General features: G+C 67.1%; 47 protein-coding genes and 1 pseudogene (2 of these 48 only partly in view). 21 read left to right on the forward strand and 27 right to left on the reverse strand.

Annotation, left to right across the window (positions count from 1 at the left end):
• On the forward strand, window positions 1-188 hold the end of the coding sequence (rsmA, locus tag E3C22_RS09245; RefSeq protein ID WP_134761690.1) for a 16S rRNA (adenine(1518)-N(6)/adenine(1519)-N(6))-dimethyltransferase RsmA. 640 nt of this gene lie to the left of the window's left edge; the window shows 188 of its 828 coding nt (coding positions 641-828); its start codon lies off the left edge, out of view; its stop codon occupies window positions 186-188.
• A gap of 38 nt (window positions 189-226) precedes the next feature.
• Here rsmA and E3C22_RS09250 read toward each other — a convergent pair whose 3' ends face one another.
• The 4 genes from E3C22_RS09250 to E3C22_RS09265 form a co-directional block, all read right to left on the reverse strand.
• Window positions 227-1,054 (reverse strand): MBL fold metallo-hydrolase, encoded by an 828-nt coding sequence (locus E3C22_RS09250; protein ID WP_134761691.1) that lies wholly within the window; start codon window positions 1,052-1,054, stop codon window positions 227-229.
• Window positions 1,051-1,521, reverse strand: a complete 471-nt coding sequence (locus tag E3C22_RS09255; protein ID WP_134761692.1) for a cyclic nucleotide-binding domain-containing protein — start codon at window positions 1,519-1,521, stop codon at window positions 1,051-1,053. Before E3C22_RS09255 ends, E3C22_RS09250 begins: the two co-directional genes overlap by 4 nt.
• 280 nt (window positions 1,522-1,801) lie before the next feature.
• Complete coding sequence (locus E3C22_RS09260; RefSeq protein ID WP_134761693.1) at window positions 1,802-4,504, reverse strand: ABC transporter ATP-binding protein; 2,703 nt, start codon at window positions 4,502-4,504, stop codon at window positions 1,802-1,804.
• On the reverse strand, window positions 4,501-6,477 hold the full coding sequence (locus E3C22_RS09265; protein WP_134761694.1) for an ABC transporter ATP-binding protein: 1,977 nt from the start codon (window positions 6,475-6,477) through the stop codon (window positions 4,501-4,503). Before E3C22_RS09265 ends, E3C22_RS09260 begins: the two co-directional genes overlap by 4 nt.
• A 168-nt stretch (window positions 6,478-6,645) precedes the next feature.
• On the opposite strand from E3C22_RS09265, the gene E3C22_RS09270 reads away from it, so the two are divergent.
• Window positions 6,646-6,948: a BrnT family toxin gene (locus E3C22_RS09270; protein WP_245514863.1), complete on the forward strand. Its 303-nt coding sequence runs from the start codon at window positions 6,646-6,648 to the stop codon at window positions 6,946-6,948.
• Complete coding sequence (locus E3C22_RS09275; RefSeq protein ID WP_134761695.1) at window positions 6,899-7,162, forward strand: BrnA antitoxin family protein; 264 nt, start codon at window positions 6,899-6,901, stop codon at window positions 7,160-7,162. The genes E3C22_RS09270 and E3C22_RS09275 overlap by 50 nt, the downstream gene beginning before the upstream one ends.
• Before the next feature lie 23 nt (window positions 7,163-7,185).
• On the opposite strand, the gene E3C22_RS09280 is transcribed toward E3C22_RS09275, so the two are convergent.
• From E3C22_RS09280 to E3C22_RS09290, 3 genes are read right to left on the reverse strand one after another with little or no spacing between them, the layout of a single operon-like run.
• The gene (locus tag E3C22_RS09280; protein ID WP_134761696.1) at window positions 7,186-8,319 is read right to left on the reverse strand and encodes a glycosyltransferase family protein; all 1,134 of its coding nucleotides are present in this window, start codon (window positions 8,317-8,319) and stop codon (window positions 7,186-7,188) included.
• Window positions 8,319-9,494 (reverse strand): glycosyltransferase family 4 protein, encoded by a 1,176-nt coding sequence (locus E3C22_RS09285; protein WP_134761697.1) that lies wholly within the window; start codon window positions 9,492-9,494, stop codon window positions 8,319-8,321. Before E3C22_RS09285 ends, E3C22_RS09280 begins: the two co-directional genes overlap by 1 nt.
• Entirely contained in the window at window positions 9,491-10,747 is a 1,257-nt protein-coding gene (locus E3C22_RS09290) for a glycosyltransferase family protein (protein WP_134761698.1), read from the reverse strand. Before E3C22_RS09290 ends, E3C22_RS09285 begins: the two co-directional genes overlap by 4 nt.
• A 355-nt stretch (window positions 10,748-11,102) precedes the next feature.
• Between E3C22_RS09290 and E3C22_RS09295 the strand changes: the two genes are divergently transcribed.
• Entirely contained in the window at window positions 11,103-12,440 is a 1,338-nt protein-coding gene (locus tag E3C22_RS09295; RefSeq protein ID WP_134761699.1) for an adenylate/guanylate cyclase domain-containing protein, read from the forward strand.
• A gap of 19 nt (window positions 12,441-12,459) precedes the next feature.
• On the opposite strand, the gene E3C22_RS09300 is transcribed toward E3C22_RS09295, so the two are convergent.
• Window positions 12,460-13,338, reverse strand: a complete 879-nt coding sequence (locus E3C22_RS09300; RefSeq protein WP_134761700.1) for a GNAT family N-acetyltransferase — start codon at window positions 13,336-13,338, stop codon at window positions 12,460-12,462.
• Between the two features lie 14 nt (window positions 13,339-13,352).
• A complete protein-coding gene (locus tag E3C22_RS09305; RefSeq protein WP_134761701.1) occupies window positions 13,353-14,162 on the reverse strand; it encodes a polysaccharide deacetylase family protein in 810 nt (269 codons plus the stop codon).
• A 265-nt stretch (window positions 14,163-14,427) separates the two neighbouring features.
• Here E3C22_RS09305 and E3C22_RS09310 point away from each other — a divergent pair, with 265 nt between their 5' ends.
• The 5 genes from E3C22_RS09310 (at window position 14,428) to E3C22_RS09330 (ending at window position 21,856) form a co-directional block, all read left to right on the forward strand.
• Window positions 14,428-14,712 (forward strand): hypothetical protein, encoded by a 285-nt coding sequence (locus E3C22_RS09310; protein ID WP_134761702.1) that lies wholly within the window; start codon window positions 14,428-14,430, stop codon window positions 14,710-14,712.
• A gap of 221 nt (window positions 14,713-14,933) precedes the next feature.
• On the forward strand, window positions 14,934-16,661 hold the full coding sequence (locus E3C22_RS09315; RefSeq protein ID WP_134761703.1) for a sensor histidine kinase: 1,728 nt from the start codon (window positions 14,934-14,936) through the stop codon (window positions 16,659-16,661).
• Window positions 16,662-16,666: 5 nt separating this feature from the next.
• Window positions 16,667-17,383 (forward strand): response regulator, encoded by a 717-nt coding sequence (locus E3C22_RS09320; protein ID WP_134761878.1) that lies wholly within the window; start codon window positions 16,667-16,669, stop codon window positions 17,381-17,383.
• Window positions 17,384-17,714: 331 nt separating this feature from the next.
• The gene (locus tag E3C22_RS09325; RefSeq protein ID WP_134761704.1) at window positions 17,715-20,222 is read left to right on the forward strand and encodes a sensor histidine kinase; all 2,508 of its coding nucleotides are present in this window, start codon (window positions 17,715-17,717) and stop codon (window positions 20,220-20,222) included.
• Between the two features lie 29 nt (window positions 20,223-20,251).
• Window positions 20,252-21,856 (forward strand): ABC transporter substrate-binding protein, encoded by a 1,605-nt coding sequence (locus E3C22_RS09330; RefSeq protein ID WP_134761705.1) that lies wholly within the window; start codon window positions 20,252-20,254, stop codon window positions 21,854-21,856.
• A 101-nt stretch (window positions 21,857-21,957) separates the two neighbouring features.
• Here E3C22_RS09330 and E3C22_RS09335 read toward each other — a convergent pair whose 3' ends face one another.
• The 11 genes from E3C22_RS09335 to corA all read right to left on the reverse strand — a co-directional run bounded on the left by E3C22_RS09335 (window position 21,958) and on the right by corA (window position 34,826).
• Window positions 21,958-22,944: a type II secretion system F family protein gene (locus tag E3C22_RS09335; protein ID WP_134761706.1), complete on the reverse strand. Its 987-nt coding sequence runs from the start codon at window positions 22,942-22,944 to the stop codon at window positions 21,958-21,960.
• A gap of 60 nt (window positions 22,945-23,004) precedes the next feature.
• Window positions 23,005-24,012 carry a type II secretion system F family protein gene (locus E3C22_RS09340; RefSeq protein WP_134761707.1) on the reverse strand — a complete coding sequence of 336 codons (1,008 nt, stop codon included), beginning with the start codon at window positions 24,010-24,012 and terminating at the stop codon, window positions 23,005-23,007.
• 3 nt (window positions 24,013-24,015) lie between these two features.
• Window positions 24,016-25,476 (reverse strand): TadA family conjugal transfer-associated ATPase, encoded by a 1,461-nt coding sequence (locus E3C22_RS09345; RefSeq protein ID WP_134761708.1) that lies wholly within the window; start codon window positions 25,474-25,476, stop codon window positions 24,016-24,018.
• Between the two features lie 25 nt (window positions 25,477-25,501).
• Entirely contained in the window at window positions 25,502-26,779 is a 1,278-nt protein-coding gene (locus tag E3C22_RS09350) for a CpaE/TadZ family protein (protein WP_134761709.1), read from the reverse strand.
• Entirely contained in the window at window positions 26,779-27,531 is a 753-nt protein-coding gene (locus tag E3C22_RS09355) for a CpaD family pilus assembly protein (RefSeq protein WP_245514865.1), read from the reverse strand. Before E3C22_RS09355 ends, E3C22_RS09350 begins: the two co-directional genes overlap by 1 nt.
• A 22-nt stretch (window positions 27,532-27,553) precedes the next feature.
• Complete coding sequence (locus E3C22_RS09360; RefSeq protein WP_134761710.1) at window positions 27,554-29,155, reverse strand: type II and III secretion system protein family protein; 1,602 nt, start codon at window positions 29,153-29,155, stop codon at window positions 27,554-27,556.
• An 11-nt stretch (window positions 29,156-29,166) separates the two neighbouring features.
• On the reverse strand, window positions 29,167-29,988 hold the full coding sequence (cpaB, locus tag E3C22_RS09365) for a Flp pilus assembly protein CpaB (protein ID WP_134761711.1): 822 nt from the start codon (window positions 29,986-29,988) through the stop codon (window positions 29,167-29,169).
• Window positions 29,989-30,474: 486 nt separating this feature from the next.
• Entirely contained in the window at window positions 30,475-30,813 is a 339-nt protein-coding gene (locus tag E3C22_RS09370) for a P-II family nitrogen regulator (RefSeq protein ID WP_134761712.1), read from the reverse strand.
• Between the two features lie 264 nt (window positions 30,814-31,077).
• A complete protein-coding gene (locus E3C22_RS09375; protein ID WP_134761713.1) occupies window positions 31,078-32,625 on the reverse strand; it encodes a putative bifunctional diguanylate cyclase/phosphodiesterase in 1,548 nt (515 codons plus the stop codon).
• 169 nt (window positions 32,626-32,794) lie between these two features.
• Window positions 32,795-33,733, reverse strand: coding sequence for an alpha/beta hydrolase (locus E3C22_RS09380; protein WP_134761714.1), 939 nt, complete (start codon window positions 33,731-33,733; stop codon window positions 32,795-32,797).
• A 4-nt stretch (window positions 33,734-33,737) separates the two neighbouring features.
• Window positions 33,738-34,826: a magnesium/cobalt transporter CorA gene (corA, locus tag E3C22_RS09385; RefSeq protein WP_134761715.1), complete on the reverse strand. Its 1,089-nt coding sequence runs from the start codon at window positions 34,824-34,826 to the stop codon at window positions 33,738-33,740.
• 283 nt (window positions 34,827-35,109) lie between these two features.
• Here corA and E3C22_RS09390 point away from each other — a divergent pair, with 283 nt between their 5' ends.
• From E3C22_RS09390 to E3C22_RS09410, 5 genes are all read left to right on the forward strand, one after another.
• Window positions 35,110-36,060 (forward strand): 2-dehydro-3-deoxygalactonokinase, encoded by a 951-nt coding sequence (locus E3C22_RS09390; RefSeq protein ID WP_134761716.1) that lies wholly within the window; start codon window positions 35,110-35,112, stop codon window positions 36,058-36,060.
• Window positions 36,060-36,950 (forward strand): SMP-30/gluconolactonase/LRE family protein, encoded by an 891-nt coding sequence (locus E3C22_RS09395; protein WP_134761717.1) that lies wholly within the window; start codon window positions 36,060-36,062, stop codon window positions 36,948-36,950. The genes E3C22_RS09390 and E3C22_RS09395 overlap by 1 nt, the downstream gene beginning before the upstream one ends.
• A 96-nt stretch (window positions 36,951-37,046) precedes the next feature.
• Window positions 37,047-38,504 carry an FAD-binding oxidoreductase gene (locus E3C22_RS09400; protein WP_134761718.1) on the forward strand — a complete coding sequence of 486 codons (1,458 nt, stop codon included), beginning with the start codon at window positions 37,047-37,049 and terminating at the stop codon, window positions 38,502-38,504.
• 179 nt (window positions 38,505-38,683) lie between these two features.
• Window positions 38,684-39,259: a DUF6101 family protein gene (locus tag E3C22_RS09405; protein WP_134761719.1), complete on the forward strand. Its 576-nt coding sequence runs from the start codon at window positions 38,684-38,686 to the stop codon at window positions 39,257-39,259.
• Between the two features lie 228 nt (window positions 39,260-39,487).
• Complete coding sequence (locus E3C22_RS09410) at window positions 39,488-41,227, forward strand: caspase family protein (RefSeq protein ID WP_206026922.1); 1,740 nt, start codon at window positions 39,488-39,490, stop codon at window positions 41,225-41,227.
• 70 nt (window positions 41,228-41,297) lie between these two features.
• Here E3C22_RS09410 and E3C22_RS09415 read toward each other — a convergent pair whose 3' ends face one another.
• The 3 genes from E3C22_RS09415 to E3C22_RS09425 all read right to left on the reverse strand — a co-directional run bounded on the left by E3C22_RS09415 (window position 41,298) and on the right by E3C22_RS09425 (window position 43,624).
• Window positions 41,298-41,720 (reverse strand): thiol-disulfide oxidoreductase DCC family protein, encoded by a 423-nt coding sequence (locus tag E3C22_RS09415; RefSeq protein WP_134761720.1) that lies wholly within the window; start codon window positions 41,718-41,720, stop codon window positions 41,298-41,300.
• A complete protein-coding gene (locus tag E3C22_RS09420; RefSeq protein ID WP_134761721.1) occupies window positions 41,717-41,986 on the reverse strand; it encodes a DoxX-like family protein in 270 nt (89 codons plus the stop codon). The genes E3C22_RS09415 and E3C22_RS09420 overlap by 4 nt, the downstream gene beginning before the upstream one ends.
• A 159-nt stretch (window positions 41,987-42,145) precedes the next feature.
• Window positions 42,146-43,624: an ArnT family glycosyltransferase gene (locus E3C22_RS09425; RefSeq protein ID WP_167591704.1), complete on the reverse strand. Its 1,479-nt coding sequence runs from the start codon at window positions 43,622-43,624 to the stop codon at window positions 42,146-42,148.
• A 490-nt stretch (window positions 43,625-44,114) separates the two neighbouring features.
• On the opposite strand from E3C22_RS09425, the pseudogene E3C22_RS24760 reads away from it, so the two are divergent.
• The 4 genes and pseudogenes from E3C22_RS24760 to E3C22_RS09440 form a co-directional block, all read left to right on the forward strand.
• Window positions 44,115-44,552, forward strand: a pseudogene (locus tag E3C22_RS24760) (phosphatase PAP2 family protein); the annotation flags it as partial.
• Between the two features lie 180 nt (window positions 44,553-44,732).
• The gene (locus E3C22_RS24765; protein WP_245514894.1) at window positions 44,733-45,521 is read left to right on the forward strand and encodes a glycosyltransferase family 2 protein; all 789 of its coding nucleotides are present in this window, start codon (window positions 44,733-44,735) and stop codon (window positions 45,519-45,521) included.
• A gap of 8 nt (window positions 45,522-45,529) precedes the next feature.
• On the forward strand, window positions 45,530-45,862 hold the full coding sequence (locus E3C22_RS09435) for a lipid-A-disaccharide synthase N-terminal domain-containing protein (protein ID WP_134761724.1): 333 nt from the start codon (window positions 45,530-45,532) through the stop codon (window positions 45,860-45,862).
• Between the two features lie 249 nt (window positions 45,863-46,111).
• A complete protein-coding gene (locus E3C22_RS09440; RefSeq protein ID WP_134761725.1) occupies window positions 46,112-46,942 on the forward strand; it encodes a lytic murein transglycosylase in 831 nt (276 codons plus the stop codon).
• A gap of 94 nt (window positions 46,943-47,036) precedes the next feature.
• Here the strand turns inward: E3C22_RS09440 and E3C22_RS09445 are convergent, their stop codons facing one another.
• Entirely contained in the window at window positions 47,037-47,768 is a 732-nt protein-coding gene (locus E3C22_RS09445) for a glutathione S-transferase (RefSeq protein WP_134761726.1), read from the reverse strand.
• A 315-nt stretch (window positions 47,769-48,083) separates the two neighbouring features.
• Here E3C22_RS09445 and E3C22_RS09450 point away from each other — a divergent pair, with 315 nt between their 5' ends.
• The 3 genes from E3C22_RS09450 to E3C22_RS09460 all read left to right on the forward strand — a co-directional run bounded on the left by E3C22_RS09450 (window position 48,084) and on the right by E3C22_RS09460 (window position 51,967).
• Window positions 48,084-49,628 carry a globin-coupled sensor protein gene (locus E3C22_RS09450; protein WP_167591705.1) on the forward strand — a complete coding sequence of 515 codons (1,545 nt, stop codon included), beginning with the start codon at window positions 48,084-48,086 and terminating at the stop codon, window positions 49,626-49,628.
• 166 nt (window positions 49,629-49,794) lie between these two features.
• Window positions 49,795-50,796, forward strand: a complete 1,002-nt coding sequence (gene mepA / locus E3C22_RS09455) for a penicillin-insensitive murein endopeptidase (protein ID WP_134761728.1) — start codon at window positions 49,795-49,797, stop codon at window positions 50,794-50,796.
• A 145-nt stretch (window positions 50,797-50,941) separates the two neighbouring features.
• Window positions 50,942-51,967 carry a glucokinase gene (locus E3C22_RS09460; protein WP_134761729.1) on the forward strand — a complete coding sequence of 342 codons (1,026 nt, stop codon included), beginning with the start codon at window positions 50,942-50,944 and terminating at the stop codon, window positions 51,965-51,967.
• 437 nt (window positions 51,968-52,404) lie between these two features.
• Here E3C22_RS09460 and E3C22_RS09465 read toward each other — a convergent pair whose 3' ends face one another.
• The 3 genes from E3C22_RS09465 to E3C22_RS09475 all read right to left on the reverse strand — a co-directional run.
• Complete coding sequence (locus E3C22_RS09465; protein WP_134761730.1) at window positions 52,405-53,664, reverse strand: porin; 1,260 nt, start codon at window positions 53,662-53,664, stop codon at window positions 52,405-52,407.
• A 457-nt stretch (window positions 53,665-54,121) separates the two neighbouring features.
• On the reverse strand, window positions 54,122-56,785 hold the full coding sequence (locus tag E3C22_RS09470) for an AAA family ATPase (protein WP_134761731.1): 2,664 nt from the start codon (window positions 56,783-56,785) through the stop codon (window positions 54,122-54,124).
• Between the two features lie 7 nt (window positions 56,786-56,792).
• Window positions 56,793-57,671, reverse strand: partial view of a metallophosphoesterase family protein gene (locus tag E3C22_RS09475; protein WP_134761732.1) — the 3' portion only. The gene runs 255 nt beyond the window's last position; only the last 879 of its 1,134 coding nucleotides appear in the window; the start codon falls outside the window, past its right edge; its stop codon occupies window positions 56,793-56,795.

Raw genomic sequence — 57,671 nt, forward strand, 5'->3', positions numbered from 1 at the left:
AGCCGGTGCCGCTGGCAGCCCTCGAAAAGGTCACGGCGGCGGCCTTTGGCCAGCGCCGCAAGATGCTGCGACAGAGCCTCAAGACACTCGGCGGCGAAGCGCTTCTCACCCGCGTCGGCATCGACCCGCAACGACGGGCGGAGACCCTGAGCGTTTCGGAATTCGTGCGCCTCGCCAACGCGCTCTGACGCCGCGGGCAGAAACGGACGCAAGCCGCCAGAGGCCGTCAGAGCTCGATCGTCAGTCCCGTCGAGGCGATGCGGGCGCCGGCAAATTCGGCGCTCACCGACTCCTGCAGCTCGGCCAGCCACTCGTCGGTCCGCGACACGTCGTGGTGATAGATCAGGAGCTGCGGCACGTCGGCGGCCCTGCAGAGGCGCACGCCATGCTGCCAGGTCGAATGGCCGAAGCCGAGATAGCGGGGAAATTCCTCGTCCGTATAGGTGCAGTCGTAGACCATCACGTCGGCGCCGGCGATGAAGCGGACGAGATCCTCGTCGATCCGGCCGGCTTCGTGCTCGGTGTCGGTGATGTAGCAGACCGAACGGCCGTCATAGTCGATCCGGTAGCCGACGGCACCGTTCGGATGGTTCAGCCGGAAGGTGCCGGCGACGATACCGTCGCCGAGATCGATGACGTCGGGAGGTCGGAAGTCGAGATAGTCGATCTTCGCGGCGAACTGCTTCGGCTTGACCGGGAAATAGGGGGGGCACATGAAGCCCTCGACCATCGCCCGGCAGGTCGTGCGGTCGAGAAAATGACCGGCATAGATCCGCGCCGCGACGTGATCCTTGTAGAGCGGGATCAGGAAGGGCAGGCCCATGATGTGGTCGAAGTGGCAATGGGTGAGGAGGATGTCGAAACCGTTCACGCGCTTCTCTTCATAGAGCTTGCGCCCGGCGGCGACGAGGCCGGTTCCGGCGTCGAGAAAAATGGTCCTCTCGCCGCAGTTGAGTTCGATGCAGCTGGTGTCGCTGCCGAATCGGGTATTGGCTGCCGCCGGCGCGGGTATAGAGCCGCGCGCGCCCCAGACGGTCAGCGCAAATCGGTTCATCTCGGGCGCCCCTGTCCCGCCGCCACATTGCGCGCCCGCACCAGTTCCTCGTTGGTGTGGGTGAGCCTTTCCGCGAGGCCCCGCATCACCTCGGTGGCGATCTCCGGAAACTGCCGGACCAGCTGCAGGAAGGCCTCCTTGCGGACCCTCAGCGCCGAGAGCCGGGATTTCGCCGTCACCGTCGCGGTGCGCGGCACGTCGCAGAGGATGGAGATTTCGCCGACGACATCGCCGGTCTTCAGCGAGGCGACCACGAAATCGCCGGCTTCCGCGGCGATGGAGACGTCGGCCTCGCCTTCCATCAGGACATAGGCGGCGTCGCCGGTCTCGCCCTGTCGGCAGAGCACCTGGCCCGGCCGGTAGGTGACGGTTTCGGCCGTGTAGGCGATCAGTTTCAGCCGCGCCGGCTCGATACCGGCGAACAGCGGAACCGCCCGCAAGAGGTCGATCTCCGATTTCAGAAGCATCGTCTTCGATCCTTGCTCATGGACTCTCCCGGACGCCGGTCCCGATCGAATGCTTCATGCACAAACTCATCTCGGATACGGCTCCGTCCTCATGCCGGACGCATCCTTTCGAACCTCTGCTGCCCCGACTGGCGATCGCGCCGCGGGGAGGACACCGGCCGAACTTGGCACGTCTGCGACGACCGCATCAATAGCCTAGCACTGGAGCCTTCCCGGCGGATGCCGGACGCCGTCGCACCATGCGATCCCTTGTCATATGGGGATTGTGCCAGAAACACCCTTACATAACCTCCACCGGTTCCGCCCCAGCGCTTTCGAGCCCCTGCATCCGGCCTTCCCGGAACTCGACCGTCCGCTGGAAGAGATCAGCGTGGTCGGCATGGGTCAGCACCCAGAGGATCGTCTGGCCGGGGGTATCGAGGCTCGAACGCGATTTGATGACGGCGAGCGTGATGCGCCGCTGGGTCTCGCCGTCGAGGGCCGAGAGCGGACGGTTGAACACCAGGAGGTCCGGCCGCTTGAGGAGCGCGCGGGCCAGCGTCAGCTTCTGCTGCTGGCCGGCCGAGAGGCGCTTGGCGCCGCTGCCGATGTCGAAGGACAGGCCGAGATCGAAGACCACGTCGAAGAGGCCGGTCTCGTGCAGGGTCTCCGACAGAACCGCGTTGATGCGGCCCGGCGCCTCGGCATAGCGGGTGACGATACGGCCGAACAGGATGTTGTCCTGCAGGCTCGCGGCGCGGTTGATCGCCGCCGCGTCGTGGTGGGACACCGCACCGGCGAGATCGGGACCGAGACCGTCGGAGAAATGATCGCGTGCCTTGACGATCTCCGAGCGCAGCGTGTCGTCGAGGAGGCCGAGGCGGTGGCGCGGCTCGACATAGCCGAAGGCGAGGCGCTGGAAGGCGCGCCTGTCGCGCTCCTCGCGCTTTGCATCGCCCTCCACCCGGCGCAGCGCCGCGCGATAGGTCTCGACGTCCTCGGGCGACATCAGGTCGATGTCCTCGAGCAGCGGGTTGTCGGCGGACAGATCGCCGAAGATCTCGATCACCGTCTCGGCGATCTGGCGGCCCATCAGGAACAGCTTCTCGTCGAGGCCGGTCGCCTCGAGCGCCGCCTGCACCGACGGGCGTTCGGCAAGCGGCGCCTCGGCGTCGGCGTCGGGATCGGCGGTGCCGAAGACGAGGTTCTCGAAGACCGTCGCGTAGTCGGAATAGCGGCTCTTGTCGAAGCTCTCGAAATAGTCCTCGTCGCCGCCCTCGATCAGGAACTGGCGGAACCGCGCCCGCGCATTGAGGATCTGGTCGGCAATGCCGTCGGAGAGGGTCTCCGGCAGTTTGCCGCGCAGGCCGAATCTGGCGATCTCGCCCTTCAGCTCGACGAGGTCGAGGACCTCGGCCATCCGGGCCGGCAGCGCCTCTGGGCCCGACACGCCGGCCGCCTGGTAGTCGATCCAGTCGTCGCGGATGTCGAGGTCGAGATTGCCGGAAAGCCGTGCCTCCTCCAACCGCTCCGCCTCGGCCCGGTCGTGGCGGTCGAGATGGCGGTACGGCACATGCTTGAGGCCGTAGGTCAGCGCGTCGCGAACGCTCATCTGCGGCAGGAACAGGCCCGAGGTGGAATAGCCGAGGCGCCGCCCGGGGATCGAGTCTGGCATCGTGTCAAGCGACATGCCGGCATAGGCGATCCGCCCGCCCGCCGGCTGCAGCAGCCGCACCAGCGCATCGGCGAGATATTCGCCGCCGCCGCCCGGCGGCCCGACGACCGCCACCGTCTCGCCCGGCACGAGCTTCAGCGTCGTCGGATAGAGCAGCTCGTTGCCGGAATCGTCGGTCACCTTGAGACCGGTCACCGTCATCTCGCCTTCGAGCCTTGGCGGCACGTCGAAGCTGACCTTTTGCAGATCCGGCGAGATCAGGTCCGACATGACGAACTGCTCGCGGATCTGGGCGTATTTCGACTGGACGTCGACCCGGTACTGGTCCCAGGCGATCAGCTCCTTCAGCGGCGACGGCAGGTCCTTGTAGGCGGCGATGACCGCGACGAGCTGGCCGATGTCGAGCCGGCCGGTGATCACCAGATAGCCGCCGCCGAGATAGAAGATGAACGGTGTCATCTGGGCGAGCAGGTTGTTGAGAAAGTTCACGAAGAACTTCCACTGGTAGAAGTCGTAGCGGATCTTCAGGATCTTGCCGAGGCGGTCGCCGAGCTCGGCGCGCTCGTAGTTCGAGGTGTCGTTGGTGCGGATCGAGGCGATGCCCTCGACCACCTCGCCGATGCGCCCGGACAAGATACGCGCCGTCAGCTGGCGGTTGCGGGCGAGGACGACTAGCCGGCGGCGCATGCGCGGGATCATGACGATCTGCACCAGCACCACCGAGCCGGCGACGAGGCCCAGCCAGAAATTCTGCAGGACGATGAAGAACAGCGCCGTCAGCGCCTGGCTCATCAGCAGAGCCGGATCGGCAAAGGCGCTGCCGCCGAAGCCGCCGACCGGCTCGGTCTCGTCCTTGATCATCGAGGCGATCTCGGAGCCGCGCACATGCTTGAAGCGGCCGGAGGGAAAGCGCAGCACCCTGTCGACCAGCTGATAGCGCAACCGCCGCAGAAGCCGCTCGCCGAGCTTGCCCTTGTAGGTCGAGATGTAGAACTTGAAGAGCCCGTTGACGATGACGAAGAACAGGAAGCTCAGCGACAGGGCGACGAGCACCCCGAGACGGTCGAGATCCATGCCGGGAAACAGCGGGATCTCGCCGCCGCCGAGAAAGCCCGGCAGCGGGATGGCGAAGTCGAACAGCGTCTGGGTCTGGCCCGGCTGCCAGTTGCCCTGGATCGGGCCGTTGACGATGCGCTTCGGCAGGTCGAGCGTCAGATAATAGAGCGGCAGCGATACGGCCAGGACGCCGAACAGCCACAGCTGCTGGCTGCGGGTGTAGCGCCAGACATAGCGGAAGACGCTCTCGTCGAGCTCGTCTGCCGGCTTCATGTCCGCAGCTCCGTCCCCGACGGCTTGACGGGTGGGCGCTCGTCGGAGAGGAAATCGAGATTGGCGGCGCGGACGAAATGGCCCGGGCGCGCCTCGAGAAGCTGTGGCATCGGAATGTCCCTGGCGATCGTGAAGGGCGCCGCCCAGTCTCGCCGGCCGATCAGCCCGACCTCCGGAAGGTTGGAGAAATCGAGCGGGCGGGCGAGATCGGCATGCGGCACCGCCTCGATCAGCATTTTCGTGTAGGGATGCAAGGGTTCGCGGAACAGCTCGGCCCGCGGCGCCAGCTCGACCACCGCGCCGTCGCACATCACGACGATCCGGTCGGCGATGTGGTTCACCACCGCGAGATTGTGGGTGATGAAGACGTAGGTGAGCCCCGACAGCCGTTGCAGATCCTTCAGGAGATTGAGGATCTGCGCCTGGACGGAGACGTCGAGCGCCGCCACCGGCTCGTCGCAGATGAGGATCTCGGGCTCGAGCGCCAGCGCGCGGGCAATCCCGATGCGCTGGCGCTGGCCGCCGGAAAAGCTGTGGGGGTAGCGCGAGGCAAAGCTCGGCTCGAGGCCGACGGCGGCCAGCAGCCGCTCGACCCTCTCGCGGCGCTCGCCGGTCTCGCAGACGCCGTGGATTTCCAGCGGCTCGGCGAGGATCGCGCCCACCGTCATGCGCGGGTCGAGCGAGGAGAACGGATCCTGGAAGACGTATTGCATACGCTTCCTGACCGTGAACATCGTCTCGCGGTCGGCCGAGACGAGATCGACCGGGCCGTCGTCGCCATTTAGCACGATCGACCCCTCGTCGACCGGGACCGCGCGCATCAGCGCCCTGGCGAGCGTCGTCTTGCCCGAGCCGGATTCGCCGACGAGGCCGAGGCATTCGCCCCGCCTGACCGTCAGCGACACGTCAGCGAGCGCCCGGATCACCCGCGCCGGCGCCCGGCCGACCAGCCGCCGGTCGCCGCGGAGGGAAAAGCTCTTCGACAGGCCTTGCGCTTCCAGGATCGGCTCGCCCTTCGGCCCGCTCGCCTTCGGCTTCACCAGGACGTCGGCATCGATCTTGATCTCGCGGATCGGCTTCAGCCGGCGCTGCTCGGCGTCGGAAAAGTCCGGCACGGCCTTCATCAGCGAGACGAGATAGGGGTGCGACGGACGCGAGAAGATCGTCTCCACCGGGCCGGATTCGACGATCCGGCCATGATGCATCACCACCACCTCCTCGGCGAGGTTGGCAACGACGCCGAGGTCGTGGGTGATCAGCAGGAGCGCCATGCCGAGCTCGGCCTGCAGATCCTTCAAAAGCTTGAGGATCTGCGCCTGCAGCGTGACGTCGAGGGCGGTGGTCGGCTCGTCGGCGATCAGCAGCGGCGGCCGGCACATCAGCGCCATGGCGATCATCGCCCGCTGGCGAAGGCCGCCGGACAGCTCGAAGGGATACATGCGCATCGCCCGGGCCGGTTCGGGAAAGCGCACGAGCCTCAGCGTCTCGGCGGTCAGCTCGGCGATCTCTGCCTTCGAGGCATTGCGGTGGATCGCCGCCATCTCGCCGATCTGGTCGCCGAGAGTGTGGAGCGGCGAGAACGCCGTCATCGGCTCCTGGAAGACCAGCGCGATGGAGCGCCCGCGGATCGAGCGGAACTGCGGCGACGCGCGCGGGATCGCCGCGAGGTCGACTTCGCCGAGTTCGGCGTCGCGAAACAGGATGCGTCCCGAGGTGATGACGCCGTTCTTCGGCAACAGGCCGAGGATCGCCTGGGAGGTGACCGACTTGCCGGAGCCCGATTCGCCGACGAGGGCGACGGTGCGGCCGGGCGCGATCGCCATCGAGAATCCCGCCACCGCCTTGGTGGTGCCGGCCATGGAGCGGAACTCGACGGACAGATCCTCGACCGAGAGGAGCGCCGTTGCCGCGCGGTCTGCGTGAACGGGGACCAATGGCGATGCCGGTGGCGAAAGCATCGCTGCATCACTCATCAAGCCACTTCCCTTGCCTTCGCCGCCTGGCGGCGGAACGCGTCGCCTCCCTTGTTGGAGACGTTAGTTGCATTATCACGACAGAGACCGCGGATCGCCAGAGGAATCGTCGACAAATGCATTGCGGCGGTGTGTGTGTACACGTTATATATCTACAAATGAGCTTCAATGGAGCCGGCGCATATTCTCGTCGAATGGGACGAGGTGAAAGCCTCGACGAATTTCGCCAAGCATGGCGTCGCGTTCGTGGACGCGGCAAAGATATTCGCTGGGCCGTTCGTCCGGAGAAGGGACGACAGGCGGGACTATGGCGAGGACCGTTTCCGGGCAATCGGCTCGGACAAGACGCGGGTGCTCGTCGTGATCTACACTCTCCGCGGCGACACCGTCCGGTTGATCTCGGCCTGGAAGGCAGGACGACATGACCAAAGAAAATATCGTCAGATACTCGCTGAACGAACTGTTGAGTAAGGACGGCGGGACGCAGGACGACGCTCCCGAAGGGCCTGAGCTCGGCCCAGACTTCTGGGCAACGGCCGAACTCGTCGTGCCGCGCGCGAAAAAATCCATTCATCTGCGCATCGACCAGGAGGTCTACGACTTCTTCAAGTCGCAAGGGCCTGGCCATCTGACCCGAATGGGTGCCGTTCTCAGATCCTATGTCGAGGCGCAAAGGCGCTCCTGAGAGCCCAGGCGAGCGTCCGAATTTCAACCGGTGACCAGCTTTTCGATGGCGGCGGCGGTCGCCTCGGCGCCTTCGAGGTCGATCGACGGCGCCGGCCGGTCGCGGCGGGCATCGGCCCTTGCAATCGCGGCGGCCAGATTTTCCGGCGAGAGCGCCGCCCCGTCGACGACATCGATGAGGCCGAGTTCCGCCATCCGCGCCGAGCGGAAGGCCTGTTCGGTCTCCTCGCCGTCGTCATAAGGCACGACGACCGCCGGGATCTTCGCCCGCATCAGGTTCATCACCGTGTTGTAGCCGGCCTGCGAGATCGACAGATAGCCGCCATCGAGCAGCGCCTGGAAGCGCGGCGAGAACCGCTCGATGATGGTGCGCTCGTCGGCATGGGCCGTCAGCGTCTCGAAGTCGGCCTCGCTCGCCCGCGCCCCGGCAAGGACGTGCCAGACCTTGTCCCTGATATGCGGCGGGCAGAGAGCCCGCGCGCCGAGTGCGGTCCTGAGCAGCGGCCCTGCGGCGGCCCCACCGCCGGCCGAGACGATCACCCGGTCGTTCGCCTCGATCGCGCCGCGCTCCGCCGCCTCGGTGACGTAGCCCGTATAGGTGACGAGGTCGGCGATCTCGTCGGCATGGGGATAGGTCTCGCCGAAGGTGAAGAGCGTCGGGTCCGAATGGACGAGCACGGCTGCAAGGTGTCGGCGCGCCAGCTCGGCGGCATATTGCGCCCGTTCGGGATGCTTGGTCTTGACCAGGATGTCGCGCACCGAGGTGACGCATTTCACGCCGTCTCGGCTCGCCCGCTCGATCAGCGGGACCAGCTCGAACTGGAACCGCCAGCGGCCGAAGGGAAACATCTCCATCAGGACGACGTCGGGCCGGACCGATTCATAGACATCGAGCAGTGCCTTCGTCCGCGCGTCCTTCCACTCCGGGGTGATCGGCTTTCCGCCGTCATCATAGAGCACCTTGAAGTCGGCGCCCTCGATGGAAACCGGTGGCAGCTCGACCACCGTCGCCTCGCTGAACGGCATCTGCGGCACCGGATGGCCGCCGAGCGCGACGGTCACCTCGATGCCCCGCGCCGTCATCGCCCGGGTGATCAGCTCGCCGCGGCGCAGATGCCCGACCCCGAGGAGATGCTGGACATGAAAGAGAACCCGCATCAGACGGCCCTTTTGATGGAATGAGGAGTGTCGTCGCGGGCGCGAAACCGGGCGACCGCGCGGCCGATCTCGCGATCGAGGCTCGCCGCGGCGGCGGCGATGTCGTGCCGGTCCGCCGCGTGCTGCCGCGCCGCCGCCGAAAATGCCGCGCGGCGGACGGGATCGAGGAGGCTGCGGACCGCAGCCGCAAAGGCGGCCGCATCGCCCGAAGCCGGCAACAGACCGGTCCTCCCCTCGTCGACGACGGCGGCGACACCGGGGCTCGTTCCCGCGACGACCGGCAGACCGGCCGCCTGCGCCTCGATCAGTGCCATGCCGAAGGCTTCCTTCACCGCCGGCCAGACGGAGAGGTCGCAGGCGGCAAGAAGCGCCGGCATGTCTTCGGCCGCGACCTCGCCGAGAAACGTCGCCCGGACGCCTCTCACCGAGAAGCTCCGCCGCACTTTGGCTTCGGCCGGCCCACTCCCAGCCACCAGCAGTTCGAAGCCTTCGTCATCGAGCAGCGAGAGGGCCTCGGCGAGAAGCCGGTATGACAGAAGCTTCTGGTCGGCGCGCATCATCGCCGCCGCCACCAGCCACGGCCGCGCCGGACTAAGGCCGTATCTCTCGGCGAGGCGCGCGTGACTCGCCTGGCGATCCTTTGCCGCCGCAAGAAACGGCGTTGCATCGATGAAGGGCGCCAGCGCCGCCATCGGCACGCCCGGTCTCAGATGCGGCAACACGCCGGCGGCATCGTTCGGGTTCAGCTTCACGACCAGATCGGCTCGGGCGAGCGCCGCAAGGCTGGCATCGAGGCCGGCATCGTAGGGCCCGCCCCGCTGCTTGCCGGCGACGGACGCCTCGGCGACGATATAGGGAATGCCGAGAGCCGAGGCGATGGCCGGCCCGAGATGGTCCGGCGCCTTGTGATAGAGATGATAGGTGAACCAGAGGTCCGGCCGCGCGGCGCCCTGATCGATGCGGCGCAGGAGACGCCCGGCGCAACCTTTGCCGAGGGCGGCGAGCCGCGCCTGACGCCGAGGGTCGCCGCGATCGTAGCTGCGAAAGCGCGAGGCGACTTCGACCTCGTGACCGGCCATGCGAAGGGCCGCGACGAAGTTGCGGGCGACGAGGCGGTCGCCCGAGGGCGTCGGGTCGTCCGGCGCCTTCATCGGCGCGTAGAAGGCAATCCTCATGAGCGGCCGGCGCCGGCAACCTGAAGCGGCGGCTGTGCGCCGCGCCGCGGCCGGGAGTGCACCCCCTCCGGCCGTCCCTCGGCGACGATCGCGTCGACGAGGCGGCGGATCGTCTCGACGCCGCCGAGGAGCTTTGGAATGGCCGCCGCCTGCGGCCGGCTCTGGCCCGGCAGCGCCCGGATCGCCCCGGCCATGATCGCGGCGTTCTCGACCTCGTCGTCGAGCAGCATGCGGGCAAGGCCGAGCTCCTCGGCCCGCGAAGCCCGGATGAACTGCTCGAGGCGGGGATGCCGCCGCGGCACGATCACCGCCGGCTTGTCGAAGGAGAGGATCTCGCAGAAGGTGTTGTAGCCGCCCATGGCGACGACGCCTTCGGCGCGCTCGAAGAGCGGCTCGATCGAGGCGGCGAAGGTGATGAGATCGACGCTGGGGAGCTTCGCCGCGCGGGTCTGGAAGTCCGCGGCAAACCCCGTTTCCATGAACGGGCCGAGGACGATCTTCGCCCGCACCCCGATCTTCTCGTCGCTTTCATAGGCCCTGAGCACCCAGTCGACGAGCCGGGCGCCGTCGCCGCCGCCGCCGGTGGTGACCAGCACGAAGGGCCGCTCGCCGATCCTGATCTGGTCGGGCAGCGCGCCGGAAGGCTCGTCCGCTCGCGGCAGATAGCCGGTGAACACCGCCCGGTCGCGCACCCCTTGCGAGATGCCGATGCCGTCGAGCGGATCGCAGACCTGCGGCAGGCCATAGACCCAGACATCGTCATAGAGCTGTTCGACGGCGTCGAAGGCGCCCTTGCGGTTCCATTCGTCGGCGAGCCGCGAGGGCTCGTCCATGATGTCGCGCAGGCCGAGGACGAGGCGGCAGCCGGTGGTCTTGAGGAAGTCGAGGCTCTCGGCCACCTCGCCGCGCATGCCGAGCGGCTCCTTGTCGACCAGGAAGATGTCCGGGTCGAAGATCTCCGCCGTCTTCTTGATGATCGCCGAGCGGATCTCGGTGAGGTCTTCGATCGAGAGGCCCGGATTGGACGGCGCGTAACTGTCCGCCCCGAGCTTGACGACGCCGGGCACGCGGATGAAGTCGACCTGCGGCGGGAAGCTGAACGAGCCGACCATCGGCGAGCCGGCGACGATCAGGATGGAGACGTCCGGACGATGGGCGACGAGCGCCTGTGCGATCACCCGCGACCGGCGCAGATGGCCGAGCCCGAAGGTGTCGTGGCTATAGATCAGGATGCGGGGAGAGCGAGACTGCATGGCAACTCCTGACGCAGCCCTGACTGATGCGGAAACAGGTCCAGTGGCCGTCCTTCGCCGCCCCTGCCTGCCGAAGCGATCGTGGCCGGCGGACTTTTCGACTTCTCGTCGACTACGCGTCCGTCCGGCACCATCCGGTTCTCCTACCTATTGCCTCGCAACCTTTCGATCAAGCATTTGCCTTCGCGGCGGGCCGACTCGGCCGAACCGGGCGGCGATCGCGCCAGGCAACGGCCGCCCGGCGGGCCGCCGTCACACAGAGTTGACGCCGCAGAACCATTGCGCGGCGGGCGATTTGGTCGAACTGCTCGATGCCGGGCACGGCGGCATCGCGAACGGTTGAGAGAGGCATTGAATGCTGAAGACACTTCTGGTGATGCGCCCCTCCGACGACAGCCTGCCGGCGCGGATCTCGGCCGACATCATCCGATTCGATGCAGACAGCGAGAGGTTGACCGGCTGGGTCCAGCTCGCACTCGCTGCATTTCTGCTGGCGCTCTACTTCGTCGCGCCGAAGCCGATCGATTCGATATCGCGCAGCCTCGTGCCGATCGGCCTTGCCGCCTATGCCGGGCTGACCATCCTCAGGCTCGGCCTCTCCTACCGCATGGCGTTGCCGAAGACCTTTCTCTTCGCCTCGCTGATTGCCGACGTCGCGCTGCTCTACGCGCTGATCTGGTCGTTCCATCTGCAGTACCAGCAGCCGCAGGCCTTCTCCCTGAAGGCGCCGACCATGCTCTACATCTTCGTCTTCATCGCGCTGCGGGCGCTGCGCTTCGATCCGATCTGGGTGCTTCTGACCGGCCTCGTCGCGGCCCTCGGCTGGATCGGGCTGGTGCTCTATGCGATCGCCGTGGAGGGTCCGGGCGTCATCACCCGCAGCTTCGTCGACTACATCCAGGGCTCACCGATCCTGATCGGCGCCGAAGTCGACAAGATCGTCGTCATCGTTGCCGTCTCGGCGATCCTCGCCATCGCCATCGCCAGGGCGCAGAAGCTGGTTTTGAGGACCGCCCGCGAGCAGGTGGAGCGCGCCGAGATCCGCCGCTTCCTGCCGGCCCCTGTCGAAGCGGCGATCACCGCCTCCGACAGTGCCATCGTCGCCGGCGAGGGGGTCGAGCGGGAGGCGGCGATCCTGATCCTCGACATCCGCGGCTTCTCGGGCTTTGCCGCCCGGCAGGATCCGAAGACGGTGGTCGCCGCCCTTGTCGCGATGCATGCGATCGTCGTGCCGATCATCGAGCGGCACAACGGCATCGTCGACAAATATCTCGGCGACGGCATGCTCGCGACCTTCGGCGCGGCCCGCGAAAGCGACACGCCCGCCGCCGACGCCCTCAACGCGCTGGCCGAGATCTCTGCCGCAACGACAGGATGGACCGAGGATCTCGCCGCCGAAACCGGCTTTCGCCTGTCGGTCAATGGCGCGGCGACGGCCGGGCCGGTCATCTTTGCCGCCCTCGGCGATGCCGCACGGCTCGAATATACGGTGATCGGTGAGGCGGTGAATCTCGCGGCGAAGCTCGAAAAGCACAACAAGGTCGAGAAGACCGCGGGGCTGACCACCGCGGCGACGCTCGAAGCCGCCATCCTGCAGGGATTTCGCCCGGAAGGCCGGGCCACCCACCTGCCGGAAAGGCGCGTCGCCGGCGTCGCCGAGCCGCTCGGGCTGGTGGCGCTGGCCCCGGTGTGAGACGCAGCCACCCGTTGCTTCAGGGGAGTTTCTGGTCGAGCAGCAGCACTTCCGAATAAAGGTGGCCGATATCGCGCGGCTGAACGTCGTCGGAGCGATACCAGCGCGGCAGCGGGATCTTCTCCACCTCGCCCTGGTCGTCGGCGCCGTTCATCATCCGCGTGTCGACCGCGAGAACCGCTTTCTCGCCGACGCTGACGAGCCCGGCGATCGACCCGGCATGGGCCGAGAGGAAATCGTAGTCGCAGGCGTGGAGGACCTCGTGATAGGCGACGGCGTCACCCTTCAGCTTGCGCTGCCAGACGAGCCACGTCCCGCGCCCTGCCTCGCCGGCCGAGCCGTCGCCGTCCTCGATGACGGCGTGGTGGATGTCGAAGCCGTGGTGGTCGTCGAGCATCCGGCGTTCGTCCGGCGAAAGCCGCTCGCGGATCTCCGCCGGGTCTCGGATCAGCCTCAGTCCGCCATTGCCGATCTGCGCGGCGTCGCCCGGCCGGAACAGGCTGCGGGTCTCGTCGAGGATCGAGAAACCGAGCGCCCGGATCTTGCGCCCCGTCGCCCGCCGCGCGGTCATCGTCTGATAGGTGACGCCGGGCTTCTCCATTCCTGAGCGCAGGAGTTCGTCGCCGACCCCGGTGCCGCGATAGCCGGACACCAGATACCAGGAGGACAGGTCGCAGAAGCGCCGCGTGCCGGTCGCCGTTGGTCGGTCGGAATAGACCGTCCCCATGAAGCCGACGATCTGGCCGTCGTCCTCGACCAGCCAGCCGCGCTCGGCCTCTGGCGGGCGCCAGGGATAGTCGAGCAAGAGCCGCCAGGTCTCGGCCGGGATCCGGCCGTTCATCCTGTCATGCAGAAGCGCCGCGACCGCTTCGACGTCGTCGTCCCCGGCTGGGCGCACCCGCGCCGCCATCCTCAGCGCACCGGGCTTTCGGTGAGAAGCGTGGTGATTGGCTGGAAGCGGATCGCCGGGTGCGAACCGACCCGGCCGAGCAGCCGCTCCAGAAACGACCACGTCGCCTCGTCATGATCGAGATGGTGGGTGAGGATGCCGAAGGGCTCGTCCGGGTCGGTGCGCCCGAGCCGGCGGTCGGCGAGACGCTCGGCGAACAGGGCGATCAGCTTCTCGGCGCCGGCGAAGGTCGCGCCGCCCTTCCAGCTCAACAGGTCGAGATGGGCATTGATCGCAGCGAAACGCGGCGGCAGCACCAGCGCTGCGTCCTCGGTCGAGCCCCCGCCGCCCTGCCCCTGATAATACCGCGGGCCGAAGCTCGACAGGCCGAAATAGCCCTGCTGGGGCAGCGCGGCCGCGACGGCCGGATCGATCCGGTTCCAGGGCGGCACCAGAATCGGCAGGAAGCTCGCGCCGAATTCGCGCATCAGGATGCGCATGCCCTCGCCGAGCTCGGCGAGAACCTCCTGCGTCGGCCGTTCGCCGCCGCATTCGACGGCGCGCTTGCCGGCGGCGGCATGGTTCTTGTGGGCATAGCCGTGCTGCAGCACCGAGATGCCGGGGGCCGACAGCGCCGCCACGAGATCCGGCTGCATCGTCGCCGGCACCGCGGCGATGGCGAGCGGCAGGCGGTGTCGCCGCGCCGCGCCGACGAGCCGGGTCAGCTGCGGGGTCGCCGCGGCCGCGTCGTCGTCGCGCCACCACACAGAAACGCTGCGGCCGGCGGCCGCCCACTGGTCGAGTTCGTCGTCGAGCTGGTCGAATGACTGCATGGCACTGCTGACGGGCGGCTCCTTCAACGAGATCGTTCGAATGGTCCGGCCGTCGTCTCCCTCGTTGATGATTCGCCGCCTGGTTCCGCTGGGACAGCTTTGGGCTTTCCATTGTCCCGGCACTTTCGAATGCAGCGCCAACTTCGCAAAACGAAATCGAAGTGAAACCTGAACGCTGCATTTCGAAAGATAAATGAAACCGGCAACTGCTAGTCCTCTTCGATCAGAAGGTCCTTGCCGGCTGTCCCAACGTCTGGATACCGTCATGAAGTCGCTTTGCGAACCCCTCTCGGCGCATTCGAGCGCCCTGCCCTCGGCGCCCATCGCCGCGCCGCGCCGCGCCGGCCTTTCCTTCCTGCGCTCCTGGCTCAGCACCCCTTGCGCCATGCAGGCCGTCGACGACGTCGACGCCGGCATACTCGCCGATCTCGGCATCGGCTCGGCCGCGGGCTTCGCGGGCACCCGCATGCTGTCTGCCGGACACGAGCGGCTGCAGGCGATCCGGGCGAGCGAGTTCGCCCCGCCACGCCCGCGCCGGACGTATCTCTGAGCCGGAGCGTCGCGGCCGCCGGATGAGGATCCGGCCGAGACCGCACATCCTGCACGGCTGCGTTCGAAGCGAAACGCCGCGCCGAGCGCCCCTTTCCGGCGATGGCGCGACGGGATTGCTGGCTCCTGACGTTACGGTCGGTTAAGATAACCATGACGAAGCTTTGCCAGCAAACGAAACCACCGGAATCATGAACGGACAAGACGGCGGGCGACAAAGCCATGACGGGTGATTTTCTGGAATTTGCCGAGCCGGACGAGGTGGCCGAGCCGCAGGCGCACCGCACCGGCTGGAAGCTCGCGGTGATCGACGACGACGAGGCCGTCCATGAAGGGACGAGCTTCGCGCTCCGGCATTTCGCGCTGCACGGCTACGGCCTCGAAGTGATCGGCGCGCGCTCGGCGCGGGAAGGCTTCGAGCTCCTGAAGCAGAACCCCGACACCGCCGTCGTGCTGCTCGACGTGGTGATGGAGAGCGACGACGCCGGGCTGAAGCTCGCCAAGGCGATCCGCGAGGATCTGAAGAACGAGCTGGTGCGGATCATTTTGCGCACCGGCCAGCCGGGTCAGGCGCCGGAGCGCCAGGTGGTCGTCGACTACGACATCAACGACTACAAGGCCAAGACCGAGCTGACGGCCGACAAGCTGTTCACCACGCTGACGGCGGCGCTGCGCGGCTACGACCAGCTGAAGCGCCTCGATGACACCCGCGTCGGGCTGGAAATGATCGTCAGCGCCTCCGCCTCGCTGTTCGACGATCGCTCGCTGAAGACCCTCGCCCACGGAGTGCTCATCCAGATCAGCGCGCTGCTCGAGATCGAGACCGACGGTATCCTGATCATGCGCGAGACCGGCGGGTCGGATCCGCTGGTGCTGGCCGGCCTCGGCAAGTTCGAGGCGTCCGAGGCTTCCGGCATCGACCGCGGCGCGCTGTTTGCCGCCGCTGCGACGGTGGAGGCCGGGCGGCCGATCCGGCACGACGGTCTCGTCTGCCTGTTCGTCAAGACCGGCAGCGGCGCCGAGATCCTCGTGGCTCTCGCGACCCCCAACGAAATCAGCGACACCCAGGCCTCGCTGGTCTCGGTGTTCTCCGCCAAGCTCGCCATCGCCTTCGACAATGCCCGGCTCTACGACGAGCTGCGCATCGCCAACGAGGAACTCGAAGCCCGGGTCGCCCGCCGGACCCAGGAGCTCGCCAACGCCAATGAGCGGCTGATGGCGCAGGGCGCGCTGTTGAAGCGCGTCAACGCCTTCAAGAACGAGATCCTCGGCACCATCGCCCACGACCTGAAGAACCCGATCGCGGTCATTCTCGGGCGCAGCGAGATGCTGACCAGCCTTACCGAGACTCTCGACGAGACCCTGCGCGAGCGCTTCGCCAAGCAGGTCGGACACATCCGCAATTCTGCCGAGCGGATGACCCGGATCGTCGACATGTCGATCGCGGACGCGCTTGCCGACGCCCTCGACATCACCGTCGAGCCGCGCCGGGTCGACCTCGCCGAAATCACCGCGACGACGGCCGAACTCACCCGCGCGCTTGCCGAGAAGAAGCAGCAGAGCCTTGCCATTCAAGCCGACGCGCCGCTGACGGTCGCCGGCGATCCCGACCGGCTCGCCGAAGCGATTGACAATCTCGTCAGCAACGCCATGAAATACGCCCCGGTGGGCGGCGAGATCCGGGTGGAAGCCGCCCGGTCGGGCTCTCATGCCAAGGTGACCGTCGCAGACTCCGGGCCCGGCCTCAACAAGCAGGATTCGGTGCGGCTGTTCGGCCGGTTCCAGCGGCTGTCGGCCCAGCCGACGGCGGGAGAGAGTTCGACGGGGCTCGGCCTCTCGATCGTGTCGAAGATCGTCGAGCTGCATCAAGGTGAAATCGTCGTCGAGGAGAAGGGGCCACTGGGAGGCGCCGCTTTCTCGATCCTGCTACCGCTTCTGGAGACACGATGACCGCCATGTGCGAACCACGGATTTTCGTCGTCGACGACGAGGCCGAGACGCGGGAGCTGATCGGCGATTACCTGCTGATGCACGGCTATGGCGTCCGGCTCCTGGAAGGTGGTGCCGCCATGCGCGACCAGATGGCGGTGGAGCGGCCGGACCTCATCGTTCTCGACCTCAACATGCCCGGCGAGGACGGGCTGTCGATCGTGCGCAGCTTGAAGGCCGAGGCCGACGTGCCGGTGATCATGCTGACCGGTACGGCAAGCCTCGTCGACCGGGTGGTCGGGCTGGAGCTCGGCGCCGACGACTATCTCGCCAAGCCCTGCGAGCTGCGCGAGCTGCTCGCCCGCATCCGCTCGGTGATGCGCCGCGCCGGCTCCTCGCAGACGGCGGCAAGGGCCGAAGAGCCGGGCCAGCCGCGGCGCGAGATCCGCTTCGGCACCAAGTGGCTGGACCTCGACGCCCAGTCGCTGCGCGGCGAGGACGGCGACGAACAGGCGCTGGTCCACAGCGAGTTCACGCTGCTCAAGGCCTTCGCCGAAAACCCCCGGCGGGTGCTCTCGCGCGAGCGGCTGCTCGATCTTGCCAGCGCCCGCGACACCGAGCCCTTCGACCGTGCCGTCGACGTTCGGATCACCCGCATCCGCAAGAAGATCGAGCCGGATCCGGCGAGGCCGACGGTGATCCGCACGGTGCGCGGCGCCGGCTACATGTTTTCGCCGGATTGACGGCTGTCCGACGCGGGCCCAGTGGCAAAGCCGGCCTCATCCCCGGCTTGGGCGATGCCTGGTAAAGGCCCCTTGCGAAGACCTTGATCCGGCGAGCGTTCGCTTCGTCGAGGCGGATCGTGCATGCCGTGAATTGCCACGATTGCGTCCGCCTCTCGCCGCAATCGGCCAGGGAAACGAAATAAGCGCGAAACACAGATGACATAAGACGCCGGAAGCGCTGCATGGCGGCCCGGATGGTTCCGGTCGTTCGCAGCAATCAGCTTTACGGGCACGGCTTAATCGATAGGATGAAGACGGATCGTTTTCACGCGGGACGGCGGCTGGCGCCGTGCGCGACAGTGGCGTGCGTGCCGGGACGGTGGTGGTGCATCACGACCTGAGCATCCCCGCCGCGCCAACGCCGGCACAGTTCGACATCGCGTCATCGCGAAAGGGTGGCGGCATCTTCCGGCTCTCGATCACGCGCAGAGTGTTCTTCGTCGGCGCGATGCCGATCGTCCTTGCCATGCTGCTCAGCGCCGCCTCGGTGCTGCTGCTCGACCGCGCCGACCAGGCCCGCCGCGATGCCCTCACCGTCTCCACGGTGTTCCGCAATGTCGTTCTGGCGATGAGCGCCCGCGACGACTATATCGCCGCCGATTCCGCCGGGCGCAGCACTCATCTCGGCGCCTTCATGGCGAATATCGTCGCGGCGACCACCGGCCTTTCCGAGATCGGCGCCGAGACGACCGACGCGGACGTCAACGAGGCGGTGATCACCACGATCGCCTCGCTGGAGCGCTTTCGCCGGGCGATGGGCGAACTCGAGATCGCCATCGGGGAGAACGACCAGCGGGCCGAGGCGATGGACACCCGGCTCGACCGGCTGATCACCCTCGCGCAGGAAGCGCGCGGCCGCCAGCAGGCGGCGAATGCCGGCGTCGTCTCGCAGCTTCGCCAGCGCGACGCGGCGATGCGCGTGGCACTCGACCTCTCGTCGGCGGCGATCGGCCTGCGCGGTGCGGTGATCGACGTGACGCTTCGCCGCCTGAAGGCAGGATGGCTGGTGGCACGGCCCGCAACCGTATCGGGTGCGGCCGGCAATGTTCCCCTAGCGCAGGACAAGCCGGCCGGAGAGGCCGTGCCGCCCGAGGAGGAGGATCAGCTCGCAGCGGCCAGGCTCGCCAATGCCGCCGACCAGCTGCGCGCCGCCTTTCGGGCTGCCGGCCGGGGCGAGAAGCTCGCGGGCTTCGAGGTCGAACTCGCCGGTTTTCGCGACGGCGGCTCGCCGGAAGGCCTGCTCGCCTTTCTCGGCCGCTGCCTGAAGATCGACGGCAGCGCCGTGCGCGCCGCCGAGGAAGCCTTCTCCGGTCTTCTCGACGATGCGGTGACCTCCCAGGCGACGGAGGAAAAGGCCCAGGATGTCGCGGTGGAGACGATCCGGCTCAGCGAGCGGACCCGCGAGGCGATGCGCCTGCGCGACAGCGGCGCCATCGCCTCGATGATCGAGAAGAACACCGACCTGCGCGAGGCGATCGCCTCGCTGCCGATCTCGCCGCTGGTCCAGTCCGAAATGCTCGACGCACTGGATTCCTGGCGCCGGGAACTCAGCGGCGCGCGCGACGGCCTGGCTGCCCAGAACGCCATCCTGCGGCGCATGCTGATCGCTTCGAGCGGCATCGTCTTCGAGGTCTCCAACCTCAACACCACCCTGTCGCAGAATGCCGACGAGACCGGCGCGACGGCGCGGCGGATCCTGATTGTCAGCGCCGCCCTCGCCTTGCTCGTCGCGATGGTCTTCGGTCTCGGCGTCGCGCGGTCGATCACGCGGCCGCTGAAGCGCCTCGAGCAGGGCATGCTGGCGCGGGCCGTCGATCCCGCCCTCGGCACCCTGCCGGAAGCCGATCGCGGCGACGAGATCGGCCGGATGTCGCGCGCCACCAACCATTTCCTCGACGAGCTCAGCAAGCGCGAGGCGGCGCTGCGGCTTGCCAAGGACGAGACCGAGCGCACCCTCGCCGCGCTGAAGCGGACACAGAACGAGCTGATCCAGAGTGAGAAGCTTGCCTCGCTCGGCCAGCTCGTCGCCGGCATCGCCCACGAGATCAACACCCCGCTCGGCGTGGCGCTGACCACCGCGACGGTGATGCGCGAGGAGACCGAGGCGTTCCGCAAGGCGACCAGCGAGGGCAAGGTCACCCGCCAGGCCTTCGACGACTTCATCGAGCGCACCGCCGAGGGCACCGAACTCGTCGACACCAATCTCGGCCGCGCCGCCGACCTCGTCGTCAGTTTCAAGCAGGTGGCGGCGGACCAGGCGAGCGGCGAGCGGCGCGCCTTCAAGATGGACGAGTTCCTCGACGATCTCTTCCGCAGCCTCGGCCCGATGCGCCGCCGCGCCGGCCACGAGCTGGCGATCGACTGCGAAAAGGAGATCGCCATGTTCTCCTATCCGGGCGCGCTCTCGCAGGTTTTGACCAACCTCTTGACCAACGCCCATGCCCACGCCTTCGGGAAAACCCAGACCGGGCACATCGAGATCACCGTCCGCCGCAGCGAAGCCGACCGGGTGCGGATCACCTTCTCCGACGACGGCCGCGGCATCCTGCCGGAAAACCGTGCCCGGATCTTCGATCCGTTCTTCACCACCGGCCGCTCGTCGGGATCGACCGGCCTCGGCCTTCACATCGTCCACAACCTCGTCACCGCGACGCTCGGCGGCAGCATCGAGGCGGTCAGCCCGGAGACCGGCGGCACCCGCTTCGTCATCGATATTCCGCGGGTCCGCGAGAACGCACCGGCCGCCTCGCAGGATCGCACCGCCGGAGCCCGGCGCGAGCCGGCCCTCAACGATTGAACCGCCTAATACAAGGATACCGCCGTATCGTGTCTGCCGTTCTGCGATTACTCACTCTGGCCTTCGCCATTGCGGCGTTTGGCTCGCCAGCCGCGGCCGAAGCCGCGAAGACGCTGGTGTTCTGCTCGCAGGACAGCCCCGAGAGCCTGTCGCCGCCCCGCGCCGCCTCGAGCATCGCGATGGATGCGATCCGACCGGTCTTCGACACCCTCGTCGCCTTCGCCCCGGGTTCGACGGACATCGTGCCCTCGCTCGCCGAGAACTGGTCGATCTCTGCGGACGGGCGCGACTACACCTTCCATCTGCGCCAGGGCGTCGCCTTCCAGTCGAGTGAGGACTTCGCGCCGACCCGGCCGATGAACGCCGACGACGTGATCTTCACCTTCGGCGGAACCCCGGGCGAGACCGGCGCCGACGGAAGCGGCAAGGACGGCGAGTACGAGGCCTTCCGCAATTCGGGCCTCAAAGGCATTCTGGAGAAGGTCACCCGCGTCGACGATCACACCGTGACGCTTCGCCTGGCACGGCCCGACGCGGCGTTTCTCTCCGAACTCGCCATCCCGCTGAATGCGATCCTCTCGGCCGAATACGGCCACCGGATGATGCAGCAGGGCACGCCCGAGCGCTTCGACGCACGGCCGATCGGCACCGGCCCCTTCCGCCTCGTCGATTTCCGACAGAACGTCGCCGTCCGCTATCAGGCCTTCGAGGAGCACTGGCGCGGCCGTCCCGCCATCGACACGCTGGTCTTCTCGATCACGCCCACCGCCTCGGCGCGGCTGCAGAAGCTGATCGCCGGCGAGTGCCATGTGGCGGCCTCGCCCGAGCCTTCCGAGATCGGAGCGATCCGCGCCGACCCGTCGCTGAGGCTCCTGACGATCCCCGGCCTCAGCATCGGCTATCTGGCGATCGACACGACAAAGAAGCCGTTCGACGACGTGCGCGTGCGCCGCGCGCTGACCATGGCGATCGACCGCGAGGCGATCCTCTCGGCGATCTATCCCGGCACCGGCACCCCCGCAGCCACCCCTCTGCCCGCGGCATCGTGGGCCAACGACGCGTCGATCAAACCCTATCCCTATGATCCGAAGGAAGCCCGCCGGCTGCTTCTGGAGGCCGGCGTCACCGGCGGCCTGACGGTCGATCTGTGGTATCCGCCGGAAAACCGCTCCTACAATCCGGACGCCAACCGGATGGCGCGGATGATCGCCGCCGATCTCGAAGTGCTCGGGATCAAGGTCCTGCGCAAGTCGGCTCCCTGGGAGGTCTACTGGCGCAAGCTGATGGGCGGCGAGACGACTCTCGCCCTTGCGGGCTGGATCGGCGACAACGGCGACCCGGACAATTTCATGGAGACCCTGCTCGGCTGCGTCGCCGCGGAGGACGGCGGCGCGAATGTCGCCCGCTGGTGCGACGGCGATTTCGACGCGCTGCTCGACCAAGCAAGGCGCGTCACCGACAAGGAAACGCGCGCCTCGCTCTATGCAGAGGCGCAGGCGATCTTCCACGACCAGGCGCCGTGGGTGCCGATCGCCAGCGCCCGCTTCCTCGTCGCGACGCGGAACAATGTCGAGAATTTCGTCATGAGCCCGCTCGGCTTTCACGACTTCTCGAACGTTGATCTGGCCGAATAGCGCGTCGTGCGTCCGATGGGACGCGCTGTCTCTCTGATTTCATGCCCTTTTGCCTTCCGCAGACCGATCCCGCTCGTGGGCCGATGCTCTGGCCGGCGGGATCAGTCGAGGCCGGCGACCCGGATGATCGCCGGGCCGAGAATGACGGCAAACAGCACCGGCAGAAAGAACACGATCATCGGTACGGTCAGCTTCGGTGGCAGGGCGGCGGCCTTTTTTTCCGCCGCGTTCATCCGGATGTCGCGGTTCTCCTGCGCCATCACGCGCAGCGCCTGACCAAGCGGCGTGCCGTAGCGTTCGGCCTGGATCAGCGCCGTACAGACCGCCTTGACCCCGTCGATGCCGGTGCGTGACACGAGATTCTCGTAAGCCTGCTTGCGGTCCGGCAGGAAGGAGAGCTCGGCGGTCAGAAGGATCAGCTCTTCCGCAAGCGGGATCGACTGGATGCCGATCTCCTCGGCCACCCGTCGGAAGGCCGCCTCGATGGAATTGCCGGATTCGACGCAGATCAGAAGCAGGTCCAGCGCGTCCGGCCAGGCCCGCATGATCGACTGCTTGCGCTTGGCGGCGGTGTTGTTGACCAGGATCACCGGAATGTAGAAGCCGATATAGCCGGCGATCAGGAAGATCAAAATCCTAACTGGGATCGGCCAGCTGGCGAAGAAGCCGAGGCCGAAGATGTAGAAGGCCGCCACCGCGAAGAAGAACAGCGGTACCGTTACCCGGGCGAACAGGAACATCGTCAGCGGCCGCTGGCCGCGATAGCCCGCCGAGCGCAGGGTCGCGACGGTCTTGTCGTCGACGAGAGCCTTGCGCAGGTTGAGCTGCTCGACGACAAGACCGGCAATGCCGCGCGTATCGGTCTGGCGCAGGCCTCGCGAGCGTTCCTTCTCGGAGGCGAGCCGGGCCCTTTCGCGGGCTCGGATCTGGTCGCGCTCGAGCGCCACGGCCTTCATCCGCGTCTTCAGCTTGTTGCCGCTGAGAGCCGGCAGCGCCACGGCGACGAGGGTCGTGAAGACGCCGAGCGCGACGATCGCGCTGAGGACGATCTGGCTCGACAGGCCGAAGGTTTGAAAGATCTCTTCCATGGCGCGTGGGACTTTCGAGCGGCGTGCGGGTCTTGGCGGCTGCGGTTCGGCCGGCCTCGGTCAGAAGTCGAAGTTGATCATCTTCTTCATCATCAACACGCCCATCAGCATCCAGAAGCCACTGATCCCCATGAGGATCTTGCCGTAGATATTGGTGTAGAGCAGGCTGATATATTCCGGGTTGGTCAGGGTCACGAGGATGAAGACGACCACCGGCAGACAGCCGATGATCCCGGCCGAGGCCTTCGCTTCCATCGACACCGCCTGGATCTTGTCGCGCATCTTCTTGCGCTCGCGCAGGACCCTCGAAAGGTTGCCGAGCGCTTCCGACAGATTGCCGCCGGCCTGGGCCTGGATGCCGATGACGATGGCGAAGAAGTTCGCCTCGGAGGTCGGGATGTTGCGATAGAGCCGCTCCACCGCCTCGGAGATCGACATGCCCATCTGCTGGCTCTCGACGATGCGGCGGAACTCCGAACGCACCGGCTCGGAGGTCTCGCTGGCGATCATCTTCAAGGTGTCGTTGAGCGGCAGGCCGGACTTGACGCCGCGCACGATGAGATCGATGGCGGTCGGAAACTCCTGGGTGAAGGCGTTGAAGCGCTTCTTGCGGGCGCGGCCGAGGAAGAATCGCGGCAGGCCGAGGCCGGCGATCAGCGCAACGCCGAAGGTGATCAGCAGCGGCGCTCCGAACAACAGGCAGAGGAGCAGCGCGAAGATGCCGAGGCCGGCGCTCATCAGCCAGTACTGGCGCACGCCCATCGACCATCCGGCCTGTTCCAGCCGGCGCTTCAGTGGCACCTTCGAGACGTGCTTGTCCCGCTCCTTCTGGCGCGCCTCGAGATCCTTGAGCGAGTTCTGGATGGTCTTGCGGCGCTTGACCTGCTCCTGCAGCCGGTCGCGATGCGCCTTGTTGGCCATCCGGTCGGATTCGTTGCGGCTGACGAAGCTGCGGCGCTGCACGACCTTCTTCTCGCGGGCGAGCGTCGGCTGCAGGATGGCGAATGCGAGCCCGCCCGCCGCGACGGTCGAGAGCAGAACGAAGAGGAGGAGTGCGCCGGTCTGCATGGCTCAGCGATCCGCTTCGGCGTTGTCGACCGAGCTCGCATCGAGCGCCCGGGCGAGGCGGTTTTCCTCGTTGTAGTAGCGGGCCCTGTCCCAGAAGGCGGGACGGCCGATGCCGGTCGAGCGATGCCGGCCGATGATCCGGCCGTTGGCGTCCTCGCCGACGATCTCGTAGACGAAGAGATCCTGCGTGGTGATGACGTCGCCTTCCATGCCGATCACCTCGGTGATGTGGGTGATGCGGCGCGAGCCGTCGCGCAGGCGCGCGGCCTGGACGATGATGTCGACCGAGCCGGTGATGATCTCCTTGACGGTGCGAGACGGCAGCGAATAGCCGCCCATGGCGATCATCGATTCCATACGGTTGAGACACTCGCGCGGCGAGTTGGAGTGGATCGTTCCCATCGATCCGTCATGGCCGGTGTTCATCGCCTGCAGCAGGTCGAACACTTCGGGTCCGCGCACCTCGCCGACGATGATCCGCTCGGGGCGCATGCGCAGGCAGTTCTTGACGAGGTCGCGCATGGTGATCTCGCCCTCGCCCTCGATGTTGGGCGGGCGGGTCTCGAGACGCACGACATGAGGCTGCTGCAGCTGCAGCTCCGCCGAGTCCTCGCAGGTGATGATGCGCTCGTCCTCGTCGATGTAGCGGGTGAGGCAGTTGAGCAGCGTCGTCTTGCCCGAGCCGGTACCGCCGGAAATGACGACGTTGCAGCGGACGCGGCCGATGATCTGCAGGATCTCGGCGCCGGCCGGCGTGATCGCCCCGAACTGGACGAGCTGGTCGAGGGTCAGCTTGTCCTTCTTGAACTTTCGAATGGTCAGCGCCGTGCCGTCGATCGAGAGCGGCGGCGCGATGACGTTGACGCGGCTGCCGTCCGGAAGGCGCGCATCGCAGATCGGCGAGGTCTCGTCGACGCGCCGGCCGACCTGGCTGACGATGCGCTGGCAGATGTTGAGGAGCTGCTGGTTGTCGCGGAAGCGGATCGCCGTCTGCTCGACCTTGCCGGCGACTTCGATGAAGGTCTGGCGGGCGCCGTTGACCATGATGTCGGCGATGTCGTCGCGGGCGAGCAGCGGCTCCAGCGGGCCGTAGCCGAGAACGTCGTTGCAGATGTCGGAGAGCAGCTCTTCCTGCTCGGCGATCGACATCGCGAAATTCTTGATCGCGATGATGTCGTTGACGATGTCGCGGATTTCCTCGCGGGCGGCGTCCTGCTCCATGCCGGCGAGCTGCGACAGGTCGATCGTGTCGATCAGCGCCGCAAAGACCTGGCTCTTGCGGTCGTAATATTCCGGGCTCTTGTCGTGCACGGGGCGCGGCGCCGCGGCTGCCGGCTGTGGTGCAGGTTTCGGCTGTGGCGCCGGCGCCCGCGGCGCGGCGGTCGCAGCCTGCGGCTCGGCCGGCCGTGGCAGGGTCGCGACGGTCCTTGGAGGCGCCTTCTCGTTTCCGCGCTTGCCGAACATTTCCTGATTCCCGCTTCCCGAGGCCTTACGATTTCAGGCGGAGCCGGCCGAGCAGGCTCGGCTTCTTCGCCTTCTTCGCCTCGCCCCGCCCGGTCAGGACATGGGCGACATGCTGGAACACCGCGACCGACGGATGCTTGGCATCGGTCTCGGCGATCATCCGGCCGCTATTGGCCGCATTGCCGAACACCCCCGGATCGAAGCCGATCTCGCCGAGCGGCTCGAGGCCGAGGGGCTCGGTGAACTCGCTGGCCGAGATCTCCGGCCGCTTCGGCATCGCCAGCTGGTTGAGGATCAGCGACGGCGGCGTGTCGTTCGGCCTGATCTTCACCAGCGTGTCGACGAGGTTCTTGGCGTTGCGCAGATTGGCAAGGTCCGGCGCCGCGGTGATCACCACCTGGTCGGCGCGGGAGAGCACCGTGCGCGTCCACTCGTTCCAGACATGCGGGACGTCGAGCAGCACCGCCGGGGCGCCGCGCTGGGCGATGTCGATCAGCGCGTTGAAGGCGTCGCCCTCGAAGTCGTAGGTGCGGTCGAGCATCGAGGGGGCCGCGAGCAGCGAGAGATGCTCGGCGCACTGGGAGAGCAGCCGGTCGAGATAGACGTCGTCGATGCGGTCGGCCGACTGCAGCGCCTCGGCGATGCCCTGGGCCGGGTCCTGGTCGAAATTGATGTTGGCGGTGCCGAAGGCGAGGTCGAGATCGGCGAGCACCACGTCGGTGGAGAACAGCTTGGAGATCGACCACGCGACATTGTGGGCGACCGTCGAGGAACCGACGCCGCCCTTGGCGCCGACGAAGGCGATGGTGCGGCCGAGCGGCTCGGCGCCTTCGGCGACGAAGAGCTCGCCGATCACCGTCATCACGTCGCCGAGCGAGATCGGCGCGACGAGATATTCGGAAATGCCGCGATGGATGAGGTCGCGGTAGAGCGCGACGTCGTTGTAGTGGCCGATAATCACCACCTTGGAGCCCGGATCGCAGAAATCGGCGAGGACCTCGAGCTCGGTGAGGAGATCGAGGGGGGCGAGCCGCGATTCGAGGATCACCAGATTGGGCGTCGGGGCCGACTGGAAATGTTCCGTCGCGGCCTTGATGCCCCCCATCTGGACTTTCAGGTGAGCCTTGGCCATGCGTCGGTCGCTGCCGGCCTTCTGGATCGGCGCGGCGACGGCCTCTGTCTCGCAGAAGGCCTGGATCGAGATCCGCGGGATCGGCCGGACCTTGTCGATCTGCTGGCGATCCTCCGTCGGCGACGGCTCGGCGGCGGTGGTGAGCGTCTGTTCCATCGACATGTTTCCCATCACCAGTCGTAGTCGGTCTCGGCGTCCACCGGGTCGGCGCTGGTGACCTCACCGTTGCGGTACTTGTCGATCACCGTCGTGCGCCGCTGGGCGTCGGACGGATCCATGCCGCGCGGCCCGAGGAGATCGCGCGGATCGGCGATCTGGGCGGCGAGGTTCTGCTGGCTGGCGCAGCCGAAATTGTAGTAGTTCCTGTTCTCGCTGGTATCGCCGAGATCCTCGGGCCAGCGGCCACACGGACCGGTCTTGGCGACGAGCGTCGAATAGGCCAGCCGGATCGGCGTCGGGCCGGTATCGCCGACCGCCGAATAGGGCATCACCATGATCTGCTTGCCGGAGACACGGTGCTTCTTCAGCGTCCTGACGATATCGCGCGACACCTGGTCGGCCGCCCGCTCGTTGGCCGAGCCGTAAGGGACGAGCACCCGCATGGTATCGACCCGGTCGGCGTTGAAATGGGTGGCGAATTCCTCGACCCGGCTGCGGCTGGAGATCGTCAGCCGGTCCTCCGAGGCGGAGACCGGGATGTCGATCGCCGTCTCGGCATCCGCGACGACGATCGGATGCCGCGTGCGGTAGTCGTCCGGAATCGCGCCGACCTCGACGTGGTGGACATTGGCGCAGCCGGCGACCAGCGTCAGGACGAGGAGCGTCAGGACGAGGAGCGTCGGGCCGAGGATGGCGGGCGCCCTCAGGGCGGCTCCGGCAGACTTCCGGCAGGGCGTGCGCGTGGAGAGAGTGGGCTGGGTCACGGTCGTTCGATCCCTCGAGCGGTCACTTGTAGATGAAGCCGACGACGCCGTAGTAGCGGCCTGGCGGAAGCTTGGTTTCCATGTGCCCGTAGACCCGGTTCAGCCGGCCGAGGAAGTTGGCCGAGCCGTCGCTGGAGAGGGCGAAGCCGTCATCCGGCCGGGCCAGCGCCTGGCGGGCGACCGGGCGCACGAGATAGGGCGTCACGATGACGACGAGTTCGGTCTCGTAGCGCTGGAAATCGCGGCTGCGGAACAGCGAGCCGAGCACCGGAATCTTTGCGAGGCCGGGAAGGCCCGAAACCACCTGGCGCACCTCGTCGCGGACGAGGCCGGCGATCACCAGCGAGCCGCCCGAAGGCATCTCGACGGTGGTGTCGGCGAGACGCTTCCTCAGACCGATCATGTTGACGGCCGGCGCGACGCCTCGGGGAATGGAGAACGGGCTTTCGAAGGTCGGCTCGGAGACGCTGGTGCGGATCTTCAGGTTGATCCGCCCGGCCGACAGCACCACCGGGGTGAAGTCGAGGCCGATGCCGTAGTCGATCTCCTTGCTGTTATAGGTGATCTTCGCCGGGGTGGTGTCGTAGCCGACGATGTTGCCGTCGGAATTGAGGATGGGCGTGCGATCCTCGGGCTCTTCGGTCTTGCCGTCGGCAACGTTGAACGTGCCGCCGACCTTGAAGCTCGCCTTCTCGCCGGAAATCGCCGTCAGGCTCGGCTCGGCCAGGGTGCGCATGACGCCGGCCTGTTCGAGGGCCGAGAGCTCGGCATCGACCGAGCTGGTGCCGATGGTCCCGCTGAGGGTGCCGGCACTCCCCGACAACGCCTTGCCGAGGCCGAAGGGATTGTCGCTGACGAGGCCGAAGGTGACGCCGTCGATCGCCGAAGACAGCGTACCGTCGAGGCCGAGCTGCTTGACGATCGAGCGCTGCACCTCGGCGACGGTGACCTTCAGCGTCACCTGATCCTCGCCGGCGATCTGCAGCAGGTTGACGATCTGGCTCGCACGCCGGCGTTCCTGGGCAAAGGCGACGTCGGCGCCGGCACCTGCCCCCGCACCGGAGGCGGATGCGGACTGGATGTACTGGCCAGTGGTGCCCTCGCCGCCGCTGACGAAAAGATTGGCGAGGCGTTCGACCTTGGCGGCATCCTGCGGCGTCTGGACGTGGCCGGTGAGGATGACGTTGTCGTTCAGCATCTCGACGTTGACGTCGGAGTCCGGCACGTATTTGCGGATCGAGGCCTCGAGGCCGGTGATGTCGCGCTCGATCTCGATGTCGATCGCCGCGATCTGCCGGCCGGCGGTATCGAAGACGACCAGGTTGGTCTGGCCGATCTGCTTGCCGAAGACGTAGATCCGCCGGGCGTCGCGGGTGACGGCGTCGGCCACCGCCGGATTGGCGACGAGGATGTCGTGGGCGTCCGCCGAAAGCACGATCACCTTCGACTTGTTGAGGCCGAGCTTGATCGTCTGGCGGGCCTGGCTGACGTTGACGACAGCCTGCTCGGCCGCAGCCGGAGTGATCTGGAAGGCCGGCGCGACACCCGTCGTGGCGGCGAGGAGGCCGACGAAGGCGCTGCGCAGGGTCTTCTTGAGGGTCGGCGGGCAAAAACGGGTCGGCATCTGTCTCACCCTCACTGCGACGTGGTGACGTCGTCGATGCGGCCGTAGCGCACGACGCGGATCTTGTTGCGTTGAGCCTTTTCCTGCTCGAGCAGGAAGCGGGCATAGCCGGGCGAGCCGGGAACCGAATCGGCGAGCGAGCGCAGGGAGAGCACCAGGCGGTCGGCGATCTGCTGGGCGGCGGTCAGCGCCTCGGCCTGCGACGGATCGACCTCGAGGGTCGCGGTCTGGCCGACGACGACCTTCTGGCCGTTCTGCTCCTCGACCGACTGGTCGATGGCGAGGACGCGCAGGTTGCGCAGCACGGTCTCGGTGGAAAGCTTCTGGCTCTTGCCGTCGGCGCTGTCGGCACGCCTCGTCATGATGACGTCGACATGGTCGTTCGGCAGGATGAAGCCGCCAGCGGCCGTTTCGGCGGAGATGCGGATCGCGACGGCACGCTTGCCCTCGTCGAGGATCGCCGAGAGGAAGCCGTGATCGGGCCGGATGAGCTTTGATTCGCGCACCGGTTCGCCGGCGAAGAAGGACTGCCGGGCGATGGCGCCGCTGAACTCGTCGACGGCGTTCGGCTTGGAGGACTTCAGGACGAGATCCGGCCCGACGCCGTCCTCCGGCCACTTCTGCCAGCCGAGCGAGCCGCTCACCTCGCTGCCCATCGGCACTTCGCTCTTGGTGACCAGGACGTCGACGAGGCGGATCGGCGGCTGCGCCGGCGCAGCGGTGATGATCACCGGCTCCTGCGGCTCGGACTGCGACAGGTTCAGCGCAAGCAGTCCTGCGCCGAGGGCGGCGAGCGTCGCCACGCCAATCACCGCGATCCTTGCAAGGCTCATCCGACAACTCCCGTCAACGGGCCGGCATTCCGGCTGTTCACGCCTGTTATCGGCTGCAAAACCTCAATGTATGGTTAACGAAACCTATCCGGATCGAGGAATCTGTAAAACTTTGTTCACAGGACAGTCTTGCGCACCCGGTTTCGCAGGGGAACCGGGCAAAACCTGTGGCAGGGAACGCGTCGCCATCGCCGGAAACACTTCACCGAGGAGGCTGGTGGAACGGGGGCGGACAGCGGACGGTCGCGGTCGCAGCGGCAAGCTCGAAGCGCCGCCGGGGGCCATGCGCCAGGCGAGATCAGAAGGATGTGGAGGGGCGGTAGGCGCCGGAACTGCCGCACCGCAACTTCAACGCTCGGACGACGGGCGGCGATGCAGCCTCAGGGAAGGTCCCGCGGGTGCTCGCCTCACCCGGCAAGCGGATGCGGCAGCCGCAGGGTCGGGACACGCCTTCGCGCCGTGCCCCCTCGCGGAAAGGCCTTCGGCTCAGAGAGCGTTGGCGTCGGTCTCGCCGGTGCGGATCCGCACCGCCTGGTCGATGCCGAAGACGAAGATCTTGCCGTCGCCGATCTGGCCGGTCTTGGCGGCCTGCTGGATCGCATCCACGGCCCGGTCGACCATGTCGAGCGGCACGGCCACCTCGATCTTCAGCTTGGGCAGGAAACTGACGGCATATTCGGTGCCGCGATAGATCTCCGTGTGCCCCTTCTGGCGGCCATAGCCCTTGACCTCGGTGACGGTCAGTCCCTGAATTCCGACGCCGGTCAGCGCTTCGCGCACCTCGTCCAGCTTGAATGGCTTGATGATCGCCATCACGATTTTCATGTGCACCTCGAATCTTGGGCGGCGACGCCTTGGCGGCCGCGTTGAACCGTTGCCCCGCGCGGTACGGTCGCGCCGAGGTAACGTCGATCACAGATTCAAGGAACGTGCCAAATGATCGCCGGCTGCGACTCTTCCGTGAGATGGCGAATTTTACCGGCGATGACGCGAATTGGCGCCCCGTAAGGCAGCCTTGAATCTCATCGAAATGAATAACTTCTAGGCAATTGCCTATAGCACGTGCAGATTTCCGGGCATAGTCCCGGCTCAGGCGCTGAGCGGCAGGCGCTCGACACTGGCAAGGCCGAGATAGCCCGCAACCTCTTCGGGCGGCATCGGCCGGGCGAAGAGGAATCCCTGGCCGTATTCGCAGCCCATCGCCCTCAGGAGCTCGAACTGCGCGGCGTTCTCGATGCCCTCGGCGAGGGTCGCGACGCCGATGCCATGGCCAAGACCAATGATCGAGCGGACCATCGAGCTCTGCTTGGCGTTGTCGCGGCAGCTGCTGGTGAAGCTGCGATCGATCTTGATCTTGTCGAACGGGATCAGCGCGAGCTGAGAGAGGCTGGAAAAGCCGGTGCCGAAGTCGTCGAGCGCCACCCTGATGCCGCTGCCCTGCAACTGCCGGATGGTCTTCACCGCACCCTCGAAATCCTTGACGATGGCGCTTTCGGTCATCTCGATTTCCAGCCGGCTCGGCGGCATGCCGGTCTCGCCGAGGATCTGGACGATACGCAGGCCGAGCAGCGGGTCGGAAAACTGCAGCGGCGAGAGGTTGAAGGTAAGAAACACCTCCTTCGGCCAACCTTGCGCGTCGAGGCAGGCGCGGCGCAGCAGCCGTTCCGACAGTTCGGTGATCAGGCCGTTCTCCTCGGCGAGCGGGATGAACACCGAGGGTGGGATCGCGGTACCGTCGGCCATCGTCCACCGCGCCAGCGCCTCGAAGCCGCGAATGTCGCCGGTCTCGAGGCGGATCAGCGGTTGGTAGTGCGGCCGGATGAGATCCTGCGCGAGCGCGGCGCGGAATGCGCGTTCGAGATCCAGCCGCTCGCGGAAGGCGGCGAGCATTGCCGGATCCACCCGCCGCACGAGATTTTCGCCGTCGCGCTTGGCAGTGTACATCGCAAGGTCGGCATCGTGGATCGCCGCCTTGCAGTCGCCGCCCTCGGAGGGAATCTCGGCGATGCCGACGGAAGCGCCGACCTCGACCTCGATCTCGTCGATCGTCACCGGTTTGCGGATGGCCCCGATCAGGCCCTCGCCGACCGCCAGCACCTCGTCCTCGGGAATGCGCGGCGCGACCACGACGAATTCGTCGCCGCCCAGGCGGGCGCAGACCCCGTCGGGGAAATAGTTGACCAGGCGGTGCGCGACCTCGGTGAGCAGCTTGTCGCCGCCCTCGTGGCCGACGAGATCGTTGACCTTCTTGAAGCCGTCGAGGTCGATGGCGAAGATCGTGCCGAGCGTCTCGTCCGCGGCCTTGAGTTCGGGCAGGTAGGTCTCGATGTAGCGGCGGTTGAAGAGCCCGGTGACGACGTCGCTATAGGCGGCGAAAACCGCCCGCCCTTCGGCGGCGTCGCGCACGCGCACCACCCGGCGAAGTTCGTGCATCCGCCGATAGGCGTAGATCGTCGCGCCGGCGCCGAGGATCGCCAGGCTGACCAGGAACTCGTCCGCCTGCCACCCTTCGTGGGCCGCCAGGAAATGGTGCATCGTCTCGGAGAAATCAGACCAGATGGCGAGCGCCCAGACGGCGACGATCAGTGCCGCCAGCACGATCGCGTCGCGTTTCGCCTCGTTCGAGCCAAATTTCATGGCGGTTCCCTGTCAGCGGTTGCCGCGAAGAGAACACAAGAACTCTAATGAAACGTAGTTATTCAATATCCCTGACTTAAGATATATACTGCAACATACTATCTTGTATTGTCCATTGATTAAAATACAACCTGCCGAAACCATCAGGCTCTACAATTGACGGTGCCACTCAGCCGAGATGGTCCGCGACTTGGCGCCTCAGATCGGCCGCGGCCCCGATCCAGCCGTCCATCTGCAGGAAACCGTGGATCATCCCGGGAAAGCGCCTCGTGGTCACGGCGACGCCCGCCTCTTCCAGACGCGCGGCGAATGCCTCGCCTTCGTCGCGCAGCGGATCATGCTCGCAGGTCGCCACCAGGGTCGCCGGCAGGCCGGAAAGATCCTCGGCAAGAAGCGGCGAGACGGCCGGATCCGACCGGTCGGCGGGATCCGGCACGAAGAGCGAATTCTCGTAGGCAAGGGAGTCTTCGGTCATCACATGGCCTGCCTCGGTCTTCAGCGAGGCGAACGGCCTGTCCGGCCGAAGGTCGGTGTTCGGATAGAGCATCACCAGCCTGTCCGGCATTGCCTCGCCGGCGGCCTTCAGGGCCAGCGCCACCACCGCGGCGAAGAGGCCGCCGATGGAATCGCCGCCGATGGCGACCGTGTCCGGCCGGCATCCAAGGTCCGGCGCCATCGCCGTCAGGGTCCGGGTCGCGGCGATGCAATCCTGTTGCGGGACCGGCGAGACATGGTCCGGCGCGAGCCGATAGTCGACCGAGGCGACGAGACGGCCGGTCGCCGCGCAAAGCTGGCGAAGGGCGACGTCGTGACTCTCCAGCGATCCCGCCATCGCGCCGCCGCCGTGATACCAGACCAGCATGGCGTCGTGGCCGCCCGCCGGCCGGTAGAGACGCACCGGGATCTCCACTAATGTCGCATCGCCGGCGCGTGCGACTGCGATGTCTTCGCTATCAACCCCATCCGGCGGGTCGCCGGAATAGTCGGCGAGCGAGGCGGTTATCGCCCGGGCCTGGGCAAGTTTCTGCACCGCGTCGCGGGGCTCCACCTGCACCGCCTGCTTGCGGGCGAGATCGTCGAGAACGGCGCGTGCCTGGCGGTCCAGCATCAGGTCAGATCCAGCGTTTCTTGCGGAAGAACAGGAGCAGCCCGCCGGCGACGAGCGCCATCACCGCAAGCGCGATCGGATAGCCATAGGGCGACTGGGTGAGCGGCATGTTCCAGGGAGAGATTTCCGGGTTGAAGTTCATCCCCCAGAGGCCGGCGAGAAAGCCGAGCGGGATGAAGATCGTCGAGACGATGGTGAGGAGATTGATCACCTCGTTGGTTTTCGCCGCCGACAGCGTCATGTGCAGGTCGATCAGCCCGGAGGCGGTGTCGCGATAGGTATCGTTGAGATCGACAAGCTGATCGCAATGGTCCTGCACGTCGGCGAAATAGACCTTGGTTTCCTCGGCGAGGAACGGCCGCTCCAGCCGCAGGATCACCCCCAGCGCGTCGCGGGTCGGCCGCAGGAAGCGCCGCATGGTGAAGAGTTCCCGGCGCATGGCGTGAAGCTCCGGCACCTGCACCGCCTCGACGTCCTCGAAGATCGCCTCCTCGATGGCGTCGAGCCGCGCGCCGTGCTGGTCGACGGTCGGGAAATAGCCATCGACCACCGCGTCGATCAGCGCATAGGCGAGATAGTCCGCGCCGCCCTCGTTCAGCCGCGGGGCGCCTTTGTCGATGCGCTTTCGCACCGGATCGAAGGCGTCGCCGGGTCGCTCCTGAAAGGTGAGCACGAATCCTTCGCCGAAGAACAGCGACAGCTGCTCGCTCTCCTCCCCCGTCAGCATCCGCATGACGACGAAGGCGTGGGCGTCATAGACCTCGCATTTCGGCCGCTGGTCGGTGTTGACGACATCCTCCAGCGACAGCGGGTGCAGGCCGAAGGCGGCGCCGATCCGGCCGATGAGATCGATGTCGGCAAGGCCGGTGCAGTCGAGCCAGAGCCTGGCGCCGTCCTGTCGCAGCGCCAGCGCCTCGTCGAGACTGCAGCCGTCGAGGCGGCGAGCCGCGCCGGCGCCGACGGCGATCGCCGAGAGCCGGGTGTGGACGGCGTCGGGATCGGCAACGAGGCTGCCCGGCGGCGCGCCGATCGCCGAGCGCTTGGCCGCCTCGCGCTTTCGCTTGCGCCTGCCATGGCCGGTCATTTTTAGCATCGGCGGTCGTCCCTCGGCTTTCTTCGGCAGTCTGAGCCCCGGGAGAGAAGAGCCGACTCGCCGGGCGGGTTCCACTCCGCCTTCCGCCTGCCCTTGCGCATTTCGACGAAATGGCGCGGATCGCTCGTCACCGGCGGCAGCCCGGCGCGATACCGGAAGCGCGAGAAAATGCCTTGCGGGCCACGCGCCGATCTTCGATGAATGGGACCTTCGCCTCGCCGCCGGTCCCCGCGGCGCCCGCGAGATTTCTCCGGGGACATCTTTCGTTGGTTGGAAGGGCTCAATGGCGAACGACCGCCCCGTCTCGAACGCCGCCGCGATCGCGCTGGTCGACTGGGGAACCACGAGCTTCCGGCTCTGGCTCGCCGACCGGGAGGGGACGATCCTTGCCGAAAGCCGCGGCCGCGAGGGCATGATGCACGCCGCCGAGGTGGGCTTCGAGACCGTCCTGTCGCGGCATCTTTCGGCCGTCGAAGCGCCCCCCGGCCTTCCCGTCCTGATCTGCGGCATGGCCGGCGCTCGCCAGGGCTGGTGCGAGGCGCCCTATGTCGCCGTTCCCGCCCTTGCCGAAAACCTCGCCGAACGGGCGGTCGCGGTCGCCTGCGACCTCGGCGAGGTGCGCATTCTCCCCGGCGTCTCCCAGGGCGACCCCGAAAGGCCGGACGTCATGCGCGGCGAGGAGACCCAGCTGATGGGGCTTGCTGCAGCCGGAACCGACGACCTCGTCTGCATGCCGGGCACGCATTCCAAATGGGTGCGTTTCGAGGACGGCGCGATCGCCGCCTTCTCGACCTTCATGACCGGCGAACTCTTCGACGTCCTCTCCCGCCACTCGATCCTCAAACATGCCGTCGACCCAGAGACCGGACCCAAGGGCGTCAGCGAGGCGTTTCTCGCGGCGCTCCGGCCAGACACCCCGGAAACCGCCCTCGCCCGGATCTTCGCTCTGAGGGCCGGGCAACTTCTCGGCTTCGCGGAACGTTCCGACGGTGCGGCGGCGCTTTCGGGCACGCTGGTCGGCGCCGAGATCGGCGCGGCGCACAGCCTCTACCCGTCCTTCGAGACGGTGACGCTGGTCGCCTCCGGCCCCCTCGCCGAGCTTTACGAGGCGGCCCTGAGGCAGGCGGGCTTCATCGTGACGCGCGCCGACGCCGAAGACGCCACCCGCCGTGGCCTGCTGGCCGCCGGGCGGCAGATCTGGCCGGAGAGACTGAACGGGACGGGGAGGCAATGATGACATCCACCACCGCCGGCACGCCGGCAAGGGCCCTCGGGCCGACGCGCTGCGAACTCGGCGAGGGACCGACCTACGACCCGATCACCGACACCGCCTGGTGGTTCGACATTCTCGGCCGGACGCTTCACGAGTATCGCGTCGGGACCGACGAGGCCGTCGCCCATCCGCTGCCCTTCATGGCGAGCGCTCTCGCGCGCGTCGATGGCGAGCGCCAGCTGCTCGTCACCGAGCATGGCCTGATCTTTCGCGATATCGCCACCGGCGGCTTCAGCCAGCATCTCGCCATCGAGGCGGACGATCCGACGACGCGCTCGAACGACGCGCGCACCCATCCTTCCGGGGCATTCTGGATCGGCACGATGGGCAAGGGCGCCGAGGACCGCAAGGGTTCGATCTACTGGTATCGCAAGGGCGAGCTGCGCAAGCTCTTCGGCGACATCTCGATCACCAACTGCATCGCCTTTTCGCCGGCCGGCGACCGCGGCTATTTCACCGACACCCGCGTCGGCCGGATCATGAGCGTCGCGCTCGATCCCGCAACGGGGCTGCCGCTCGCAGAGCCGCAGCCCTTCGGCGACGCAGACCTGCCGGGCGACCCTGACGGCGCGGTCGTCGACGCCGCCGGACAGCTCTATGTCGCGCGATGGGACGGCGCCTGCGTCAGCGTGCTTGCTGCCGACGGCCGGCATGTCGAGGACATCGCCGTCCCCGCTGCCAAGGTCACCTGCCCGGCCTTCGTCGGCCGAAACGCCAGCAAGCTCCTCGTCACCAGCGCCCAGGAGGGCATGACCGACGACGAGCGGGCGAAGGCCCCGGAGGCAGGGATGACCTTCCTTCTCGACCTTGCGACGACCGGCCGCCACGACCCGGTGGTCATGGTGAACTGACGGCTGGCCACGGGCCGTATGCCGGCAGGATCCGTCGATCCGGCGCGGCGCTCTCCTATCTGAAGTTCCACCGAGACGAAACCGGATGATGCGGCCATGTCAGCAGCCTTCGATCTTCCCGCCGACCCCGACGACGCGCCGCTTCCGGACGCGCTGATCGGCCGCTTCGCTGCCATCGTCGGCGAGACGAACGCCCTCACCCAGCCGAGCGACATCGAGCCCTATCTCGAGGAGCCGCGGGGGCTCTTTCCCGGGCATACGTCGGTGGTCCTGCGGCCGAGAAACGTCGAGGAGGTCGCCGCGATCATGCGGCTTGCCAACGAGACGAAGACGCCCGTCGTCCCGCAGGGCGGCAATACCGGCCTCGTCGGCGGCCAGTCGCCGCGCTCGCTCGGCCAGGTGGTCCTGTCACTCCAGCGGCTCGACAGGATCCGCGAGGTCGACAAGGCCGGCCGCACCATCACCGTCGATGCCGGCGTCGTCCTGCAACGCGTCCAGGAGGCGGCCGAGGAGGCCGGGCTATTGTTCCCGCTGTCCCTCGGCTCGGAAGGCTCCTGCCAGATCGGCGGCAATCTGGCGTCCAATGCCGGTGGCACCGGCGTCCTTGCCTATGGCAACAGCCGCGACCTCTGCCTCGGCATCGAGGCGGTGCTCGCCTCCGGCGAAATCCATCATGGCCTGCGGAGACTCAAGAAGGACAATCGCGGCTACGACATCCGCAATCTCCTCGTCGGCTCGGAAGGCACGCTCGGCGTCATCACCGGCGCGGTGCTGAAGCTCTTTCCCCGCCCCGCCGGCCGCGAGGTGGCCTATGCCGGCGTCGCCTCGCCGGAAGATGCCTTGGCGCTCCTGCATCTCGCCGAGCGCCATGCCGGCTCTGGCCTCACCGGCTTTGAATTCCTGCCGCGGCTGGGGCTCGAATTCGTGCTTCGGCACATCGAGGGCGCCCGCGACCCGATGGCCGAGCCGCATGCCTGGTATATTCTCGTCGAGGTTTCCTCCAGCCGCTCGGCCGAGGACGCGCGCGACACCATGGAGGTGCTGCTCGCCGAGGGCTTCGAGGCGGGTCTGGTCGAGGACGCCGCCATCGCCAAGTCGATCGCCGAGGCGAAGGCCTTCTGGCACATGCGCGAATCGATGAGCTGGGCGCAGAAGCCGGAAGGCGGCTCGATCAAGCACGACGTCGCCGTGCCGGTGGCGCGGGTACCGGAATTCCTGCGGGCGGCCGATGCCGCCGTCCTCGAGACGATCCCCGAAGCGCGGATCTGCTCCTTCGGCCATCTCGGCGACGGCAACGTCCACTACAACATTTCGCAGCCGGTCGGCGCCGACAGGGACGAGTTTCTTTCCCACTGGCGGGAGGTCAACGCCAAGGTCCATGGCATCGTCGCCGATTGCGGCGGCACGTTTTCGGCCGAGCACGGCATCGGCCTTCTGAAGCGCGACGAGCTCGCCGCCACCAAGCCGGCGCTGGAGATGGAGCTGATGCGCGGTATCAAGCGGCTCTTCGATCCCAACGAAATCTTAAACCCCGGCAAGCTCCTTCAGATTTGATTCAAATTTCTATTTCGCTAACCGTCGTGAAAGTCAGGAAGACTTAACTGACTTTCTTAGCGCACGGGCAAGAGGCGCTGTCTATTCTGATCCCATCGAAAGGCCGGGAACACACTGGCCGTCGGAACAGGGACCCGGGCCGCCAATGCGGCTCTCAGGAGAGACAGAAGGCGTCATCCATGACCACCGCCCAGAACGCACAGACCTCTACCCGCCCGATCTGGGCCGGCGCTCCGGTGCGGCTCGATCCGCGCGACTGCGATCGGCACCAGAGCTTTTCCACCATCGAGGACGGCGAAGAGGTCACCTATCGCGTCGACCGGCGCGGCGCGGTGATCCGCCGCACGCTGCCGGGTTGCGGCCTGCCGATATCTGTTGCACTTGCGCCCCGCGTGTTCCGCGGCGTTGCCGCCCGGGCAATGGAGACGGATCAAGGCGAAGTGACGGTGACCCTCGAACTCTATCACGACGATGCGAAATGCACCGTGCCGCTCCTGGTGGCGAGCGATCTCTTCGACGTCGCCGCCGACTGGCGCGGCTGGTCCGAGCTGTTCGGCCTGCCGATGCTGATGATCGAGGCGGATGGCAGCGTCGTGACGCTCGAGGAGACCGTCGGCCAGGTTCGCACCGCCAAGCCGGTCTCCCGCCGCGCCGCGCCGCATCGCCAGCGCCGCCCCCGCTTCCTCGCCCGCCGCAAGCCCGGTCTCGGCATGCGGATGATCGTCGAGGGCGAGGAGATCATCGCTCGCCGCTGATGGTTCGGGCAGGTGACTGCCCGGCAGGCTGATTGCCGAACAATTGTTCGTTCCACTTGCAACCCGTAGCAGGGTTGCCTGACCTCCAGATTTCTCCACCGCCCTTCCGCAAGGATAGGGCGGTATTTTTTGCTCTGGACTTTCCACTCTTTTGTTGCCATTCGCTGCGTTGGGGAATACCCTTGCGTGCGTGTCGCATCGGAAGAAACTACTTGAAGGGGTAGGCGCGTGGAAAAGCCCGTTTCTCATCCGGCTCGCCAGCAGCGCGGCCATCTCCCGCAGACAAGGCCGGCTCGCGCCGACGGGGCTGCAGGGCCGTTTTCGCGGCTGCTTCTCGCCGGTCTCGCGCCGCTTCTCGCCGTGGCGATCGCCGTTCTCGGCACCTTCGCCCCCGTCGATGCCCGCGCCGCCACGGAAGAGCGGCGGGTCGCCCTCGTCGTCGGCAACAGCGCCTATCGCAACACCGTCACCCTCGAAAATCCCTCGCGCGACGCGCGGGCCATCGCGCTGAAGCTGCAGCGGCTGGGATTCGAGGTGATCGAGGGCTACGACCTCGACAAGTCGCAGATGGATTCGACCATCCAGGAATTCGCCAAGGCGGTGCGCGGCGCCGATGTCGGCATGTTCTTCTATGCCGGCCACGGCATGCAGGTGAACGGCAAGAACTATCTCGTGCCGATCGACGCCGCCTTCGAGGATCCCTCCGATCTCGACTTCATGGCCGTGTCGATGGACTTCATCACCCGGCAGATGCGCTACGACGTCGCCGTGCGCCTCGTCGTGCTCGACGCCTGTCGCGACAATCCGCTGTCGCGCTCGCTCGCCCGCTCGCTGAAGGGGCTCAGCCGCTCCGCCAAGGTCACCGACGGCCTCGCCAAGATCGACATCGACGGCGATGGCGGCGAAGGCACGGCGATCATCTATGCGACGAGCCCGGACGAGGTCGCCTATGACGGCGACGGCACTTCCCATTCGCCCTTCACCCAGGCCTTTCTCGACCAGATCGAGGCACCGGACACCGATATCCAGGTGGTGATGTCGCGGGTGACCGGCCAGGTGCTGCAGTCGACCAAGAACCAGCAGCGGCCGTGGATCAACGCGTCGCTGACCGGCGAGGTCTATCTCAATCCGAAGACGACCAAGGTCGCCACGCTGGAGCCGGCTGTGGCGCTTTCGCCGGCGGTCGAGCCGGTGACCACCGCCACCGACGCCGGGCCGGCCGTCGCCGTCACCCGCAGCGGCGACGACGCCGAAACGCTGAAGCGCGAGACCGCGCTTTACAATCTCGCCCGCCAGTCCGGCCAGCGGGTCGACTACGAGGCCTATCTGGAGACCTTCCCGGACGGTCTTTATGCGGCCAACGCCCGCAAGCAGATCGCCCGCCTTCCCGGCCCGGCCGGCAACAACGTCGTCGCCAGCCTCGGCAACCAGACCCCGGCGCCGCAGCCGGCCACCTCCGACCTCCAGGCGGCCCTGCCCGATGCGGCGGCGTCCTCCGGCGCAAATCCCTCGGCGGCGATGATTTCCGGCGAGGGCACCGAGGCGGTGCTCGGGCTCAGCCGCGACCAGCGCAGGGAGGCGCAGCTGCGGCTGAACCTTGCCGGATTCAATTGCGGCACCCCGGACGGCGCCTTCGGGCCGAACACCCGCAATGCCATCGTCGCCTGGCAGAGCGCCCGCAGCCTCCATGTCAGCGGCTATTTCAACCGCCCGCAATACGATCTCCTGGTCCAGCAGACCCAGGCGGCCCTCGCCGCCTACACGCCGCCGGCTCCGCCCAAAGCGCGCAACTACAGCCCCAGCCCTGCGAGGGAGACCCGCAGCTATTCCCAGCCGCGGCGCCAGAAGTCCCAGCCCCGGGTGGTCCGCCGCGTCTCGCCGCGCCGCAGCAGCGGCCCGAGCGCCGGCGAAGCGGCCTTCTTCGGCGGCCTTGTCGGCGGCATCATCGGCGGTGCGATCCGCCGCTGAGGCTGGAGCCGAACGGTCGCGTAGCACCTCGATCGCCGGGACCCCGCATCGCCTCGATGCGGGGCCTGCCTCAAAGCTCGGTGACGACCCTTTCCTTGAGGCCTGCGGGCGGAAGCGCGCAGGCCTCGTGCTTTCCGAAGATGCGATAGCGATTTTCCGCGACCAGACGGTAAAGCCGATCGCGCAGCAGCCGGGGTACAAGGAAGCCGATCCGCGTCCACCGCCAGCCCGGCAGCCGCGAAAGGATGGCGAGCGCGGCATCCGACCGGAGATAGGCAAGGCCGTCCACCACGACGGCGTTGGTATCGGGATCGGCAGGATCGATGTCGAGGGCGCTCGCCATGGCCGCGCCATAGGGCGACTGGATCGGCGTGAAGCGGAAGCGGCCTGCCCTGTCCCGCTCGGCGATGAAACGGACCCAGCCGGAGCAAAACACGCAGACGCCGTCATAGAGGATCACGCCATCGTCCGGCCAGGGCGTTTCCCGTTTCATCTCTCCTCCAGGGTCGCGAGCGCCACCATCATCAGGACGATGGCCGGCCCGGTCTTGACCAGCGCGCCGAGCGGCTCCAGCCACATCGCCGGTGTCAGGATCGCCGCCCCCATCATGTAGGAAAGCGACACCGCGATACCGAGCCAAAGACCGGCCCGGCAGCTCTGCCGGAACGCAATCAGGCAACCGATACCGATGTCCATCAGGCTCGAAACGGCCGTGACGAGATTGGCGAGGGGCAGTGCGAAACCTGCCTCGACGAGGATCTCCCGTGCCTGTGCCGAGGATCACCATCGCACCGAGGACATGGAGGAACTTCAGGACGAGATAGGTCAAGGCGGGTGTTTCGGGATCGAGCGGAGGGTGCCGGCAAGACGACCCTAGCCGCCGGAGCACCCCGCGTCATGCCCTTGCTCGCAACATCGTCAGCGCGGCGCCGGATCAGCGCCTTTCCGGCCGCTGCCGAAACCGTAGACCGGCATCGTTCCGTCGTCCGCCGCATAGATCGGCGCATCGATGATCGCGACGAGCGAGGCACCGAGACGGTCGAGATCGCCCTTGCCAAAGCCCAAGAGCAGCGTGCCCTCCCGGTCGTCGTCGCCGTTCCATGGCTGCTCGAGCTGGAACTGGTCGGTGGGGCTTTCGCCCTTCGGCAGATAGCCGAAAACCTCAAGCCCGGAATCGCGCAAGGCATAGGCGATGCCGGCGGTCAGCGCCCGGCTCTCGACGACGATCCGTCTCGCGTCGGTCTTGGCCGCAAGCGCCTCGATGCTCTCGGCCGTCTTCTCCCAGCCGGCAAGCTGGCGCAACTGCTTGCCCGCGCCGGGCGCCTCGCCGGGATCGAAGAAGGCGGTGCCGAGAAGGATGACCAGCGAGGCCAACCCACAGACGATCAGATTGGTCCAGAAGAAGAAGCTCCAGCGGTGCCGGACGACGAGGGCGGTCGCCACGATGGCGCCGGCGGGATAGGCCGTCGCTCCCCAGTTGACGTTCGCCTGGGCGAGAAATCCCTGGATGGTGATCGCAAAGAGGATCGGCCAGGAGAGGATCAGCAGGAGAACGTCGGTGCGCGGCCGCTCGCTCCTCGCCTTGAGAATGAGGGCGTTCAGCATCGCCCCGAAGATCACCGGGCCGGCAATGCCGAACTGCGCCCCGAAGAACTCGAAGCCCTTCCTGGCGTTCAGCCGCGACAGGCTCCAGCCGATATTGTCATGGGCCGTGTGTTCGAAGGTGGCAAAGCCGTTGAGCGCGTTCCAGACGAGATTCGGCGCGATGAGGAGCGTCATCACGCCGAGCGCGACGAGGCTTTCGCGGCGGAACAGCCGGCTTCTGAGCTCCGGCAGCAGGCCCCCGGCGAGCGCCACCAGCGCCGGCAGGTAGATCATCGCATATTTGGCGTTGAGCCCGAGCCCGGCTGCGAGGCCGAAGAGCAGCGCCGGCCTGAGACCCGGCTCTTCGATCTGCAGGAAGACGGCGTAGAGGGCGACGCTCCAGAAGAACAGGAGCAGCGGATCGGTGGTGATCAGAAACGAGGAGACAGCGATCCCCGGCATGATCGCGAAGAACAGCCCGGTCCAGAAGCCCGTCCTGACGCCATAGAGTCTTGCGGCAAGCAGAGCCAGGACGAAGGCCGTCGCCGAATTGACCAGCGGCACGACCGAACGGACGCAGGCCGCGCCGGTCCCGCAGACCTGCGATTCGGCGGCGATCATCCAGGCGATCAGCGGCGGCTTGGTGAAATAGCCGAAGTCGAAATGTCGCGCCCACAGGACATATTGCGCCTCGTCGAAGCCGAGTTCGCTCGGCGAGACGATCAGCGCCAGAAGCCGCGCGAGGGCGATCGCGGCGAGAATCGCGGCCAGGGCCGACAGCCCCAGAGAGCGGTCCTGTAGCCGATCGGTCACTCTGGCGGCATCACGGATGTCGGTCGTCGGAAGTGTCATATTGGCTAAAGGTGGAGGCGCTAAAGGCGGCCATTGTGCGTCGTCTGCGATGTTCCGCAGCGATGCTGCAAGAGCGTGGCGGGCGTGATGGGTCAGCACAGACTGACCGAACGCGCGAAGCAGTGCAAGGAACAGCAACATGGACGCAGGACCGGCCCCAGCCGCTCGGCCGTCCCGATCCCGCGCGCCGGCGCCCGAAAAGGTGGACAAGGGCGGGGCGAGCGCCTCGACGACGAGGCCGGACGAACGCGCCGGGCCATCTTCGTCCCGTCCGCAGCGTTCGCTGGTCGTGCTGACCATCGTTCTGGCCTTCGTCAGCCTGTTCTTCGTCTGCTTTCCCGGCATCGATATCGCCGTCAGCGCACTGTTTTATGAACAGGGCCGGGGATTTTTCGGCGCCAGCAGCGCCGACCTCGCGACCGTGCGCGATATCGGCAACGGCATGACGGCGATGGCGATCGCGGCGAGCGTTATCGCCATCCTCGCGGGGCTGAGCGTTCCCACGCCGCGCTGGCTGCTGCGCCCCTGCGAGGGGCTCTATATCCTCGCGGTCTACGCCATCGCTCCGGGCCTGATCGTCAACGCCTTCCTGAAGAGCACCGCCGGCCGGCCCCGCCCGCGCAACCTCATCGATTTCGGCGGCAGCCTCGACTTCACGCCGGTCTGGCAATTTGCCGGCGAGTGCAGCGGCAACTGCTCGTTTTCCTCCGGCGAGGCCGCTTCGGCAGCGGCGATCCTGGCGCTGGTCTTCATCCTGCCGCGCAGGGACAGGTTGCCGCTCGGCATCGGCTTCGGCGCCATCGTGGCGATGGTCTCGCTGGCGCGCGTCGCCGCCGGCGGCCACTTCATCTCCGACGTCCTGGTCTCCTGGATCATCACGCTGACGACCATCGTCGCCTTGCGCCCGCTTCTTCTCGGTGCCCGCGGGAGAGCCATCGACGCAGCCTTCAGTGGCTTTGCCGCAAGGCTTCGCAGCCTCGTGCCGGTCGCAGCGAACAGGGCGTCGTCAGGGCTTCAACAAAGGCGGATTGCAGCGGAAGGCGGCTTTCTCTATGAGGAGCCCCATTCGATGGATACGTCTTCTTCCCCCTTGCCGGCGCCGGCGCGCGCGCGGCCACGCAGCTTCGCCACCGTCAGCGTCGTCGTTCCGGCGAAGAACGAGGCGGCGAACCTTGCCGTGCTCGTGCCCGAGATCGCCGCCGCGCTGGCGGCGCGCAGCCATGAAATCGTCGTGGTCGACGACGGCTCGACCGACACCACGGCCGCGGCCATCGAGACGCTGCGCGCCGACGGAATCAACGTCCGCCACATCCGCCACGAGCGCTCCGCCGGGCAGAGCCGGGCGGTGCGCACCGGCGTTCTCTCGGCCAGGGGCGACTGCGTCGTCACCATCGACGGCGACGGGCAGAACGATCCCGCCTTCATCCCGGCGATGGTCGAGCGTCTCGAAGCAGCGGGCGAGCGCTGCGGCCTCGTCGCCGGCCAGCGCACCGGCCGCACCGACAGCTTCGCCAAGCGTGTCGCCTCGAAGGCGGCGAATCGGCTGCGCACCGCGATCCTCGCCGATTCGACCCGGGACACCGGCTGCGGGCTAAAGGCGCTGCCGACCGAGCTGTTCCGCCGGCTCCCCTATTTCGACGGCTGGCATCGCTATCTGCCGGCGCTCGTCCTGCGGGAGGAGCTGACGATCGCCCATCTCGACGTGAAGGACCGCCAGCGCCGGTTCGGCCAGTCGAACTACGGCATCTTCGACCGCGCCGCCCGCGGCGCCCTCGATCTGTTCGGCGTCTGGTGGATCCTGCGCCGCGGCCGCCGGAGCCCCGGCCAGATCGAAGACGTCACGGCCACCAAGGAGTAGGCGAGACGATGCGGGACTTCCTTCATCACGTCTTCATCGAGCAGTTCGACCTGTGGATCGTCCTCGGCTTCTTCGCCCAGGCGATGTTCACCGCCCGCTTCCTGATCCAGTGGATCGCCTCGGAGCGGGCCCGCCGCTCCGTCGTGCCGGTCGCCTTCTGGACCTTTTCCCTCGCCGGCGGCGCATTGCTGCTCGTCTATGCGCTGCATCGGCGCGATCCGGTGTTCATCATCGGCCAGGGCGCCGGTCTCTTCATCTATACCCGCAACCTCATTCTGATTGCCGGCGAGAAGAAACGCGAACTCGCCGAGACGAAGACCCTGGAAGTCCCGAACCGGTAACATCGGCAACCGGAAATTTCTTCTTCCGCCCGACTGTCGCCGTTTTCGAAAGGGAAAGCCTTTCAGGCTTCGATGACGATGGGTTGATCGCGCTGTAGCGACGGGCGGAAACCCGCTAAGACTGGCCTTCAGACGTCCCCCGGTGTTGAAACCATGGGAGAAGCGCGCAGTTTGCTTCACGGTCAATGCGCGCCAGAGGCAGACATTCAACGCCGAAGATGAAATTCCAAGAGGAGAGATAGTCCCCACATGCTCCGACCCACCAAGATCACGGGCCTTGCCCTTTCGACCGTCACTGCCGTCATGCTCGGCGTCTTCGCACTGCCGGCGCAGGCTGCCCAATGCGGCAATTCGGCGGCCGGCTTCGACCAGTGGAAGCAGCAGATGGCCCAGGAGGCGGCCCGCGCCGGCATCTCCCAGCGGACCATCCAGTCGGCGCTGATGCCGACGCGCTATTCTTCCAAGGTGATCAGCCTCGATCGCAACCAGCATTCGATGAACCTGTCGCTCGACGCCTTCATGGCGCGGCGCGCGCCCTCCTCCTTCGTCTCGAAGGGCAAGCGGATCATCCGGCAGAATGCCGGCCTGCTCAATTCGATCGAGAAGCGCTATGGCGTCCAGAAGGAAATCCTCGTCGCGATCTGGGGCATGGAGACCGGATTCGGCGCCAATTCCGGCAACATGCCGGTGTTCTCCTCGTTGGCGACGCTTTCCTACGACTGCCGCCGCTCGGCCTTCTTCACCGAAGAGCTCCTCGCGGCGATGGCGATCGTCGATCGCGGCGACATGAGCGCCGACCAGATGCGCGGCGCCTGGGCCGGCGAGATCGGCCAGACCCAGTTCCTCGCCAAGAACTATCTGCGCTTCGCGGTCGACGGCGACGGCAACGGCCGCCGCGACCTGATCCGCTCGAAGGCCGACGTTCTCGCCTCGACGGCGAATTTCCTGCGCCAGCACGGCTGGCGTCCGGGCGCCGGCTACCAGCCGGGCCAGCCGAACTTCTCGGTGCTGCGCGAATGGAACCGCGCGGGCGTCTATCAGAAGGCGCTGGCGCTCTTCGCGTCCAAGCTCGCCAGCTGACCGCAACGAATGCCCCGGACCGCGGGGCGACCGATTTGAGGGGCTCGGCGCTATCGGCGCCGGGCCCTTTTTCTTTGGCGGGTGGCTGGGCTCGCTAGTCGCCGTCGAGTTCCGGATAGTGCCGGAAGATGCCGTCCTCGTTGAAGGGCGTGCGCCGGTCGCTGCCGAGATAGGCGCTGATGCGCGGTCCGGCGGCCACGCGATCGCAAAGGGCCATGACGAGCGGATAGTCCGGCGAAAGCGTCTTCATGCGGCGGGGAAAGGCATAGCGCAGCCCCTCGACCGTCTGGAAAAGGCCGAGATCGGCATAGCTCAGGGCGTCGCCTGCGAGATAGGACGAACCAGCGGGGTTGTCGCCGATCAGCGCCTCGTACCAGCCGAGGAACTTCGCCATCCGCTCGTTGCGAAAAGCCTCAGCCCGCCGTGCCGCCTCCGCCTTCTGGTCTTCGTAATAGAGCGCCACGCCCAGCGGGTGATGGGTATCGTGCGCCTCGCCGACGAAATCGGCGGTGGTCGCCGCGATCGACCGGGCGAACATCCGGTCCGCCTCGAGATCCGGGGCAAGGCCGTGCCGCTCGCCGAGAAAGGCGACGATGACCGCGGTCTGCGAGAGGATGATGTCGCCGTCGACGAGAAACGGCGGCGCGAGAGGCCGCCGCGGACCCTTGGCGCCCCGTATGAAGGCGAACATCGCCTCGACACCGCCGCCCTGCGATCGGTCGAGCCGTGCCATATCGCGATACTCAGCGCCTGCAGCTTCCAGAACGAGCCGCACATATTCGCCGCGACCCGGCAGGCCGGGCCAGTAATAGAGGTCGTATGTCATCGCTGATCCCTTCCGGGCTGATTGCTGCGGGTCGATTGCTGGCGGTCCCGCGGTGCGCCGGAGCTGTCCGACGACCCCGCATTGCCAGTGAAAGCGGCGTGCGGGCGGCCGGTTCCAGCATCCCTCTCCGATCTGGACCTTCCCGCCCGCCGCGGGATTTCACCGAACTTCTTGAGATGATCAAGCAACCGAACAACATGAATGCTTTATGACATGGTCAATGCAATCTTAATCAGTCGTCGCCACAATCGATCCCAGCAAACCCACAGTCGAGCCCGTCAGGCCCTTCTTCCTTTGAGGAATCGGCAAACCTTCATGTCAGCACCTGTCCAAACCCGCACCGACATTCAGCCGATCGGCGACCTCGACGCTTCGGGGGCTGCCGCCCTCGCCCGCATCCGGCCGGTGGTCGAAAAGCAGATCAACTGCGTGCTCGACGATTTCTACGAGGAAGTCCGCGGCAATCCCGCGCTCAACCGCTTCTTCCGCTCCGAAGAGCAGATCTGCAATGCCGAAGCCAAGCAGCGGACGCACTGGGCAACGCTCGCTCACGGGGAACTCGGCGAAAAGCACAATGAGCGCGCGGCAAGGATCGGTGCAGCGCATGTTCGCGCCAATATCGAGCCGAACTATTTCATCGCCGGCTACGGCGCCCTCCTCAGCGCGCTGGTCAGGAATCTCGTCGTCGAGCTCGCGCCGAAGGGCGGGCTGTTCTCCGAGGGCGATCCGAAGCAGGTGGCGGCCTCGATCGAGGCGGTCGTCAAGGTCGCCTTCATCGACATGGAGCTCACCCTCGGCCACTACGAGGCGCTGCGCACCGAAACCGCGATGCAGGCAAGCCTCAGGCAGGAGCGCGAACGCGCCGACACCGCCCGCGCCGGCGCCATCGAGGCGCTCGCCGCCGGGCTCGCGCGGCTTGCCAAGGGCGATCTGTCACACCCGATCACGGCGGAATTTTCCGAGGAATTCGAAGGGCTGAAGCACGATTTCAATCGCGCCATCAGGGCCTTCGGCGAGATCGCCTCGGCGGCGCGCGGTTCGGCCGTCGCTGTCGACGAGGGCGCGAAGGAAATCGCCGCCGGCTCGAACGACCTTGCCCGGCGCACCGAGCAGCAGGCCGCGGGGCTCGAGGAGACCAGCGCCGCGCTGCAGGATCTGGCGGGCTCGGTTCAGGCGGCCTCGAAACGCGCCGCGGAAGCCTCCGACCTGGTGACCAGCTCGATGAGCCACGCCACCAGCGTCCAGGCGATCGTCAAGGACGCCGTCGCGGCGATGGACCGCATCGAGCAGTCCTCGCAGAAGATCGGCAGGATCACCGAGGTCATCGACGAGATCGCCTTCCAGACCAACCTTCTGGCGCTGAATGCCGGCGTCGAGGCGGCAAGAGCCGGCGAGGCCGGCAAGGGTTTCGCCGTCGTTGCCCAGGAAGTCAGGGCGCTGGCCCAGCGATCGGCCACCGCCGCCAAGGAAATCGAGCAGCTGATCAGCGAGAGCACCACGGAGATCGCCTCCGGCGTCGAACTGGTGACGAGCACCGGCTCTGCCGTCGAGCAGATCGTCTCGCAGTCGGGGGCGATCACCGACGGCGTCCGGTCGATCGCCGAGACGGCCAACCACCAGGCCGGATCGATCGCCGAGATCACCACCGCCATCGCCCATATGGACCAGGGCACCCAGCGCAATGCCGCGCTGGTCGAACAGTCGACCGCCGTCGCCGACACGCTGAACAAGGCGGCTGCCGCACTCCTCGAGGCGATGTCCGCCATCCGCACGGCCGGGCCCGGCACCTCCGCCCCGCACCGGCAGCCCGGCTTGCGTGAAAGCAGCTGGCGGGACGCCGAGGGCGTCATCGCCGCCTGAGCGTGTCGCAACTGCCGCACCGGACGAAGAATTCGCGGCCGGGCCCCGCCGCGTCGAAATTTTGCGGCCTTCCTCGGCTGAGTTCGGCGGAACGGGGATCCTGCCTTGGCATGACAGGGCAGTGCACGCCTCGCGGCTTTGTACCGATCCTGTCCGAAGGACGCGCATGACCAAGCTTCGCCCCCGCCGCATCGCGGCCACCGCGCTCGCCGGCCTGATCGCCCTTGGCGCCGGCCTCGCCCATGCCGAGCCGCCGGCAAAGACCCTCTTTTCTTCAAAGGCGAACCCCTCGGCCGGCGCCAGCCAGAGCCTCGGTTTTTATTCCAACGGCTGTCTCGCCGGTGGCGCCGAGCTGCGGCCGGACGGGCCGAACTGGCAGGTGATGCGGCTGTCGCGCAACCGGCGCTACGGCCACCCGGCGACCATCGCGCTGATCGAGCGGATCGCCGGCGAGGCGGCGCAGCGCGGCGTCTGGCCTGGGCTGCTGATCGGCGACATTTCGCAGCCGCGCGGCGGGCCGATGTCATCGGGCCATGCCTCCCATCAGGTCGGCCTCGACTTCGACGTCTGGCTGCAGCCGATGCCCTCGCCGCGGCTGACACAGGCCCAGCGCGAGACCTTTCCGTTCCGCTCGGTGCTGAAGAAGGGAACCTTCACCGTCGACGACAGGATCTGGGATTCGCACTATCGCGATCTCATCAAGATCGCCGCCGAGCAGCGCGAGGTGCAGCGGATCTTCGTCAATCCGGGCATCAAGAAGAAGCTCTGCGAGACCGCCGGCCGCGATCGCGGCTGGCTTGCCAAGGTGCGCCCCTATTACGGCCATGACGAGCATTTCCATGTCCGGCTGTTCTGCCAGCCAGGTTCTGCCGGCTGCAAACCGCAGCCGGCGACCGGCGGCGGCGATGGCTGCAACGAGCTCGGCTGGTGGTTCAACGTCGCCCTGCAGCCACCGAAACCGGGCGCCAAGCCGCCAAAGCCGAAGCCGCCGCTGACCCTGGCCGGCATGCCGAATGCCTGCCGCGCTGTGCTCGGCGCACCGGACAAGGGCGAGACCGCGATCGCCTCGGGAAGCGCGCGGGGACAGGGTGCGGATGCCGCCTATGCCAGCGCCTTCGCCCCGGCCGGAAACGCCGTTCCCCTGCCGACGCCGCGGCCGCTGCACTGAGCCTGCCGCCGGACGGCCGAAGGGCCTCCACCGAGTGCCCGCTCGCCCGGCTTGCAGCGAGCCGATCGCTCGCGCTTCGCCTTTGCCTTCGCCCCGGCGATGTCCTATGTCGAAGGCATGCGAATCGGTTGAAGCGGCAAGAACCATGGCATCGACACGCGACAGCAACGACGCGCTGAAATTTCCGATCCTGATCGGCGACATCGGCGGGACGAACGCCCGGTTCGCCATCATCGTCGATGCCTATGCCGAGCCGAAGATGTTTCCCGTCGTGCAGACGGCGGATTTCGAGAATATCGACGAGGCGATCCAGGAAAGCGTCCTCGACAAGACTTCGCTGCAGCCGAAATCGGCGGTGCTGGCGGTTGCCGGCCCCATCGACGGCGACGAGATCGACCTCACCAACTGTCCGTGGATCGTCCGCCCGAAGCTGATGATCGAGAAGCTCGGCATTGCCGAGATCATCGTCCTCAACGACTTCGAGGCGCAGGCGCTGGCGATTTCCTCGCTGAAGGAGGACGCCCGCACGCAGATTGGCGGCGGCGTCATCCGCGAGGGCGCCAGCCGCGCAGTGCTCGGCCCGGGAACAGGCCTCGGCGTCGCCGGGCTCGTCCGGGCGCGCAACATGTGGATCCCGGTGGCGGGCGAAGGCGGCCACATCGACATGGGACCGCGCACCGAGCGCGACCTGCAGATCTGGCCGCATCTCCAGACCATCGAAGAGCGCATTTCGGGCGAGCAGATCCTCTGCGGCCGCGGCCTCGTCAATCTCTATCACGCGATCTGCGCCGTGAAGAGCGTCGAGCCGTCGCTGGAGACGCCCCAGGCGATCACCGAGGCGGCGATCAACCGGATGGACGCCGAGGCGGGCGAGGCGGTGGACCTCTTCGCCACCTATCTCGGCCGGATCGCCGGCGACATCGCCCTCGTCTTCATGGCCCGCGGCGGCGTCTTCATCGGCGGCGGCATCTTCCAGCGGCTCATTCCGGTCGTGAAGAAGGACCATGTCCGCGCCGCCTTCGAGGACAAGGCGCCGCACAGCGCGCTGATGCGGGAGATCCCGCTCTATGTGGTGACCGAGCCTCTGGCGGCGTTGGCCGGCCTTGCCACCTTCGCCCGCACGCCGCGCTTCTTCGGCCTCGAGACCACCGGTCGCCGCTGGGTCGGCTGATCGCACGCTACCGCGCCTGCGGTATTGCCAGAGGCCACCCGGCCCGCGGTTCTCGTGACGGTTTCGCCAACGCTCGCACGTCGGTGCGTTTGACGAGGCTGCGCCCTATCGGCGAGTGAGCCGCCGTGGCTTTGGACCGACGAAGAGCCTTCCGGCGCTTCTAATCCGGTATGATGACGGCAGCACATTTTGACGCCAACGCGCGAGGATGCGGGTAAATCCTTCCGCTAGACACAACAGGCTGATCGTCGACGGCCCTCAGTTCATGAAACGCCCGCACGCACGAGACTTCGATAGCTTCGCAACCCCGTGGACTTGCGGTCCGCATCTCCCGCGTTGTGCGGGGCGAATTCCGGCGCCCTGACAGTAAATGCAGAAAGGGCCCGGCGCATGGCGCCGGGCCCTTTCATCAAGTTTCTGCGTTGTCGCTGCTTCGATTAGAAGGAGCGGACGAAGCGCAGGAAGCCTGCGGTCTGGTCGACCGAGTTGCCGTCGAAGTCCGACACGGCAGTGTTGGTGCCGTCGAATTCAATGTTGGCGTAGGAGATTTCCGCCAGCATGTCGAAGTTCTTGGTGATCTCGTAGCCGACGTTGCCGACGAGCTTGTAGTAGTCACCCGAGCCGAGGTCCGCAATGGTCGGGCCCACGGCGGTCACACCGCTCAGGTCGAAGGTCTGGCCGTAGGCGCCCGACACGGCGACGCCCAGCTTGCCAAAGCTCTGCGAGTAGCCTGCACCGACCTGCCACTCGACCGGAAGATCCGTACCGGCAAGGGTGCCGATGAGGGTCGTTCCGAGGTCCGACGTGTTGAACAGCGAGATCGTCGAGTAGGAGGACGGATCGAAAGCGTACGAACCTTCGATGCGCAGCTCGGAGTCGGTGGCGATCAGGTCCTTGAGGCTCAGACCGCCCTTCAGAGCGAACGCACCATCGTCGCCGCCGGTGTCGAAGTCGTCGAGAATGAAGTCGCCCGGCAGACCCGTGTTCAGGAAGTAGCGGTCGCTGATGATGCCACCGGCCTGACGCTCGTCATACGAACCAGCGATGTAGACGCGGCCCCAGCCACCGGCATAGGCCAGGCGACCGACAACGTCCGGAGCCCAGTCGCCCGAAGCGTCGTCTTCGATCGACAGAGCGGCCGAGAAGCCGTCCGCGGCGTAGGTGTAGGAGATGCGGTTGGTCTGGAAGTCACCGACCGGGAGATCGGTATCCGTCAGAAGGCCGTCATCCTCGGTCCAGAGCGAGTCCAGGTAACCCATGGTGAGGCCACCGAGCTGGATGTAGCCCATGTCCATCGAGTAGGGCTGATCGGTGCCAGCACCGAAGGTGTTGGTCGCCTGGACGCGGGCGAAAGCACGCAAGGTGCCGAGCTCGGTCTCTTCACGGGCGTCGAAGTTCAGACGAACGCGAACCTGCGAGCTGACGAGGTAGGTGTCGTCCTCATCGTTGAACAGGTAGTTGACGTTGTCGTCGTCCTCGACCTTGCTGAAGGCGTTGATCTGGTAACGGACGTAGCCACCGATCGACAGGCAGGTCTCGGTGCCCGGGATGTAGTAGAAGCCGGTGCCGTAAACGTCGCACACCTTGACGTATTCTGCGGGTTCCGGCGCAACCGGAACGATGACGTCCGCAGCGCGGGCGCCGGAAACTGCGACGAGGGCCGCAGCGGAGCCGAGAAGAAGGCTCTTGATGTTCATGTCCTGACCTCCAGTCAATTTATAGGTTAGGGTTGGGCCTTGTATGAAGGACAGCCTTCCCTGCCCCATCCCCTCTGCGAAAGTCCGAAGCCGTTTGCCCCCGCTTTCTGATCGAGACAATATCCACCGGCGAATTTGATGCAATCGCATAACTGCCACACTCGGCTTGTTGGGACGCTTTGGACACACCCCTGTTGCGCCGATGCCACTTTTTCGTTCACCAGCCGGTAACCACACGCCCTAATCCGGGGTTTTCGGCCGTTTCGGCCGGCTTTCGCGCCGTTGGCGTGTCCTCTCGCTCCGACCTCAGGCGGTGATCGTCTCGGCACGCTTCCCACGAGGCTTGCGCCTGGCTTGACGAAGCCGATCGGCCGGACAGGCGCGCGGACAGTATCGCTGTCCGCAACCGCCGGATTGGACATGGATTTCGAAGTTCAGCCGGCCGCGAAACGGCGAATCAGATCCGGAACATCGGTGCGCCGAGATCGCGGAAATCGCGTTCACGGCATGTGAGCACGATCACCTGCAACTCCCGCGCGGCCTCGCGCAACACCTGGTGCATGCGCTCCAGCCGGATCTCGTCGGTGTTCACCAGCGCATCGTCGAGGATCACTGTCGCCGGGTGGCCGCCCTGCTTCAGCACCTGGGCGAGCGCCAGGCGCGTCACCACCGCCACCTGCTCGCGGGCACCCGCCGAGAGCCGCTCGAAGCGTTCCTCCACCCCGGCCCGCAGGAGCCCCTTCAGCTCGAGCGTCTCCTCGTCGAGATCGATGTCGCTTTCGGGGTGGATGAGTTTGAGGAACGGCGCGACGCGGGACTTGATCGGCCCCAGCCAATGCTCGCGGGCGGCCCGCTGGGCATTAAGCAGCGTCGTATAGAGGAGCCGTGCGGCGTCGGCCTCGAGCGAAGTCCGGCCACGACGACGTTCGAGATCGGCGACCCGCTCCTCGAGGAGCCGCACCGCCTCGCCGACGCCGCTGCCGCCCGCGACACGCACCTCGCCTTCGAGGCCGAGCGCCTCGTCGCGCAGCCGTTGCACGGTCTCGGAAATCTGCCGCAAAGTTTTTTCGGCGTCCCTGCGGCGAGCTTCCGCGATCTCCGGCCCGTCTTCCTTGCGCTCGCGCTCGCGCAGCAAGAGGCGGCCGCGTTTCGCCTCGCAGTCGTCGTCCGCCTCGGCAAGCCGCTCGACCAGCAAGGCCCGCGGCTGGGCCGATTCCGCCGCCGCGGCATCGGCCGCCAGCCGCTCCGCCCTCAGCCGGTGATGTTCGCGATCGCTCTCCGCGCCGACGCGGCGGAGCGTTGCCGCCTCGCTTTCGCGCCTCGCTGCGTCAAGTGCCCGGTCGGCTTCGCCAGCGCCGCGACGGGCAGTCTCCAGCGCGGCGACAAGCGTATCGGCATCGTCCCCGCCCTGATCCTCAGGCCCTTGCCCGGCTGCCGGTTCGGTCTCGCTCACGGCGACGAGCTTTGCGACCGCCGCCTCGGCGGCGCGAAGCCGCGCTCTCGCCGCATCGATCCCGTCGGGCACAAGGGCATCGCGGCGGGCAGAGAGCAGCTTCAGCTCGGCTTCGAGATCCTGGCGCTGGCTGAGAAGCCGCCGTGCGTCCGCCTCGCTTGAGGCGCCGCTGGCGCCGAGGAGCCTGGCGAGTCCCGCTTCGGCTTCCCGGAGCTCCGTTTCGAGATTTGCGGCGCCGCCGCCAGGCTCGATCGTCACCCTGCCGAAACCATCGAGCAGGTAACGGCTGGGCGAGATCACCCTGTGGCTCCGACCGCCAGCGACGATCGACCCGTCCGCCGCCCGGACCACCCCGCCCGTCTCCGGCTCGAAGGTCACCGCCGGGGCGGCGACCTGCAGCCGCACCTCGCAATCGCGCCGCTTGCGCTCGGCCTTGTCGATCGCGGCGAGCGCCCGCTGGTCGATGGCGATCGCGTCGCGCTTGGCCGAGACCGTGGCGATCTCGTCGTTCAGCTCACCCGCCCCGGCAACGATGGCGCGGAGCCGATCGCGCGCGACTTTCTCGCGTTCGAGATCGGCCCGGCGCCGATGCGCCTCGTGACGCTCCTCGGCCTCCTTCAGCGCAACGCGAGCGGTCCCATGCGCCCTTGTGGCGACGCTGACGGCCTCGCTGGCCGCGCGGGCCGCGGCGTCGATCTCGGCAAAATCCGTCGCCGCGGCCTCATAGGCCTTGCGCACCCCGGCGGCCTCCGCCACCAGTTCGCCGCGCCGGCGCAGCGCATCGGCGGCGCCCGCCCGTACCGCCTCTGCCTGCCTGAGGGCGGCATCCGCCGCCTGCCAGTCGCGGTCCCGCTCCTCGGCACGGCGGAGCGTCGCTTCGGCGGCGCGCAGCGCCTCGCCCGCCTTCTCGACGGTGCGCGCCTCGTCATAGCCCTTCAGCGAACGGCGCCGATCCTCCAGCCGCTTCAGCTTCTGATCGAGTTCTGCCTGGGCCGCCCGCTTTTCGGCAAGCTCGGCCCTTGCGGCCGCAAGCTCCTCGTCGATCGCCCTCAGCGGCGCATTGGCGCCGACCCGGCCGGTCGCGGTGAAGTGCGTGTCGTTGAGAGCCTTGGCGGCGCCGATCAGCGCCCGGCCACGCTCGCCGCCGAGAATGGTGCCGACTTCGCCTTCGAGAGAAGCCGTTACCGCGTCGCGGCCGGCGCCGATGTCGAGGCCGGTATTGGAACGCCCCTGCTCGACCCAGAGCAGGCCGAAGGCGCCCTGGTGCTCGGAGAGCTTGGAGTCGCCCCGGCCGGGATGGGTGAAGCCGAGGAGCTCGGCAAGCTTCTCCTCCACCGCGTCGCCGGAGACGGGCGCCGGCCAGGGCCCCTCCATCTCGGCGGCCGGTCGGGTGAGAAAACTCTTGGTCAGCCTGTAGTCGTTGCCGGACAGCGAGAAACCGACGGCCACCGTCGGCCGCCGTCCTTCGCCGCCATAGGGAAGGAAGGCTTCGACCGCCTCGCCGCGGCCGCGATATTTCTGGAAGAAGGCCGCCCGCAGCGCCTTCAGAAGCGTCGACTTGCCGGCCTCGTTGTCGCCGACGACGACGTTGAGGCCCGGGTCGAGCCCGTCGAGTTCGGCATCGGCGATGCTGGCAAATTCGCTGACGCGAAGCGATTTCAGATGCATGGCGTCCTCAGCGCTCCTGCGCGGTCAGCCGGCGATGCTCGACATAGGCCATCCGGATGGCGACTCGCGCCGCTTCGCTGTCGGGATCGGCGGGATTGTCCGCCCTGGCCCGCAACGTCTCGATCGCCGTGCGGACGAAACCGGCGACGTCGATGCGGTCGAGATCATCCTCGTCCGGCTCGTCGAAGAGATCATCGTCGCGGATGTCGAGATGAAAGAAGCGATCGCCCCAGTGACGGACGGTCTCTTCGAGCGACACGCGCTCGCGCAGCGGAAGGCTGCCGGACAGCGTCAGCTTCAAAAGCGTGCGTCCCGGATCGGCAAAGGAGGCGAGCACCGCCTCCAGCCCGCCGGCATCGCCGTCGAGGCGCTGGGTCCGCGCCGCCCAGGTATAATGCGCGACCGGAACACGCTCGATGCGCGGTGCTTCGCCGGGACCGTCGATCTCGACAATCGCCACATGGCCGGGCTCGTTCGAGGGATAGCGGTCCGGCTCAGGCGTTCCGGCATAGACCGTCCGTTCGGCGATCTCGACGTAGCCATGCCAGTCGCCGAGCGCCAGATAGTCGAGACGCGCCGTCGCGGCACGCTTTTCGGCGATCGGATTGCCGGCATCGGCCGCCTCGGGCAGCCGGTTCTCCAGCGCCCCATGGGCAAGACCGATCCGCACCGCGCCGGACGGCGTTTCGGCATGGTCGAACCATGAGGTGAGATCGGCGCCCTCGTGGCGGCGCGACAGTGGCGCCGGCAGCACCGCCAGCCGCCCGTCCAGAAGCAGGATCGGTTCGGGTTCGTCGGCGCCGAAGAGGTTGCCGTTTCCCCGCCGCGCCGCAAGCGCAGCAAACCGCGTCCAGACGCTGCCGGTGATGGCGGCGTCGTGATTGCC

The organism is Jiella endophytica, assembly GCF_004519335.1.
Lineage (GTDB): Bacteria > Pseudomonadota > Alphaproteobacteria > Rhizobiales > Rhizobiaceae > Jiella > Jiella endophytica.

Excerpts from the sequence above, each read along its gene's own strand:
- E3C22_RS09250 (WP_134761691.1), bottom strand. The coding sequence starts at position 1,054 with ATGAACCGATTTGCGCTGACCGTCTGGGGCGCGCGCGGCTCTATACCC.
- E3C22_RS09255 (WP_134761692.1), bottom strand. The coding sequence starts at position 1,521 with ATGCTTCTGAAATCGGAGATCGACCTCTTGCGGGCGGTTCCGCTGTTC.
- E3C22_RS09260 (WP_134761693.1), bottom strand. The coding sequence starts at position 4,504 with ATGAAGCCGGCAGACGAGCTCGACGAGAGCGTCTTCCGCTATGTCTGG.
- E3C22_RS09265 (WP_134761694.1), bottom strand. The coding sequence starts at position 6,477 with ATGAGTGATGCAGCGATGCTTTCGCCACCGGCATCGCCATTGGTCCCC.
- E3C22_RS09270 (WP_245514863.1), top strand. The coding sequence starts at position 6,646 with ATGGAGCCGGCGCATATTCTCGTCGAATGGGACGAGGTGAAAGCCTCG.
- E3C22_RS09275 (WP_134761695.1), top strand. The coding sequence starts at position 6,899 with ATGACCAAAGAAAATATCGTCAGATACTCGCTGAACGAACTGTTGAGT.
- E3C22_RS09280 (WP_134761696.1), bottom strand. The coding sequence starts at position 8,319 with ATGCGGGTTCTCTTTCATGTCCAGCATCTCCTCGGGGTCGGGCATCTG.
- E3C22_RS09285 (WP_134761697.1), bottom strand. The coding sequence starts at position 9,494 with ATGAGGATTGCCTTCTACGCGCCGATGAAGGCGCCGGACGACCCGACG.
- E3C22_RS09290 (WP_134761698.1), bottom strand. The coding sequence starts at position 10,747 with ATGCAGTCTCGCTCTCCCCGCATCCTGATCTATAGCCACGACACCTTC.
- E3C22_RS09295 (WP_134761699.1), top strand. The coding sequence starts at position 11,103 with ATGCTGAAGACACTTCTGGTGATGCGCCCCTCCGACGACAGCCTGCCG.
- E3C22_RS09305 (WP_134761701.1), bottom strand. The coding sequence starts at position 14,162 with ATGCAGTCATTCGACCAGCTCGACGACGAACTCGACCAGTGGGCGGCC.
- E3C22_RS09310 (WP_134761702.1), top strand. The coding sequence starts at position 14,428 with ATGAAGTCGCTTTGCGAACCCCTCTCGGCGCATTCGAGCGCCCTGCCC.
- E3C22_RS09315 (WP_134761703.1), top strand. The coding sequence starts at position 14,934 with ATGACGGGTGATTTTCTGGAATTTGCCGAGCCGGACGAGGTGGCCGAG.
- E3C22_RS09320 (WP_134761878.1), top strand. The coding sequence starts at position 16,667 with ATGTGCGAACCACGGATTTTCGTCGTCGACGACGAGGCCGAGACGCGG.
- E3C22_RS09335 (WP_134761706.1), bottom strand. The coding sequence starts at position 22,944 with ATGGAAGAGATCTTTCAAACCTTCGGCCTGTCGAGCCAGATCGTCCTC.
- E3C22_RS09340 (WP_134761707.1), bottom strand. The coding sequence starts at position 24,012 with ATGCAGACCGGCGCACTCCTCCTCTTCGTTCTGCTCTCGACCGTCGCG.
- E3C22_RS09345 (WP_134761708.1), bottom strand. The coding sequence starts at position 25,476 with ATGTTCGGCAAGCGCGGAAACGAGAAGGCGCCTCCAAGGACCGTCGCG.
- E3C22_RS09350 (WP_134761709.1), bottom strand. The coding sequence starts at position 26,779 with ATGGGAAACATGTCGATGGAACAGACGCTCACCACCGCCGCCGAGCCG.
- E3C22_RS09360 (WP_134761710.1), bottom strand. The coding sequence starts at position 29,155 with ATGCCGACCCGTTTTTGCCCGCCGACCCTCAAGAAGACCCTGCGCAGC.
- cpaB (WP_134761711.1), bottom strand. The coding sequence starts at position 29,988 with ATGAGCCTTGCAAGGATCGCGGTGATTGGCGTGGCGACGCTCGCCGCC.
- E3C22_RS09370 (WP_134761712.1), bottom strand. The coding sequence starts at position 30,813 with ATGAAAATCGTGATGGCGATCATCAAGCCATTCAAGCTGGACGAGGTG.
- E3C22_RS09375 (WP_134761713.1), bottom strand. The coding sequence starts at position 32,625 with ATGAAATTTGGCTCGAACGAGGCGAAACGCGACGCGATCGTGCTGGCG.
- E3C22_RS09380 (WP_134761714.1), bottom strand. The coding sequence starts at position 33,733 with ATGCTGGACCGCCAGGCACGCGCCGTTCTCGACGATCTCGCCCGCAAG.
- corA (WP_134761715.1), bottom strand. The coding sequence starts at position 34,826 with ATGCTAAAAATGACCGGCCATGGCAGGCGCAAGCGAAAGCGCGAGGCG.
- E3C22_RS09390 (WP_134761716.1), top strand. The coding sequence starts at position 35,110 with ATGGCGAACGACCGCCCCGTCTCGAACGCCGCCGCGATCGCGCTGGTC.
- E3C22_RS09395 (WP_134761717.1), top strand. The coding sequence starts at position 36,060 with ATGACATCCACCACCGCCGGCACGCCGGCAAGGGCCCTCGGGCCGACG.
- E3C22_RS09400 (WP_134761718.1), top strand. The coding sequence starts at position 37,047 with ATGTCAGCAGCCTTCGATCTTCCCGCCGACCCCGACGACGCGCCGCTT.
- E3C22_RS09405 (WP_134761719.1), top strand. The coding sequence starts at position 38,684 with ATGACCACCGCCCAGAACGCACAGACCTCTACCCGCCCGATCTGGGCC.
- E3C22_RS09415 (WP_134761720.1), bottom strand. The coding sequence starts at position 41,720 with ATGAAACGGGAAACGCCCTGGCCGGACGATGGCGTGATCCTCTATGAC.
- E3C22_RS24765 (WP_245514894.1), top strand. The coding sequence starts at position 44,733 with ATGGATACGTCTTCTTCCCCCTTGCCGGCGCCGGCGCGCGCGCGGCCA.
- E3C22_RS09435 (WP_134761724.1), top strand. The coding sequence starts at position 45,530 with ATGCGGGACTTCCTTCATCACGTCTTCATCGAGCAGTTCGACCTGTGG.
- E3C22_RS09440 (WP_134761725.1), top strand. The coding sequence starts at position 46,112 with ATGCTCCGACCCACCAAGATCACGGGCCTTGCCCTTTCGACCGTCACT.
- E3C22_RS09445 (WP_134761726.1), bottom strand. The coding sequence starts at position 47,768 with ATGACATACGACCTCTATTACTGGCCCGGCCTGCCGGGTCGCGGCGAA.
- E3C22_RS09450 (WP_167591705.1), top strand. The coding sequence starts at position 48,084 with ATGTCAGCACCTGTCCAAACCCGCACCGACATTCAGCCGATCGGCGAC.
- mepA (WP_134761728.1), top strand. The coding sequence starts at position 49,795 with ATGACCAAGCTTCGCCCCCGCCGCATCGCGGCCACCGCGCTCGCCGGC.
- E3C22_RS09460 (WP_134761729.1), top strand. The coding sequence starts at position 50,942 with ATGGCATCGACACGCGACAGCAACGACGCGCTGAAATTTCCGATCCTG.
- E3C22_RS09465 (WP_134761730.1), bottom strand. The coding sequence starts at position 53,664 with ATGAACATCAAGAGCCTTCTTCTCGGCTCCGCTGCGGCCCTCGTCGCA.
- E3C22_RS09470 (WP_134761731.1), bottom strand. The coding sequence starts at position 56,785 with ATGCATCTGAAATCGCTTCGCGTCAGCGAATTTGCCAGCATCGCCGAT.